This window comes from Caldimonas hydrothermalis, assembly GCF_056746695.1.
In genome coordinates, this window is sequence record NZ_JBWQXA010000011.1 from 55,017 (window position 1) to 110,665 (window position 55,649).

General features: G+C 69.1%; 51 protein-coding genes (2 of these 51 cut by a window edge). 29 read left to right on the plus strand and 22 right to left on the minus strand.

The window, feature by feature from the left end; all coding sequences use genetic code 11:
* Window positions 1-219: the 5' end (the start) of a DNA helicase RecQ gene (recQ, locus tag AC1ECW_RS13510; protein ID WP_481202032.1), read on the minus strand. 1,731 nt of this gene lie to the left of the window's left edge; 219 of the gene's 1,950 nt are visible here — the first part of the coding sequence; the start codon lies at window positions 217-219; its stop codon lies beyond the left edge, outside the window.
* Between recQ and AC1ECW_RS13515 the strand changes: the two genes are divergently transcribed.
* The gene (locus AC1ECW_RS13515) at window positions 218-1,447 is read left to right on the plus strand and encodes an MFS transporter (protein ID WP_481202033.1); all 1,230 of its coding nucleotides are present in this window, start codon (window positions 218-220) and stop codon (window positions 1,445-1,447) included. The two genes, recQ and AC1ECW_RS13515, sit on opposite strands and share 2 nt — an antisense overlap.
* Here AC1ECW_RS13515 and AC1ECW_RS13520 read toward each other — a convergent pair.
* A complete protein-coding gene (locus AC1ECW_RS13520; protein ID WP_409709947.1) occupies window positions 1,396-2,772 on the minus strand; it encodes a chloride channel protein in 1,377 nt (458 codons plus the stop codon). The two genes, AC1ECW_RS13515 and AC1ECW_RS13520, sit on opposite strands and share 52 nt — an antisense overlap.
* Before the next feature lie 108 nt (window positions 2,773-2,880).
* Between AC1ECW_RS13520 and ssb the strand changes: the two genes are divergently transcribed.
* The 4 genes from ssb (at window position 2,881) to soxZ (ending at window position 4,889) form a co-directional block, all read left to right on the plus strand.
* Window positions 2,881-3,372 (plus strand): single-stranded DNA-binding protein, encoded by a 492-nt coding sequence (ssb, locus tag AC1ECW_RS13525; RefSeq protein ID WP_409709944.1) that lies wholly within the window; start codon window positions 2,881-2,883, stop codon window positions 3,370-3,372.
* Window positions 3,344-3,598, plus strand: a complete 255-nt coding sequence (locus AC1ECW_RS13530; protein ID WP_481202034.1) for an AbrB/MazE/SpoVT family DNA-binding domain-containing protein — start codon at window positions 3,344-3,346, stop codon at window positions 3,596-3,598. Before ssb ends, AC1ECW_RS13530 begins: the two co-directional genes overlap by 29 nt.
* A 483-nt stretch (window positions 3,599-4,081) precedes the next feature.
* Window positions 4,082-4,549 carry a thiosulfate oxidation carrier protein SoxY gene (gene soxY / locus AC1ECW_RS13535; RefSeq protein ID WP_409709938.1) on the plus strand — a complete coding sequence of 156 codons (468 nt, stop codon included), beginning with the start codon at window positions 4,082-4,084 and terminating at the stop codon, window positions 4,547-4,549.
* A gap of 28 nt (window positions 4,550-4,577) precedes the next feature.
* Window positions 4,578-4,889, plus strand: coding sequence for a thiosulfate oxidation carrier complex protein SoxZ (gene soxZ / locus AC1ECW_RS13540; RefSeq protein ID WP_409709935.1), 312 nt, complete (start codon window positions 4,578-4,580; stop codon window positions 4,887-4,889).
* A 260-nt stretch (window positions 4,890-5,149) separates the two neighbouring features.
* On the opposite strand, the gene AC1ECW_RS13545 is transcribed toward soxZ, so the two are convergent.
* Genes AC1ECW_RS13545 through AC1ECW_RS13555 form a run of 3 tightly spaced genes read right to left on the minus strand, consistent with a single transcriptional unit; the run spans window position 5,150 to window position 9,150 of the window.
* Complete coding sequence (locus tag AC1ECW_RS13545) at window positions 5,150-7,621, minus strand: putative bifunctional diguanylate cyclase/phosphodiesterase (protein ID WP_481202035.1); 2,472 nt, start codon at window positions 7,619-7,621, stop codon at window positions 5,150-5,152.
* The gene (locus AC1ECW_RS13550; protein ID WP_409710125.1) at window positions 7,621-8,223 is read right to left on the minus strand and encodes a methylamine utilization protein; all 603 of its coding nucleotides are present in this window, start codon (window positions 8,221-8,223) and stop codon (window positions 7,621-7,623) included. The genes AC1ECW_RS13545 and AC1ECW_RS13550 overlap by 1 nt, the downstream gene beginning before the upstream one ends.
* Window positions 8,224-8,235: 12 nt before the next feature.
* A complete protein-coding gene (locus AC1ECW_RS13555; protein WP_481202036.1) occupies window positions 8,236-9,150 on the minus strand; it encodes a DUF4394 domain-containing protein in 915 nt (304 codons plus the stop codon).
* Between the two features lie 254 nt (window positions 9,151-9,404).
* On the opposite strand from AC1ECW_RS13555, the gene AC1ECW_RS13560 reads away from it, so the two are divergent.
* Genes AC1ECW_RS13560 through AC1ECW_RS13570 form a run of 3 tightly spaced genes read left to right on the plus strand, consistent with a single transcriptional unit; the run spans window position 9,405 to window position 14,100 of the window.
* Window positions 9,405-11,177 carry an N-acetylglutaminylglutamine amidotransferase gene (locus AC1ECW_RS13560; RefSeq protein ID WP_481202037.1) on the plus strand — a complete coding sequence of 591 codons (1,773 nt, stop codon included), beginning with the start codon at window positions 9,405-9,407 and terminating at the stop codon, window positions 11,175-11,177.
* Window positions 11,178-11,197: 20 nt separating this feature from the next.
* Entirely contained in the window at window positions 11,198-12,955 is a 1,758-nt protein-coding gene (gene ngg, locus AC1ECW_RS13565) for an N-acetylglutaminylglutamine synthetase (protein WP_481202038.1), read from the plus strand.
* Window positions 12,952-14,100 (plus strand): osmoprotectant NAGGN system M42 family peptidase, encoded by a 1,149-nt coding sequence (locus tag AC1ECW_RS13570; RefSeq protein WP_481202039.1) that lies wholly within the window; start codon window positions 12,952-12,954, stop codon window positions 14,098-14,100. Before ngg ends, AC1ECW_RS13570 begins: the two co-directional genes overlap by 4 nt.
* A gap of 3 nt (window positions 14,101-14,103) precedes the next feature.
* On the opposite strand, the gene AC1ECW_RS13575 is transcribed toward AC1ECW_RS13570, so the two are convergent.
* Together AC1ECW_RS13575 and AC1ECW_RS13580 are read right to left on the minus strand one after the other, a co-directional pair.
* A complete protein-coding gene (locus AC1ECW_RS13575) occupies window positions 14,104-17,250 on the minus strand; it encodes an efflux RND transporter permease subunit (RefSeq protein WP_481202040.1) in 3,147 nt (1,048 codons plus the stop codon).
* The gene (locus AC1ECW_RS13580; RefSeq protein ID WP_409708968.1) at window positions 17,247-18,287 is read right to left on the minus strand and encodes an efflux RND transporter periplasmic adaptor subunit; all 1,041 of its coding nucleotides are present in this window, start codon (window positions 18,285-18,287) and stop codon (window positions 17,247-17,249) included. The genes AC1ECW_RS13575 and AC1ECW_RS13580 overlap by 4 nt, the downstream gene beginning before the upstream one ends.
* Window positions 18,288-18,588: 301 nt before the next feature.
* Here AC1ECW_RS13580 and AC1ECW_RS13585 point away from each other — a divergent pair, with 301 nt between their 5' ends.
* A complete protein-coding gene (locus tag AC1ECW_RS13585; protein WP_409708965.1) occupies window positions 18,589-19,221 on the plus strand; it encodes a CAP domain-containing protein in 633 nt (210 codons plus the stop codon).
* Between the two features lie 12 nt (window positions 19,222-19,233).
* Here AC1ECW_RS13585 and mnmA read toward each other — a convergent pair whose 3' ends face one another.
* The 3 genes from mnmA to AC1ECW_RS13600 form a co-directional block, all read right to left on the minus strand.
* A complete protein-coding gene (gene mnmA / locus AC1ECW_RS13590) occupies window positions 19,234-20,343 on the minus strand; it encodes a tRNA 2-thiouridine(34) synthase MnmA (protein WP_409708962.1) in 1,110 nt (369 codons plus the stop codon).
* Window positions 20,340-20,852, minus strand: a complete 513-nt coding sequence (locus tag AC1ECW_RS13595) for an NUDIX hydrolase (protein ID WP_481202041.1) — start codon at window positions 20,850-20,852, stop codon at window positions 20,340-20,342. The genes mnmA and AC1ECW_RS13595 overlap by 4 nt, the downstream gene beginning before the upstream one ends.
* Before the next feature lie 65 nt (window positions 20,853-20,917).
* On the minus strand, window positions 20,918-21,967 hold the full coding sequence (locus tag AC1ECW_RS13600; RefSeq protein WP_409709235.1) for an XdhC family protein: 1,050 nt from the start codon (window positions 21,965-21,967) through the stop codon (window positions 20,918-20,920).
* Between the two features lie 81 nt (window positions 21,968-22,048).
* Here AC1ECW_RS13600 and AC1ECW_RS13605 point away from each other — a divergent pair, with 81 nt between their 5' ends.
* From AC1ECW_RS13605 to AC1ECW_RS13655, 11 genes are all read left to right on the plus strand, one after another.
* On the plus strand, window positions 22,049-22,633 hold the full coding sequence (locus AC1ECW_RS13605; RefSeq protein WP_409709232.1) for a flavin reductase family protein: 585 nt from the start codon (window positions 22,049-22,051) through the stop codon (window positions 22,631-22,633).
* Between the two features lie 317 nt (window positions 22,634-22,950).
* Window positions 22,951-24,066 (plus strand): Re/Si-specific NAD(P)(+) transhydrogenase subunit alpha, encoded by a 1,116-nt coding sequence (locus AC1ECW_RS13610; RefSeq protein WP_409709229.1) that lies wholly within the window; start codon window positions 22,951-22,953, stop codon window positions 24,064-24,066.
* A gap of 11 nt (window positions 24,067-24,077) precedes the next feature.
* Window positions 24,078-24,440, plus strand: coding sequence for an aspartate 1-decarboxylase (gene panD / locus AC1ECW_RS13615; protein ID WP_409709241.1), 363 nt, complete (start codon window positions 24,078-24,080; stop codon window positions 24,438-24,440).
* 21 nt (window positions 24,441-24,461) lie between these two features.
* Entirely contained in the window at window positions 24,462-24,782 is a 321-nt protein-coding gene (locus AC1ECW_RS13620; RefSeq protein WP_409709226.1) for an NAD(P) transhydrogenase subunit alpha part 2, read from the plus strand.
* Window positions 24,779-26,215 carry an NAD(P)(+) transhydrogenase (Re/Si-specific) subunit beta gene (locus AC1ECW_RS13625; protein ID WP_409709223.1) on the plus strand — a complete coding sequence of 479 codons (1,437 nt, stop codon included), beginning with the start codon at window positions 24,779-24,781 and terminating at the stop codon, window positions 26,213-26,215. The genes AC1ECW_RS13620 and AC1ECW_RS13625 overlap by 4 nt, the downstream gene beginning before the upstream one ends.
* A 429-nt stretch (window positions 26,216-26,644) precedes the next feature.
* The gene (locus AC1ECW_RS13630; RefSeq protein WP_409710725.1) at window positions 26,645-27,670 is read left to right on the plus strand and encodes an amino acid ABC transporter substrate-binding protein; all 1,026 of its coding nucleotides are present in this window, start codon (window positions 26,645-26,647) and stop codon (window positions 27,668-27,670) included.
* Between the two features lie 94 nt (window positions 27,671-27,764).
* Complete coding sequence (locus AC1ECW_RS13635; protein ID WP_481202042.1) at window positions 27,765-28,907, plus strand: amino acid ABC transporter permease; 1,143 nt, start codon at window positions 27,765-27,767, stop codon at window positions 28,905-28,907.
* Between the two features lie 8 nt (window positions 28,908-28,915).
* The gene (locus tag AC1ECW_RS13640; RefSeq protein ID WP_409707968.1) at window positions 28,916-30,022 is read left to right on the plus strand and encodes an amino acid ABC transporter permease; all 1,107 of its coding nucleotides are present in this window, start codon (window positions 28,916-28,918) and stop codon (window positions 30,020-30,022) included.
* A gap of 19 nt (window positions 30,023-30,041) precedes the next feature.
* A complete protein-coding gene (locus AC1ECW_RS13645) occupies window positions 30,042-30,812 on the plus strand; it encodes an amino acid ABC transporter ATP-binding protein (protein WP_409707965.1) in 771 nt (256 codons plus the stop codon).
* Window positions 30,813-30,961: 149 nt separating this feature from the next.
* Window positions 30,962-32,635: a long-chain-fatty-acid--CoA ligase gene (locus tag AC1ECW_RS13650; protein WP_481202043.1), complete on the plus strand. Its 1,674-nt coding sequence runs from the start codon at window positions 30,962-30,964 to the stop codon at window positions 32,633-32,635.
* A 19-nt stretch (window positions 32,636-32,654) separates the two neighbouring features.
* The gene (locus AC1ECW_RS13655; protein ID WP_409707959.1) at window positions 32,655-33,407 is read left to right on the plus strand and encodes a 5'-methylthioadenosine/adenosylhomocysteine nucleosidase; all 753 of its coding nucleotides are present in this window, start codon (window positions 32,655-32,657) and stop codon (window positions 33,405-33,407) included.
* Here AC1ECW_RS13655 and AC1ECW_RS13660 read toward each other — a convergent pair.
* The 7 genes from AC1ECW_RS13660 to argS form a co-directional block, all read right to left on the minus strand.
* Entirely contained in the window at window positions 33,386-34,621 is a 1,236-nt protein-coding gene (locus AC1ECW_RS13660; RefSeq protein ID WP_481202044.1) for a THUMP domain-containing class I SAM-dependent RNA methyltransferase, read from the minus strand. The genes AC1ECW_RS13655 and AC1ECW_RS13660 overlap by 22 nt on opposite strands.
* Before the next feature lie 4 nt (window positions 34,622-34,625).
* Complete coding sequence (locus tag AC1ECW_RS13665; protein WP_481202045.1) at window positions 34,626-36,137, minus strand: RNA polymerase factor sigma-54; 1,512 nt, start codon at window positions 36,135-36,137, stop codon at window positions 34,626-34,628.
* A 15-nt stretch (window positions 36,138-36,152) separates the two neighbouring features.
* Entirely contained in the window at window positions 36,153-36,920 is a 768-nt protein-coding gene (gene lptB / locus AC1ECW_RS13670; RefSeq protein WP_481202046.1) for an LPS export ABC transporter ATP-binding protein, read from the minus strand.
* 5 nt (window positions 36,921-36,925) lie between these two features.
* The gene (gene lptA, locus AC1ECW_RS13675) at window positions 36,926-37,501 is read right to left on the minus strand and encodes a lipopolysaccharide transport periplasmic protein LptA (protein WP_481202047.1); all 576 of its coding nucleotides are present in this window, start codon (window positions 37,499-37,501) and stop codon (window positions 36,926-36,928) included.
* 102 nt (window positions 37,502-37,603) lie between these two features.
* Window positions 37,604-38,248, minus strand: coding sequence for a thiol:disulfide interchange protein DsbA/DsbL (locus AC1ECW_RS13680; RefSeq protein ID WP_409710315.1), 645 nt, complete (start codon window positions 38,246-38,248; stop codon window positions 37,604-37,606).
* A 94-nt stretch (window positions 38,249-38,342) separates the two neighbouring features.
* The gene (locus AC1ECW_RS13685; RefSeq protein WP_409710318.1) at window positions 38,343-38,936 is read right to left on the minus strand and encodes an SPOR domain-containing protein; all 594 of its coding nucleotides are present in this window, start codon (window positions 38,934-38,936) and stop codon (window positions 38,343-38,345) included.
* Window positions 38,937-38,996: 60 nt separating this feature from the next.
* Window positions 38,997-40,682 (minus strand): arginine--tRNA ligase, encoded by a 1,686-nt coding sequence (gene argS / locus AC1ECW_RS13690; protein ID WP_481202048.1) that lies wholly within the window; start codon window positions 40,680-40,682, stop codon window positions 38,997-38,999.
* Between the two features lie 117 nt (window positions 40,683-40,799).
* Between argS and AC1ECW_RS13695 the strand changes: the two genes are divergently transcribed.
* Together AC1ECW_RS13695 and AC1ECW_RS13700 are read left to right on the plus strand one after the other, a co-directional pair.
* Window positions 40,800-42,164: a serine/threonine-protein kinase gene (locus AC1ECW_RS13695; protein WP_409707689.1), complete on the plus strand. Its 1,365-nt coding sequence runs from the start codon at window positions 40,800-40,802 to the stop codon at window positions 42,162-42,164.
* A gap of 32 nt (window positions 42,165-42,196) precedes the next feature.
* The gene (locus AC1ECW_RS13700; RefSeq protein ID WP_409707692.1) at window positions 42,197-42,475 is read left to right on the plus strand and encodes a PsiF family protein; all 279 of its coding nucleotides are present in this window, start codon (window positions 42,197-42,199) and stop codon (window positions 42,473-42,475) included.
* On the opposite strand, the gene AC1ECW_RS13705 is transcribed toward AC1ECW_RS13700, so the two are convergent.
* Window positions 42,476-42,931: a DUF2214 family protein gene (locus tag AC1ECW_RS13705; RefSeq protein WP_409707695.1), complete on the minus strand. Its 456-nt coding sequence runs from the start codon at window positions 42,929-42,931 to the stop codon at window positions 42,476-42,478.
* 2 nt (window positions 42,932-42,933) lie between these two features.
* The gene (locus AC1ECW_RS13710) at window positions 42,934-43,869 is read right to left on the minus strand and encodes a LysR family transcriptional regulator (protein WP_409707698.1); all 936 of its coding nucleotides are present in this window, start codon (window positions 43,867-43,869) and stop codon (window positions 42,934-42,936) included.
* A gap of 106 nt (window positions 43,870-43,975) precedes the next feature.
* Here AC1ECW_RS13710 and AC1ECW_RS13715 point away from each other — a divergent pair, with 106 nt between their 5' ends.
* The 3 genes from AC1ECW_RS13715 (at window position 43,976) to AC1ECW_RS13725 (ending at window position 47,814) form a co-directional block, all read left to right on the plus strand.
* Window positions 43,976-44,713 carry a haloacid dehalogenase type II gene (locus tag AC1ECW_RS13715; RefSeq protein WP_409707701.1) on the plus strand — a complete coding sequence of 246 codons (738 nt, stop codon included), beginning with the start codon at window positions 43,976-43,978 and terminating at the stop codon, window positions 44,711-44,713.
* Between the two features lie 45 nt (window positions 44,714-44,758).
* Window positions 44,759-46,945: a malate synthase G gene (locus AC1ECW_RS13720; RefSeq protein WP_409707704.1), complete on the plus strand. Its 2,187-nt coding sequence runs from the start codon at window positions 44,759-44,761 to the stop codon at window positions 46,943-46,945.
* Window positions 46,946-47,043: 98 nt separating this feature from the next.
* On the plus strand, window positions 47,044-47,814 hold the full coding sequence (locus AC1ECW_RS13725; protein WP_409707707.1) for a class II glutamine amidotransferase: 771 nt from the start codon (window positions 47,044-47,046) through the stop codon (window positions 47,812-47,814).
* Between the two features lie 7 nt (window positions 47,815-47,821).
* Here AC1ECW_RS13725 and AC1ECW_RS13730 read toward each other — a convergent pair whose 3' ends face one another.
* Window positions 47,822-48,829, minus strand: coding sequence for a porin (locus tag AC1ECW_RS13730; RefSeq protein WP_481202049.1), 1,008 nt, complete (start codon window positions 48,827-48,829; stop codon window positions 47,822-47,824).
* Between the two features lie 145 nt (window positions 48,830-48,974).
* Here AC1ECW_RS13730 and AC1ECW_RS13735 point away from each other — a divergent pair, with 145 nt between their 5' ends.
* From AC1ECW_RS13735 to AC1ECW_RS13745, 3 genes are all read left to right on the plus strand, one after another.
* Entirely contained in the window at window positions 48,975-49,478 is a 504-nt protein-coding gene (locus AC1ECW_RS13735; protein WP_481202050.1) for a (2Fe-2S)-binding protein, read from the plus strand.
* The gene (locus AC1ECW_RS13740; RefSeq protein WP_481202051.1) at window positions 49,475-51,784 is read left to right on the plus strand and encodes a xanthine dehydrogenase family protein molybdopterin-binding subunit; all 2,310 of its coding nucleotides are present in this window, start codon (window positions 49,475-49,477) and stop codon (window positions 51,782-51,784) included. Before AC1ECW_RS13735 ends, AC1ECW_RS13740 begins: the two co-directional genes overlap by 4 nt.
* A gap of 275 nt (window positions 51,785-52,059) precedes the next feature.
* Window positions 52,060-52,923, plus strand: a complete 864-nt coding sequence (locus AC1ECW_RS13745; RefSeq protein ID WP_481202052.1) for a putative Ig domain-containing protein — start codon at window positions 52,060-52,062, stop codon at window positions 52,921-52,923.
* 24 nt (window positions 52,924-52,947) lie between these two features.
* Here AC1ECW_RS13745 and pyrF read toward each other — a convergent pair whose 3' ends face one another.
* Both pyrF and AC1ECW_RS13755 read right to left on the minus strand, forming a co-directional pair.
* Window positions 52,948-53,787 carry an orotidine-5'-phosphate decarboxylase gene (gene pyrF / locus AC1ECW_RS13750; RefSeq protein ID WP_409703174.1) on the minus strand — a complete coding sequence of 280 codons (840 nt, stop codon included), beginning with the start codon at window positions 53,785-53,787 and terminating at the stop codon, window positions 52,948-52,950.
* A gap of 32 nt (window positions 53,788-53,819) precedes the next feature.
* Entirely contained in the window at window positions 53,820-54,851 is a 1,032-nt protein-coding gene (locus AC1ECW_RS13755; RefSeq protein WP_409703177.1) for a TRAP transporter substrate-binding protein, read from the minus strand.
* 200 nt (window positions 54,852-55,051) lie between these two features.
* Here AC1ECW_RS13755 and AC1ECW_RS13760 point away from each other — a divergent pair, with 200 nt between their 5' ends.
* Window positions 55,052-55,649, plus strand: partial view of a FadR/GntR family transcriptional regulator gene (locus AC1ECW_RS13760; protein ID WP_409703180.1) — the 5' portion only. The gene runs 110 nt beyond the window's last position; 598 of the gene's 708 nt are visible here — the first part of the coding sequence; it begins with the start codon at window positions 55,052-55,054; its stop codon lies off the right edge, out of view.

Sequence of the window (55,649 nt, forward strand, 5' to 3'; positions counted from 1 at the left end):
CACCAGGGCGTCGCCGCCGGCCGTCACATGCTCGACGATCTCAGCCTGGCGGCCACGGAAGGCGGGGTAGCCAAAGACTTCCTGGAGGATGGACAGCGGGTCGCTGGGAGCAGTCACGGGACGGGCAGGAGCGGGGACGGGCCGGCGGGCAAGCCGCGATGCTACGCCAAGCCGGCGCCGCGAGCCCGGACGATCTGGGACAATGAAGACTTCGCCCATGTCCACGCCTGCCCATCGTTTCACGCCCGACGAGCGCCGCGCCAGTGCCTGGCTGGCGGCCATCTTCGCCCTGCGCATGCTGGGGCTCTTCCTCATCCTGCCGGTGTTCGCCGTGCATGCCCGCAGCCTGCCCGGGGCCGAGCAGGTCACGCTGGTGGGCCTGGCGATCGGCATTTACGGTCTCACGCAGGCGGCGCTGCAACTGCCCTTCGGCTGGGCCTCGGACCGCTTCGGCCGCAAACCGGTCATCGTCGCCGGGCTGCTGGTGTTTGCGCTGGGCTCGTTCGTCGCGGCCGCGGCCGAGGGCCTGACGGGCGTGATCGTCGGGCGGGCCCTGCAGGGCGCGGGCGCCGTGTCGGCCGCCGTTACCGCGCTGATCGCCGACAGCACGCGCGAGACCGTGCGCACCAAAGCCATGGCGATGGTGGGCGGCTCCATCGGCCTGGTGTTTGCGCTGTCGCTGGTGGCCGGGCCCTGGCTCTATGCGGCAATCGGCATGGACGGCCTGTTTGCGCTCACCGGCGCCCTGGCCCTGGCGGGCATCGCCGTGGTGCTGTGGCTGGTGCCGGCCGCGCCCCGGCATGCCGCGGCGCCGTCGTCGCTGCGCTGGACCGAGGTGGTGGCTCATCCCGAACTGCTGCGCCTGAACGGCGGCATCTTCGTGCTGCACCTGGTGCAGATGGCGATGTTCGTGGCCGTGCCCGTGGCCCTGGTCGAACACCTTGGGCTGCCGGTGCAGCGCCATGGCTGGGTCTATCTGCCCGTGGTGCTGGCGTCCTTCGTGCTGATGCTGCCGCCGTTGCTGTGGGGCGAACGCGCCGGCCGCGTGCGCGCCGTCTTCCTGGGCAGCGTGGCCTTGCTGGCGCTCACGCTGGCCGGCCTGGGCTGGTGGTGGCAGGTGCCGGCCGCGCTGGTGGGCCTGCTGCTGGCCTTCTTCGTGGGCTTCAACATCCTCGAAGCCTCGCTGCCCTCGCTGGTCTCGCGCGTGGCGCCGCCCTCGGCCAAGGGCCTGGCGCTGGGGGTGTACAACACCGCGCAGTCGCTGGGCCTGTTTGCCGGCGGCGCCCTGGGCGGCTGGCTGGCCACGCACTGGGGCTATGCCGCCGTCTTCCACGTGTGCGCAGGCGCGCTGCTGGCCTGGCTGGTGCTGGCCTGGCCGATGCGTGCGCCCTCGCGTCAGCGTGCCGCGCCCGCCTCGCCGGACGGGCCCGCTTCCGCTGCGGTCTGAGGCCTGGGCATCAGCCGCAGCAACTGCAGTTCGGCCAGCGCACCGTAGAGCGGGCGGCTGAGCAGGCGCGACACCAGGCTGGCCAGCATGGCCGCGGCCATCAGGCTGAGCACCATCGCGTGGCCGTCCACCATCTCCATCACGATGATGAAAGCCGTCAGCGGCGCCTGCGTGGCCGCCGCCAGGAAGCCGGCCATGCCCATAGCGATCAAGGCCGGCGTGGCCGGGTGGCCCAGCAGCACGGCCACGTCATGCCCCAGGCCCGCGCCGATGGACAACGAGGGCGCAAAGATCCCGCCCGGCACGCCCGACCAGTTCGACAGCCAGGTGGCCACGAACTTCAGCAGCACGAAGAGCCCGGGCTGCTGGTCAGCCTGGCCGGCCAGCAGCTCGCGCGTGTGGGCCTCGCCGCCGCCTGACGTGGCCCCGCCGCTCACCCAGCCGATCAGCGCCACCGCAAAGCCGCAGGCCGCCGCAAAGCGCAGCGGATGGCGCGCGCGCCACCGGCTCACGCGGTCGGGCAGGCCGGTCATCGACACCACCAGCAGCCGCGCCATCAGGCCGCCCAACAGGCCGCTGGCCACGATCACGCCGGCGGCGGGCAGCAGCAGGTCAGCGTCCAGCGCGCCCACGCGGATCACGCCGAAGTAGGTGAAGTTGCCGAACACCGACACCGCCATCAGGCCCGCCAGCACAATGGCCCCGATCACCACCGAGCTGGCCCGGCTGTCGAGTCCGCGCCAGAACTGCTCGATGCAGAACACCACCCCGGCCAGCGGCGCATTGAAGGCCGCGGCGATGCCGGCCGCGCCGCCGGCGGCCAGCAGCGCGCGGTCGTCGATGCCCGAGCGTGGCGACAGCCAGCGCCGCGCGTGCAGCATCACGCCCGCGCCCACCTGCACCGCCGGCCCTTCGCGGCCCACCGACAAGCCAGCCAGCATCGAGCCCGAGGTGAGCACCAGCTTCGCGCAGCTCAGGCGCAGCGAGACGAACAGCTTGCGCGGCCCGGGCTCCACCGACGGGTCCATCGCCGCCGTGACCTGCGGAATGCCCGAGCCGGCCGCGCCCGGAAAGAAGCGCTGCGTGATCCACACGATGGCCACCACCCAGGCGGGCGTCCACACCAGCGCCAGCCACGGGCGCGGCCCGGTGAGCCCTTCGAACTGGTGCAGCGCGGCGTTGCTGAGCAGCGTGAAGCCCACGATGAACAGGCCGGCGGCAGCGGCGTAGGCCAGCACGATGAGGCGATCGACCCAGGCGCGGGTGTCGCTCAACTCCCGGCGCACATTGGCCAGGAAATCCGGTTCATGGTGGGGAGGGGTCATCTGGTTGCCAACTGTAAGCGCAGCCCGCCGATGGGGGAGCCCCTGCAAGACCCGCGCCCGGCATAATGGCCGATTGAATCGACACTTTCAGTTTCCCAGGAGCCGGCCATGGCCTCGATCAACAAAGTCATCCTCATCGGCAACCTCGGCCGCGACCCCGAGGTGCGCTACACCCCCAATGGCGCCGCCATCTGCAATGTGACCATCGCCACCTCGCGCAACTGGAAGGACAAGACCTCCGGCGAGCGCATGGAGGAAACCGAATGGCACCGCGTGGTCTTCTACGACCGCCTGGCCGAGATCGCCGGCGAGTACCTCAAGAAGGGCCGCTCGGTCTACGTGGAAGGCCGGCTGAAGACCCGCAAGTGGCAGGACAAGGACGGCGTCGAGAAGTACACCACCGAGATCATCGCCGACCAGATGCAGATGCTCGGCGGCCGTGACGGCGGCGGCGACGAAGGTGGCGGCGGCTACAGCCGCAGCAGCGAAGGCGGCGGTGGTGGCTCCCGCCCGGCCGCCCGCGCCCCAGCGGCGTCCAAGCCCGCGCCCCAGAAGTCCAGCACGGGCTTCGATGACATGGATGACGATATTCCGTTTTGAGCTTTCGCTCGAACGAGCGAGCCTGATGCGCCTGCAAGTTGCAAAGTGGGGCAACAGCCTGGCCCTGCGGATCCCGGCCGACACCGTGCGCCGGCTCGGGTTGCGTGAAGGGGCCACGGTCGAGGCCCAGTTCAGCGTGGACGGCACGCCTGTCGATCCGGCCAGCGCAGTGGGACCGCAAGGCTTTCGCGGGAACTGGCCGAGGCCCGCAACGCCATGCCCATGAGCGAGCCCGTGATCGAAGCACTGCGCAGCGGGGCACGGCACTGACACGGTCCATGTCGACACCAGCGTGCTCGTGCCCGTGTTCCTGAATGAACCGCTCAGCAACGCCGTGGCCCACTGGTACACCCGCGAGAGCGCGCCGAGCCCTCGCCGCCGCCTGGTGCGTTCCTGAATTCGCCAGACGACGTGGAACTTGTCGAACATGAGGCGCGCGCGGGGCAGGTGCTGGGTGTGCCCTTGTACCTTGCAGCAGGCCGGGTCAGGCCTGCCGGTCAACAAAGATGTCTGCCGCCACGGCGGGTTCAGCAAACCCACCATCTACCAGTGGCGCGCCAAGTACGGCGGCATGGAGGCCGCTGAGCCGCGGGCGCTTCAACCCGGCTCACGGGTCGGCTTCCGGCGGCCGGCATGGCAGCCCCGCGCGGTGCCTGAGACAATTGGCAGCCTTGCCGGCGTTGGCCGGCCCCGAAGATCAGGACTTCTCATGCCCACCCGCAGACAGGCCCTCGCCCATGCCGCCACCGTGGCCTCGCTGATGGCCGCAGCCGGCGTGTGGCCGGGTGTGGCGCTGGCCCAGGCCGGTGGCTATCCCAAGGCCGCCTTCGAGACGCGCTCGATGGACGATGCGCTCAAGGCCCTGGGCCACGCCCGCCCCGTGGCCAGCACCGAGCTTCATCTCAGTGCACCGGACATCGCCGAAAACGGCGCGCTGGTGCCGCTGGGCCTGTCCACCGCGCTGACCGGCGTGAAGCGGCTGCTGCTGCTGATCGAGAAGAATCCCAACATCCTGGCGGCCGTGTTCGACCTCACCGAGGCCATCGAGCCCAGCCTGTCGACGCGGGTGAAGATGAGCGAGTCATCCCCTGTCTACGGTGTGGCGGTGATGGGCGACGGCCGCGTGCTGTTCGCGCGCAAGGAGGTGCGCGTAACGCTGGGCGGCTGCGGATTCTGAGCGGCGGGGACGGCAAGGAGCCAAGGACATGACCGAACGGATGCGACTGCGGGCCCAGGCCTCGGGGGGCAAGGCCACCGTGCGGGTGCTGATGGCCCACGAGATGGAAACCGGCCAGCGCAAGGACGCCGCCGGCGCCGTGATCCCGGCCTGGTACATCCAGCAGGTGAGCGTGCGCCACAATGGCCAGGTGGTGATGACGGCGTACTGGGGAACGGCGATCTCCAAAAACCCCTTTCTGCAGTTCGTGGTGAAAGGGGCCAAGGCCGGCGACCGCATCGCCGTCACCTGGGTGGACAACCGCGGCGCCACCCAAACCGACGAGACCACCGTCGGCTGATCAGCGCACCACCACGCACCGCACTGACGCGTGGGCCCCGTCGTTCGCGCGTCATCTTCATCGCCAAGGCCCGGGCCTTGTCGGCGCGGGCGGAGCCGTCAGGGGCCACCAGGCAGTGGGACAAGCAGGGGGCCAGGTGTGTGCCTTCGAGGGCCACAGGCGCCGTGGGGCCGGCGCATGCATTCTGAAAGGAATACGCCTGGATTGCGCCGCGCGCAGCGGCTGGACGCGCGTCCAGCGGTCCCCGGGACGGAACCGGGTCAGAGGAGGGTCGTGGGCGCTTCCTGCAGCACCCGTGCGTCGTGTTCGGTCCACCGCCGCACCCAGGCCGCAAACTCGCCGGCCGGCAGGGGGCGGGCGATCAGGTAGCCCTGGGCGAGGTCGCAGTCCAGGCTCCTGAGCGCGCGCCAGTGGGAGGCCGTCTCCACCCCTTCGGCCACCACCGACAGGCCAAGGTTGTGCGCCAGGTCCACGGTGGAGCGCACGATCTTGGCGTCGTCGCTGTCGCGCTCCATCTGCATCACGAAGGACTTGTCGATCTTGAGCTCGTGCACCGGCAGGCGCTTGAGATAGGCCAGGGACGAGTAGCCCGTGCCGAAGTCGTCGATCGCCAGCCGCAGGCCCATCTCGTTCAGGCGTTCCAGCGTGTGCTGCGCACGGGCCGGGTCGTCCATGATGGCGCTTTCGGTGATCTCCAGGCACAGGGCCTCGGCTGGCGCGCCATGGCGCTGCAGCAATGCGGCGAACTTCTGCGGCAGCTCCAGGTCCATCAGGTCGCGCGTGGACAGGTTCACCGACAGCGGCACGGCCAGCCCCTGCGCGCGAAGGTCACGCCAGGTGCGCAGGCATTCGTCGAGGATCCAGGCGGTGAGGGTGCGGATGAAGCCGGTCTGCTCGGCAAAGGGGATGAATTCCATCGGAGGCACCAGGCCGCGCTGCGGGTGCTGCCAGCGCACCAGGGCCTCGGCCCCTTCGACACACGCGCTGTGCAAGGCCACCTTGGGCTGCAGCACCAGGCGCAACTCGCCCTGGTCGATGGCGCGGCGCAATCCGCTGAGCAGCGAGATCGTGCGGGCGCTGCCCGAGTCGAAGGCCGGGTCGTAGGCCAGTGCACCGGCGCCACGGCGCTTGGCGGCATACATCGCCACCTCGGCGCGGCTGAGCAGGGTGTCGGCATCCTGGGCATGGTCCGGGCTGGTGGCCACGCCGATGCTCGCACGCAGGTCGATGGTCTGGTCCTCCAGCACCAGCGGGGCTTCGAAGGCGGCCGCCACGCGCTCGGCCACGTGCAGGGCATCGCGGGTGTCGGCAGCCGGTAGGAGCACGGCGAACTCGTCGCCGCTCAGGCGCGCCACGAGATCGCCCCGGCGCACGCAGACCTGCCCGAGCCGCTGCGCCACCTGCTGCAGCACGCGGTCGCCGATCTCGTAGCCCATCACGTCGTTCACATGCTTGAAGCGGTCCATGTCGAGCATGAGGACCGAGACATGCCCACTGGAGCCCTCTCGACGCTCCCCGGGCACCAGCACCGCAGGGCGGCCCGCCTCGGCCAGGGCCGCCGAGGCGGACACCCGGAACTGGGCACGGTTGGGCAGGCCGGTCAGGCTGTCCCAGTAGGCCAAGCGGGTGATTTCGCGCTGCTGGGCGTCCACGCTCACGCGCATGTGCTCGAAGGCCTGGGCCAGTTCGCCGATCTCGTCGGCGCTGCTCACCTCGACGGGAGCGTGGTAATCGCCCTGGCCCAGGCGTTCGGCCGCCCGCACCAGGGCGCGCACCGGGGTGGTGATGCGCCGCGCAGTGAGCACGCTGCCGGCCGCAAAGACGACCACCCCCAGCAGGGTGATCATCGCCATCACGAGCTGGAGCTGCCGATACGGCGCCACGGCCTCGTCCACCGAGCGCATCAGCACCGCGCGCACGCTGCCGCCGTCGTCCGGGTTGAGCACGAAGCTGCGGGCGCTGAAGTCCTCGCCTTCGATCATCAAGGAGGCGCGCTGCACGGCTGCGGAGGGGGCACTGCCCTCCCAGTCCACCGTGGTCAGCGCAGCCGCCAGGTCCTGCGTCAGCGTGGAGGCCCCGACGCGCCACGACCCGCGGTCATCGGGACGCACGAGCAGGCTGGTCTGCAAGGCGGTGATCTCGCGCATGTCGCGCACCAGCGCGGGGCCGATGTCGAAGCCCATCACGACCCAGCCGATCACCAGCGGAGCCCGCAGGGGCACCATCACCAGTTGATAGGCCTGGCCGCCCAACGCGACGACTTCGCTGGCCGGCCGCTGGCTCGTGCCAAAGGCCGTGCGCTCGGCCAGGCGGTGCACGGCCGGCATCAGGGCCGTCGCCTCCTGCTGGGCGGCGGCGCGCAGCGCAAAGCGCGTGTCGAGCAGCAGCGCGATCGAGGCCCCGATGCGCTCGCCGTGATTGAGCAGCACCGAGCCGATGGTGTCGGTGTCGTTGGTGGCCACCGCCGAACGGAAGCCGTAGTCGGACGCCAGCAACGTGGCGCCGTCACTGAGCTTCTGTGCGTTTTGCGCCAGCAGGCGTCGGAACACGCGCTCGCCGAGCTGCAGCTCCTGGGCGATCTGACCGCGGGCATTGCGAGCGACGCTCTCGCGGATGGCCAGGAAGCTCAGCGCCTGCACCGCCAGCAGCAGCCCGAGAAACAGCGTGACGATGCGCCGGCTCAGCCGGCGCGAGAGCCAAGCCCGCAGCGTGCGATCGGTCCGCGCCGGCATCAGGGACTCACCTCGAGACGCACCGCCACCTCGGCCCCGCGGGCCTCGAGCGTGAGCGGCTGGCGATGGGGCGCCTGCCCCTGCGGCCAGCGCGGATGCCACACCTGGAGCTGGTAGGCGCCCGCAGGCACTTGCGTGATGCGGGCCCTGCCGTCGCGGGTCACCGCGAACCAGGGCGTGTCGACCACGTGCACCCAGGCCACCATCTGGTCATGGATGTTGCAGCCCAGTACCGCCGTGCCCGGCTTGTCGAAGACCACCGGCTGCGCGGGCGTGCCGACGTAGAGCTTGATCTCGAAGGTTTTGATGGGCGAGAAAGAATAGACGTGGTGGCGCACCGTGTCGTGATTGGGAAAATGCACCGGCGTGCCCGTCTGCACCACGGTCACCCGCGGCAGGAACTGGCGTGCGCGCTGCTCGATGACCGCCTGGGCCCCGGGCGGCAGCGGCGGGACGCTCCCACGGGGCAGCAAGGCCACCACCGCCTCGTCGAGCGAGCGGCCCTGGGCATCGACCACACTGACCGTGACGTCGGCCGCCCAGGCGGCGGTCGCTTGCAGCGCCGCCACGACCCCCCACCCCAGGAACAGCCCGCCTCGCATGGTCGAGCGCCCTCACGGTTCGATGGCCAGCGCACGCACCGGCTCGCCCGCACCGATCACGCCCACCATCCGGGCACGGCCCGTGTCGAGGTCGATGCGCACCAGCCGCGACACGCGCTCGCGCGGCAGCGTCACCGCCGCCAGCGCCGTGTTGTCGAGGTCGGCGATGTCGAAGGACACCTGGCGCAGCGGCGTGGGCAGGCCCAGCGAGCCCACGGTGAAGAGTTGACCGGTGTTCGGCGACACCATCGGCTGCGCGCCTTCCGGCGAACCCTGGCGCACCAGCAGCCCCAGGCCGGCGTCGATGGCGTAGTTCGTGGTGAGCTTTTCGTCCTGCTTGTTGTAGGTGTAGGCCGCGGCCTCGATGCGCGGGCTGCGCCCGGCGTTCGGGTCGCCATCGGCATAGCGCAAGTCGCCGTCGGGTTGGAAGCCGTCAGCGTTCGGGTCGGCGTCCACCAGCGCCCCGGTGTCGGGGTGGGCGCGCAGGTTCTGGCCGCGCCCGGTGACGATGCGAATGCGGTCGGCGGCCGGGTTGAAATCGAAACCGATCGCGCCGCCGTGCAGGCGCAGCGGCCAATCGGCCGTGCCCAGGCGTAGCAGCCGCCCTTGGGCGGGGTCGAGCGTGTACAGGCGGCCCTGGCTGCTCAGCGCATAGAGCTGGCCGCGAGCGACGCGGTAGTCGATGCCGACGATCGCCTCGCCATGGGCCAGGCCCTGCAGCGGCACCCGTTGCAGCACCTGCTGTGGACGGTCCGGATCGATCTGCAGAAGCTGATGTGAAAAGGTGAGCACCCACACCCGCAGGGGCGCCGCGACCGGACGATCCGGCTGAGCCAGCGGCGCAGGCTCGACGGGCACCGGCGGTGCGGCGCAGCCCCCCAGGGCCATGATCAGGCTGGACGCCAGGGCCCAACGACGACGATTCATCGACAGCACTCCACGGTTCGGATCACAAACATGCTCGTCACCATATCGGCAACGGTCAACCCAACTTGACCCTTGGGGCAGGGGTCATGGCCCGCATCGCCCCTGTTCATGCGGGAGAGCAGCAAATCGAGATCGCGCAAGTTGACAGCGGGATGCCGCACCCAGCCATGCAGTTAAAGGCAGAAGATTTGATCTGACCCCTGTCTTGGGGCACAGTCGGTTGGCTCTTCCCCTTCCACGGAGGCAGCACACCGATGTGTGGTTTTGCAGGCGAGGTGCACTTCGGCACCTCCACCGCCGACCCCGGCACGGTCGCCCGCATGGGCGAGATCCTTCAACCCCGAGGCCCCGACAGCGCCGGCCTCTTCCAGCAGGGCCCCGTCGCCCTGGCCCACCGCAGGTTGCGCATCATCGACCTGTCGGAGCACGCCCAGCAGCCCATGACCGACGCGGCGCTGGGGCTCACCCTGGTCTTCAACGGCTGCATCTACAACTACCGCGAGTTGCGCCGCGAGCTGGAGGCCCTCGACTACCGCTTCTTCTCCGACGGAGACACCGAAGTGGTGCTCAAGAGCTTCCATGCCTGGGGCCGCGACTGCGTGACGCGCTTGCACGGCATGTTTGCGTTTGCGGTATGGGAACGCGACAGCGGCCGCCTCACGCTGGCACGCGACCGCTTCGGCATCAAGCCGCTGTACCTGGCCGCCACGCCCAAGCGCCTGCGTTTTGCCTCCACGCTGCCCGCGCTGCTGGCCGGCGGCGACATCGACACCACCCTCGACCCCATCGCGCTGCACCACTACATGAGCTGGCACGCGGTGGTGCCCGCCCCGCACACCATCGTGCAGGGCGTGACCAAGCTGCCGCCGGCCACCATCGCCACCTTCGAGCGCGACGGCACGCGCCGCGACCACCGCTACTGGACGCTGTCAGTGCGCGAAGACCCGGCCCTGGCCGCACTGAAAGACGTGGAACGCGAAGCCCTGGTCGAGGAGGCCCTGCGCACCGCCGTGCGCCGGCGCATGGTGGCCGACGTGCCGGTGGGCGTGCTGCTCTCGGGGGGCGTCGATTCCAGCCTCATCGTGGCGCTGCTGGCCCAGATGGGCCAACGCGACTTGCAGACCTTCTCGATCGGCTTCGAGGCCGGCGGCGGCGAAGCGGGTGACGAGTTCCGCTACTCCGACCTCGTGGCCCAGCGCTTCGAGACAGGGCACCACCAGATCCGCATCCCCACGCCCGATCTGCTGCAGGTGCTGCCCGAGACCATCGCGGCCATGAGCGAGCCCATGGTGAGCTACGACAACGTGGCCTTCTACCTGCTCTCGCGCGAGGTGTCGCGTCACCTGAAGGTGGTGCTAAGCGGTCAGGGTGCCGACGAGGTCTTTGCCGGCTACCACTGGTATCCCAAGCTCGCCAGCAGTTCTCAGCCCGCAGCCGACTACGCGCGCGTCTTCTTCGACCGGGACCACGAGGCCCTCCAGGCCACCCTGCAGCCGCGCTGGCACACCGGTGACGTGAGTCGCGCCTTCGTCGAGCAGCATTTCGCCACCGTCGATGCGGCCACAGCGCTGGACAAGGCGCTGCACCTGGACAGCACCGTGATGCTGGTGGACGACCCGGTCAAGCGCGTGGACAACATGACCATGGCCTGGGGCCTGGAGGCCCGCGTGCCCTTCCTCGACCACGAGCTGGTGGAACTGGCCGGGCGTCTGCCCGCCCAGGACAAGCTGAAGGAGGGAGGCAAGGGCGTGCTCAAGACCATCGCACGCCGCCTGCTGCCGCGCGAGGTGGTGGACCGGCCCAAGGGCTACTTCCCGGTGCCCGCGCTGAAATACCTCGACGGTCCGGTGCTCGACATGGTGCGCGATGCCTTGAACAGCCGCGCCGCGCGCGAACGCGGCCTGTTCCGCCCCGAGACCTTGGCCCCCTGGCTGGCCCATCCGGGCGAACACCTCACGCCGCTGCGCGGCTCGAAGCTGTGGCAGGTGGCCCTGCTGGAGCTGTGGCTGCAATCGCGCGGCCTGTGAGGCCGGCAGGAGACCAGACCATGATCGCTTCACACAACCCGCTCGACCCGACCCAGATGGCCAGCCTCAAGCACTGGGGCGACCCGCCGCCGCACGTGGATCTCGATGCGATGAAACCCGAGGCCCATGTCGATTGCGGCTGGGGCCGGCTGCTGCTGGGTCAGACCTTCGCCAGCCCCCAGGCCCTGGCCGACGAACTGCGCCGCGAGGAAGAAGGCCGGCGCGACGTGGCGCTGTACATCCGTGACCCGCACGTGGCCATCGCGGTGGCGCCGCAGCACCTCTTCCTCGACCCCTCCCACACCTACCGGCTCGACCTGCGCCGCCACCGCATCGAACCGCCCCCCGAAGAAGGCTACACGCTGCGCGAGGCCTTGGCCGACGACGAGGCCACGCTCAACCGCATCTACCGCGCCTGCCGCATGGTGCCGCTGCGCCCGGGCTATCTCACCGACGGCCAGCGCGATCCGGCGGTCATCCTGCTCGTGGTGCACGACGAGGCGAGCGATCAGGTGGTGGGCACCGTCACCGGCGTGGACCACGTGCGCGCCTGCCGCTGCCCCGAGCAGGGCGCCAGCCTGTGGTCGCTCGCGGTCGACCCGCAGGCCACCCGCCCCGGTGTGGGCGAGGCGCTGGTGCGCGCCCTGGCCCACTACTACCGCTCACAGGGCCGTCGCTACCTCGACCTGTCGGTGATGCACGACAACCAGCACGCGATCGCGCTGTACGAGAAGCTGGGCTTCGAGCGCGTGCCGGTGTATTGCGTCAAGCACAAGAACCCGATCAACGAGAAGCTCTTCACCGGGCCCGACGACTGCGCCGAGGTCAACATCTACGCGCGCATCCTCATCGACGAGGCGCGCCGCCGCGGCATCGGCGTGGAGCTGCAGGACGCCGAGCACGGCTTTTTCCGCCTCACGCATGGCGGTCGCACCGTGAGCTGCCGTGAGTCGCTCACCGACCTCACCTCGGCGGTGGCGATGAGCCGCTGCGACGACAAGCGCGTGACCCGCAAGGTGCTGGCCACTGCCGGGCTGCGCCTGCCCGAGCAGGCCCTGGTGCGCAACGAGGCCCAGGTGGCCGCCTTCTTGCACCGCCACGGCCGCATCGTCGTGAAGCCGGCCCGCGGCGAACAGGGGCGCGGAGTGAAAGTCGACCTGCGCACGCTCGACGAGGTGCACCGCGCCATCGAGGAAGCGCGCGCCCATTGCGACGACGTCATCATGGAAGAGCTGATGCTCGGGCAGGACCTGCGCATCGTCGTGATCGACTACCAGGTCGTGGCGGCCGCCACGCGCCGGCCGGCCGAGATCACCGGCGACGGGCACACGAGTGTGCGCGAGCTGATTGCCAAGCAGAGCCGCCGCCGCGAGGCCGCCACGGCCGGGGAAAGCCGCATCCCGATGGATGCCGAGACCGAACGCTGCGTGCACGCTGCCGGGTACACGATGGACACGGTGCTGAGCGCCGGCACGGTGCTGCCGGTGCGCAAGACGGCCAACCTGCACACCGGCGGCACCATCCACGACGTCACCGACCAGCTCCACCCTGAGCTGCGGCAGGTGGCCGAGCAGGCCGCGCGCGCGCTCGAGATCCCGGTGGTGGGCTTCGATTTCATGGTGCCCGACCTGGGCGGCACCGAGTACGCCATCATCGAGGCCAACGAGCGCCCCGGCCTGGCCAACCACGAACCCCAGCCCACGGCCGAGCGCTTCATCGACCTGCTCTTCCCGCAGACCCGCGCCGCACCGCTGCCGGAGATGAAGGAGAGCGCGTGACCCGAACAACCGCCCCCCGCATCGACCGTGACTACCTGCTCGACGTGCTGCAGCGCCTGCTGCTCACGCCCAGCCCCTCGGGCATGACCGACGAGATCGTCGTGAAGGTGTCCAACGAACTGGAACAGCTCGGCATCCCCTACAGCCTCACGCGGCGCGGCGCCATCCGCGCCGACATCGAGGGCGAGCGCCACAGCCCCGACCGCGCCATCGTCGCCCACCTCGACACCCTGGGGGCGATGGTCAAGCAGCTCAAGCCCAACGGCCGGCTCGAACTCGTGCCCATCGGCTTTTGGTCCTCGCGCTTTGCCGAGGGTGCACGTGTCACGCTCTACGGCGACGACGGCCTGACCTGCCGCGGCACCATCCTGCCCTGCAAGGCCTCGGGCCACACCTTCAACCAGGAGATCGACACCCAGCCGGTGGCCTGGACCCACGTGGAGCTGCGCCTGGACGAACGCTGCCATTCGCACGAGGACCTCGTCCGCCTGGGCGTGAACGTGGGCGACACCATCGCGGTGGATTCGGCCCCCGAGTTCCTGCCCAACGGTTTCATCAACGCCCGCCACCTGGACGACAAGGCCGGCGTGGCCGCCCTGCTGGCGGTGGCCCGGGCGCTGCGCGAGTCCGGCACCCGCATCCCGGTGGACTGCCACCTGCTGTTCACCATCTCGGAAGAGGTGGGCGTGGGCGCCTCGCACGTGCTGCACGGCGATGTGGCCGAGCTGATCTCCATCGACAACGGCACGGTGGCCGAAGGCCAGAACACCTGCGAGTACGGTGTGACCATCTCCATGCAGGATTCGGCCGGCCCCTTCGACTGGCACCTCACGCGCCACCTGCTGGCGCTGTGCCGCGAACGCGGCATCGAGCACAGCCGCGACGTGTTCCGCTACTACCGCAGCGATGCCGCCGCTGCGCTGGAGGCCGGCAACGACATCCGCACCGCCCTCGTGTGCTTCGGGCTCGATGCCTCGCACGGCCACGAGCGCGTGCATGTCGATTCGCTGATGGCGCTGGCCGAGCTGCTGCTGGCCCATGTGCAGAGCCCGCCGCTCTTCAAGCGCGATGCGGCCCTGCTGGGCCCGCTGGCCGACTTCCCGGCCCACAACGACCCGACGCTGGCCGAGGGCGGCGCCTCCTGACGCTCAGGCCGCGGCCGGCGCCTCGTGGTGCGCCGGCCGCTTGCGATCGAGCCGGCGCATGAACACCAGGTAGAGCAGCGGCACCACGTAGAGCGTGAGCAGCGTCGAGAAGGCCAGGCCCCAGACGATGCTGGCGGCCACCGGTCCCCACAGCAGGCTCTTGCCGCCCAGGCCCGTGGCCAGCGAGAACAGCCCGCCGATGGTGGTGGTGGACGTGATCAGGATGGGCACCACCCGCCGGCGTGCGGCCCAGACGATGGCATGCATCGTGCCCATGCCGCGCGCGCGGCGCTCGTTGGCCGCATCAATCAGCACGATGGCCGCGTTCACGGCAATCCCGGTCAGTGCGATCACGCCGTACATCGTGTACAGCGACAGCGGGTTCTGCGTGAGCGCCAGGCCCAGCGTCACGCCGGTGAAGGCCAAGGGCACCGTCACCAGGATCATGAAGGGCTGCCAGTAGCTGACGAACTGCGCGGCCAGGATCAGGAAGATCAGGCCCACGCCGAGCGCAAACAGCAGGCCCATCGCGTCCAGGCTTTCCTGGATGTCCTCCAGCTCGCCCGAGAACTCCAGGTCGATGCCCGGGTACTGGCGAGCCACCTCGCGCCAGGCGGCCTGCACCCGGGCATTGGCCTGGGCGGTGTTCAAGGCCTCGGGGTTGTCCTTGGGGTCGTCGAGGTTGGCCTCCACCGTGATGGTGCGCCTCAGGTTGTAGTGGCGGATGAAGCCCTTGCCCGGCTCCACGCTGGTCGTCATCAGGGTGTCGAGCCGCGTGACCTGGCCGTTGGGCAAGGTGAGCGGCTCGGCCAGCAGGGCCGCCGGGTCGGTGCGCGCGTCGTCGCGGCCACGCACGCGCACCTCGATTTTGTCGCCGCCTTCGCGGGTGAAGGCCACGATCTCGCCATCGACCTGGATGCGCAGCATGCGCGCGAGCCAGGCCGCATCGAGCCCGGCGCGCCGCAGGGCCTCGTGGTCGAACTGCAGCGTGAGCTTGGGCCGGCCCGGTACGTCGTCGTCGGTGACGTCTTTCACGCCGGGCACACCGGCCACGATGGCCTTCACCGCATCGGCGGCGCGGCGCAGCTCGTCCGGGTCGTCGCCGCGCACCTTCACGTTCAGGGGCTTGCCCTTGGGCGGCCCGCCCGACAGCAGCGTGAAGCTCTTGCGCCCAGGGCCGGGCAGCGCCTCCACCTCGGCGCGCATGGCTTCGATGACCTCGCTCACTTCGCGTCCGCCGTCGCCGCGGGGGTTCAGCGACACCGACACCTGGCCGTAGGCATCCCCATAGACCGGTTCGGTGTCGGTGAACTTGATGCCCGCCACCGAGACGACGGCGCGCGCCTCGCCCTGCGGCCCCACGCCTTGCAGGTGCCTGCGCACCACTTGCTCGACCGCCTCGGTTTCAGCCAGCGTCTCCTCCAGCGTGGCTTGCGAAGGCATGTCCACATTCACGTAGAACAGCCGCAGCGGATCGAAGGCGAAGAACTGCACCTTCACGGCGCCCGAGAAGAACAGCCCCACGGCCCCCAGCACCAGCACGGCGGCCACCACCAGCGACCAGCCCGCGCGGCGCAGCACCATTGCCAGGCTGCGCCCGTACCACAGGCGCAGCCTGCGATTGAACTCGTTGCGCCAGGCCTGGGCCCGCGAGGGCTGGTCCAGGCGCAGTTTCAGCGCGTGCACATGGGTGGGCAGCATCCAGAAGGCCTCGACCAGGCTGATCAGCAAGGCCAGGGTCACCACGAAGGGAATGACAAACATGAATTTGCCCACGATGCCCGGCAGCAACATCAGCGGCAGGAAGGCCGCCATCGTCGTCATCACCGACGACAGCACCGGCGCCAAGACCTCGCGCACACCGTCGATCGCGGCCTCGAAGGCTTCCGCCCCGCGCTGCAGGCGGTAGTAGATCGCCTCGACGACCACCACCGCATCGTCCACCAGCATGCCCAGCGCGATCACCAGGCCCAGCAGCACCGAGATGTTGAGCGTGTGCCCCAGGCTGCCAAGCACGACCATCGTGCCGGCCAGCGAAAAGGGGATGCCCAGGGCCACGAGCACGCCGATGCGCCAGCCCAGGAACAGCCAGCAGATGCCCATCACACTGACCAGGCCGAACAGCGCGTTGGTCTCCATCACGCCGATGGCCTCGCGCGTGGGCACGGTCTGGTCGTCGCTGAGCAGCAACGTCAGGCCGCTGGCCGCCAGCGCCGCCTGGCGCTGGGCGATGTAGTCGTGGAGCCGCTGCACCAGCTCCAGGGTGTGGGTGCCGGGCTTCTTGGTCACAGCCAGGCTGATGGCGCTGCGCCCATCCATGCTGGCGAGCTGGGCGGCCGGCGCGCGGGCGCGCTCGATGCGCGCCACCTCGTCCAGACGCGCCGTGGCCTGCGGCCTGGCCGGGTTGCGCACCACGATGCCGGCCAGACGCTGCGGATCGGTAGCGATGCCTTGCACGGTGACCGACCAGGCCCCGCCTTCGGTCTTGAGCGTGCCGGCCGAGGTGTCGCGAAAGACGCTGCGCACCGCGTCGGCCACATCGGTGGCGCTCAAGCCGCGCGCCACCAGCGCGGCATTGTCGGGGGTGATCAGGATCTCGGGGTCGCGCAGGCCCGAGGCATACACCTGGTCCACACCGGCCATGCGCTCCAGGTCGAGCTTGATCTGGCGGCCGGCCTGGCGCAGCACCTCGTCGTCGGCCTGCCCCAGCAGCATCAGCGAGGCGGTGGGAAATCCATTGGAGGTGGTGATCTCCAGCACCACCGGGTCCTCGGCCTCGGTGGGCAGTTCGGTGTTGGCCTTGTTCTGGATCTCGCGGCGCAGGTCGGCAATGCGCTTGTCGAAGGTGCGCTCGGAGATCTCGCGGAAGCGCACGAGGATGCTCGAGACGTTCTCGCGGCTGCTGCTGACGACGAAGCGCACGTCGGCCACGCCCTTGATGCCGTCTTCCAGCGGGTTGGTGACCAGGCGTTCGACGTCCTCGGCCGACGCGCCGGGCAGGGTCGTGATGATGCTCACCCAGTTGAAGTTGATCTCCGGGTCCTGCGCGCGCGGCATCGAGAGGTAGCTCAGCGCCCCCAGCACCAGCACCACCACGAAGGTGACGTTGGCCAGCGGGTGGTTGCGGATCAGGGCGGCCAGCAGCTTCATCGCTCGATGCTCACCGGGGTGCCGTCCTGCAGGGTGGCCTGGCCGCTGATGACCACCGGCGTGTCGGCCGGCAGCGTCGCCGCGACTGCCCGGCCTTCCTGGGCGCCAGGCAACGGCACGAAGCGGGCCCGGCCCTCGGCCACCGTGAACACGCCCAGGCGGCGCTCGCGCCGCACGATCAGCGCCGGGGGCAGGTGCGCACGATCCTCGGTCCACAGCAGGCGCCCCTCGGTGCCCGGCAGCACGGCCTCCTGCGGGGCCAGGCGCACCTCCACCGTGCGCGCGGGCGCCGTCACCGCACCGGCCACGCGCAGCAGCTTGAGCGCCACGGTGCGTCCGCCTCCAGCGTCGAAGCGCGGGTCGCCCGCCGAGCGCAGCCCCGCCACGTCGTCGGGCGCCACCTGGGCGCTCACCTCGACCGCGCCGGTCTCGGTCAGCACATACAGCACCGTGCCGGGCGCCACGTACTCGCCCGCCTGGGCCAGGCGCTGGCTCACCGTGGCCGCAAACGGCGCCGTGATGCGCGTGCGCGCCAGGGCCCGCTCGGCCGTGGCCAACTGCGCCCGATTGGCGGCGAGTTCGGCCTGCATGAGCTTGAGCTCGGTCTCGCGCTGGTTCAGCGCCTCCTGCGACAGGAAGTTCTGGGCCACCAGCTCGCGTGTGCGCTGCAATTGCGTCTGCGCCAGGCTCACCCGCGCCAGCGTGGCCTGCAGCGCCGCCTGGGCACGGTCGCGCTCCAAACGGAAGTCGGTGGGGTCGATCTCGGCCAGCAGGTCACCGCGGCGCACGCTGGCGCCCGCGTCCACCCGCCAGCGCAGCACCGTGCCCGCCACCTCGGCCGCCACCCGGGCCTGGTTACGCGCCACCACGGCCGCCGGCGCCTCGCGCTGCGGACGCACGGCGACGTCGCCGAAGGGCCGGACCTGGACCATCGCTGCCCCACCATGGACCGACGCGCTCTGGGCCTGGGCTGTGCCGAACCACAGAAGCGGCCCCAGGCAAGAGGAGAACACGGCAAGGCAGCGACGAAGCTTCATGGAGGACTCGAGGAGGACGGCCCGGGCAGCAGGCGCACCACGTTGGGGGGGGAACCCGGTGGGCCAGGGGCCGGCATTGTGCAGATCTTCACGATTATGCGCGTGTGCGGTCAACGCCTCCTCCCTCTTTCGGGGGCGTTGTGGGGTCATCTGCCGTCATGCTGCTGACATATGACGCGACCTTCCTGTTGTGACATCCACACGCGCGGTTGCAATTGGTTATCCCTGGACGAAGAGTTTCGCGCCAAGATGCGCGCTTTGCGTCTTGCCAGACAACCCGATGCCCGTCGCGCCAAGTTCGATGCTCTCCCTCGTGTCGATCCGGGTGGCCTGCCTGGCCGCAGCCGCAGTGGCCCTGTCGGCCTGTGGCGGCGGTGGCAGCGACGATGCACCCGGGGCGCCCAGCGAGTCCTCTTCCACGCAGACCAGCGCCCCTGCACCGGCAGACCCGCCCGCAGCCCCCGCGCCCACGCCCGCTCCGGCTCCTTCGGTGGACATCACCTGCGGCCTGCCAAACTTTCAGGCCGAGCTGCTGCGTCTGGTGAATGAGCGCCGCGCCACCGGCGCCACCTGCGGCAGCCGCGGCCGCTTTGCGGCCACCACACCGCTGAACTGGAGCGCCGCGCTGACCACAGCCGCCTACGGCCACAGCCGGGACATGGCCGACAACAACTACTTCAGCCACACCAGCCTCGACGGACGCACCTTCAGCCAGCGCATCACGGCCGCCGGCTACACCTGGAGCCGCGCGGGCGAGAACATTGCAGCGGGCTACACCTCGGCGCAAAGCGTGATCAATGGCTGGATGTCCAGCGAGGGCCACTGCGCCAATCTCATGAACCCGAACTTCCGCGACATGGGCCTGGCCTGCGCACGCAACCCCAGCAGCCGCTACGGCTGGTACTGGACGCAGAACCTTGGCACGCCACGCTGAGGCCAGGGCGCGTCAGTCCGGCACGGCGTCGATCACCCCGCCGCCCAGGCACACCTCGCCGTCATACAACACGGCCGACTGCCCCGGCGTGACGGCCCACTGGGCCTGCGCAAAGTCGAGCGTGAAGCGGGGGCCTTCGAGGCCCGCCAGCGTGCACGGCGCATCGCTCTGGCGGTAGCGTGTCTTGGCCGCATATGCCCCGGGCTCGGGCGGCTCGCCCGCCGTCCAGCTTGCATCAGCGGCCACGAGGCGGTGCGAAAGCAGCCAGGGATGGTCATGGCCCTGCACCACATACAGCGTGTTGGTCGCCAGGTCCTTGCGCGCGACGAACCAGGGGGCGTGATCGCCGCCGCCGCGTGGAGCGCCTTTGTCCTTGACGCCTCCGATGCCCAGCCCCTTGCGCTGGCCCAGGGTGTAGAAGCTCAGGCCCACGTGTTCGCCCAGCACGCGGCCGCGGTCATCCTTGATCAGACCCGGCGTGTTGGACAGGTAGCGGTTGAGGAACTCGCGGAAAGGCCGCTCACCGATGAAGCAGATGCCAGTGGAGTCCTTCTTCTTCGCATTGGGCAGGCCGATCTCCGCAGCGAGGCGGCGCACCTCGGTCTTGTGCAGTTCGCCCACGGGGAAGAGCGTCTTGCCCAGCTGCGCCTGGTTCAGCCGGTGCAGGAAGTAGCTCTGGTCCTTGGCCGGGTCGAGGCCCTTGAGCAGCTCGAAGCGGCCGTCGCGCTCGCGCACGCGGGCGTAGTGGCCGGTGGCGATCTTCTCGGCGCCCAGCCGCAGGGCATGGTCTAGGAAGGCCTTGAACTTGATCTCGGCATTGCACAGGATGTCGGGGTTGGGCGTGCGCCCGGCCTGGTATTCGCGCAGGAACTCGGCGAACACGCGGTCCTTGTACTCGGCCGCGAAGTTCACGTGCTCGATCTCGATGCCGATCACGTCGGCCACCGAGGCGGCATCGACGAAGTCGATGTTCGAAGAGCAGTACTCGTTGTCGTCGTCGTCTTCCCAGTTCTTCATGAAGATGCCGACGACCTCATGGCCCTGCTGCTTGAGCAGCCAGGCGCTCACGGCCGAATCGACGCCGCCGGACAGGCCCACCACCACCCGCGACTTGCGCGTCATGGTGTCCTCACCTTGATCTCGGGGGCATAGACGGTCGGGTCCACCGTGAGCAGCTCCAGGGGGTAGCGCCTGCCCGCCAGGTAGTCTTCCATGCACCGCAGCACCAGCGGGCTGCGGTGCCGCTCGCGGCTGGCGCGGATCTCGTCAGGGGTCATCCACAGCGTGCGAACGATGCCCTCGTCCAGCACCCAGCCCGGCGCCGGCTCGCTGGCCGCGCCGCAGAAGGCAAAGCGCACGTAGGTCACGTCCTCGCCGGTGGCCGGACGATGGAACCGCGAGAGGTAGACCCCCACCAGCGCCTCGGGCGTGAACACGCAGCCGGTTTCCTCCAGCATCTCGCGCACCACCCCTTGCACGGGCGACTCACCCGGGTCGAGGTGGCCGGCCGGGTTGTTCAGCCTCAGGCCCTCGGCCGTGTGCTCCTCCACCAGCAGGAACTGGCTCTGTCCCTCGACCTGGCGCTCCACGATGGCCGCCACCGTGACACTGGGTTTCCAACGATCGCTCATGGGTGAATTATCGCGGCGCCGCCGCCCACCCGCTGGCGCAGGGGGCACTCACGATGCTCCGGGATTCATGCACGATCCTGCCAACCCGCCCCAAGTCTGCCGCCCGCGGCGATGTCCTGAAGCGCCTTGCCTGCGGCCACCGGCCGTGAAACGTCGGCGATCACACCATTCTTGGCGGCCACCAGCTCGGCCATGATCGACAGCGCGATCTCGGCCGGGGTCTTGCTGCCGATGTAGATGCCTGCCGGGCCGTGCAGGCGCTGCAGCTCGGCGGGGGTCAGGCCGAAATGCTCGTGCAGCCGTTCGCGCCGGTGCGCGGCATGGCGCCGCGAGCCGATGGCGCCCACGTAGAAGGCCTGCGAGCGCAGCGCGTCGATCAGCGCCAGGTCGTCGAGCTTGGGGTCGTGGGTGAGCGTCACCACCGCCGTGCGCGCATCGGGCTGCAAGCGCACGATCAGGTCGTCAGGCATCTCGCGGGTCAGGGTCACACCGGGCAGGCTCCAGCTTTGCTGCTGTTCTTCACGCGGGTCGCACACGACCACCTCAAAGCCCAGGCTCAGCGCCATCTCGCTCAGGAAGCGGGAGAGATCCCCCGCGCCGATCACGATCAGCCGCAAGCGCGGGCCGAAGTGCGTGCTCAAATGGGTATCGCTCAGCACGGGCAACCCGTCGCGTGCACCCGGCTGCAGCACCACCTCACCGGTGCGCAGGTCCAGCACCCGCTCGGTGCTGCGCCGGGCCTGGCAGGCAGCCAGCAGCTCGGGCAACCGGCTGCGTTGCGACACCGGCTCCAGCACCAGTTCCACCGTACCGCCGCAGGGCAGGCCGAAGCGGTGCGCCTGGTCGGCCGAGATGCCGTAGCGCAGCGTGGTCGGCCGCCCGCCGGCACACACGGCCTCGACCCCTTCCCCGCGCACGCGGTGGATGAGGTCGTCCTCGATGCAGCCGCCCGAGACCGAGCCCACCGTGTGGCCCAGGGCGTTGATGGCCATCAGCGAGCCCGCTGGACGCGGCGACGAACCCCAGGTGCGCGCCACGGTGACGAGCACCACGGGCCACCCCTGGCCCAGCCATTCGTACGCGGTGCGCAGCACCCGGATGTCGAGGTCTTCCATGGCGCCACCTTAGCCCAGATCGAAGGGCATGTGGCGCAGGGGTTTGCCCGTGAGGCGCGCCCTCTGTCATGATCCCCAAGCATGAACCCCGCACCTCCGTTCCGGCCCGTGGCCCTGGCCCACGCCAGCCGCCTCGTCAACCATGGCCCCACCGTGCTCGTGACCAGCGCCCACGGTGGCCGTCGCAACCTCATGGCCGCAGCGTGGTCGATGCCGGTGGAGTTCACGCCGCCGCGCATCGCCATCGTGATCGACAAGCGCACCTTCACGCGCGAGCTGATCCAGGCGAGCGGTCATTTCGGTGTCTGCATCCCCGGCGCCGCGCTGGCCGATCTCACCTACGCCGTGGGCAGCGTGAGCGGCCGCGAGATCGACAAGTTCGAACGCTTCGGCATCGCAGCGCGGGCCGGGGCCGTGACCGGTGTGCCCTTGCTGGAACAAGGCTGCGCCGCCTGGATGGAATGCCGGCTGATTCCCGAGCCCCACACCGAGCAGGCCTACGACACCTGCTTCGCCGAAGTGCTGTCGGCCGCGGCCGATGCGCGCATCTTCGAGAACGGGCGATGGTCGGTGCGCGAGGACAACGCCGAGTTGCACACCTTGCATCACTTGGGGGCAGGACTCTTCGGCCGCTTCGGTGCGCTCGTTCAGGCCCGGCCGCTCTGAGTAACCGTCTTCCGAGTCAAGCGGTGTGAAGCGAGTGATCCCAAGGTTTGCTGGTTCTGACCTTGGCGTTGAGCGGCCGCTTCGGGAGACGGGAAGCGGGTCGCCAGGCCCGACATCTCGTCCCTTCGGTCGCGGTGGGACGCGTGAACACGCCCGACGCGATGGCCGTCACCCCCGCGACACCTTGCAATTCCCTGAAACTTGTAACCCCGTTACAACCACAGAACCCTGTCAGCTTGTGTAAGCTGCGCAGGATTTGGCAGCGCACCTTCTCGGGGGGCGTGCCGCAGTTTCAGAGAACCACACGAGGAGGTTTCATGCTCATAGGCGTACCGCTCGAGACGGTGGCGGGAGAGACCCGCGTGGCCGTCACGCCCGAGACGGCCAAGAAACTCAAGGCGCAGGGTCATGTCGTGCGCGTTCAGTCCGGCGCCGGCGTGAAGGCGGCCGCGCCGGACGAGGCCTATGTGGCCGCCGGGGCCGAGATCGTGGATGCCGCCGGCGCCTTCGGCTGTGAGCTGGTGCTCAAGGTGCGCGCCCCGAAGGCCGAGGAACTGGCACTGATGAAACCAGGCACCACGCTGGTGGGCATGCTCAACCCCTTCGATGCCGAGGGCCTGCAGCGACTGGCTGCCGCCGGCCTGACCAGCTTTGCGCTGGAGGCTGCGCCGCGTACGACGCGGGCACAGAGCATGGACGTGCTGTCCTCGCAGGCCAACGTGGCGGGCTACAAGGCGGTGATGATCGCTGCCGATCGCTACCAGCGCTTCTTCCCGATGCTGATGACGGCCGCTGGCACGGTGAAAGCCGCACGCGTGGTGGTGCTCGGCGTGGGGGTGGCCGGCCTGCAGGCCATCGCCACGGCCAAGCGCCTGGGCGCGGTGATCGAGGCGTCCGACGTGCGGCCTTCGGTGAAGGAGCAGGTGGAATCGCTGGGCGCCAAGTTCATCGACGTGCCCTACGAGACCGCCGAGGAGAAGGAAGCCGCCGAAGGCGTGGGCGGCTACGCCCGGCCCATGCCGCAGAGCTGGCTCGACCGCCAGAAGGTCGAGGTGGCCAAGCGCGTGGCCCAGGCCGACGTGGTGATCACCACCGCGCTGATCCCCGGCCGCCCGGCGCCGGTGCTGGTGACCGAGGACATGGTGAAGTCGATGAAGCCCGGCTCGGTGATCGTGGACCTGGCCGCGCCCCAGGGCGGCAACTGCCCGCTGACCGAGCCCGGCCAGACCGTCATCCGGCATGGCGTGACCATCGTGGGCGAAACCAATCTGCCTGCGCTGGTGGCCGCCGATGCCTCGGCCCTGTACGCGCGCAATGTGCTCGATTTCCTCAAGCTCATCGTCACGAAGGAAGGCACGCTGAGCATCGACCTCGAGGACGACATCGTCGCGGCCTGCCGCATGACACAGGACGGACAGGTGACGCGCACATGATGCCTTTCCCGATGCAGCGCGTGATGCTGCGCGCCAAGCTGCACCGCGCCACCGTGACCGAGGCCGATCTGCACTATGAGGGCAGTTGCGGTATCGACGAGGACCTGATGGACGCGGCCGACATGCGCGAGTTCGAGCACATCGACCTCTACAACGTCAACAACGGCGAGCGCTTTTCAACCTACATCATCAAGGCCCCGCGCGGCAGCGGCACGATCTCGCTCAACGGTGCGGCGGCCCGCAAGGCCCAAGTGGGCGATCTGCTCATCATCTGCACCTACGCGCCGATGAGCGAGGACCAGGCCCGCGACCACAAGCCCCGGGTGGTGCTGCTGGGCGAGGGCAACCGCATCCAAGAGATCCGCAAGTTCTGACACTTTGAAGGAGACGCCGGCATGGACACGCTCAGCCCGGTCATCATCAATCTGATCATCTTCGTGCTCGCCATCTACGTGGGCTACCACGTGGTGTGGAACGTCACGCCCGCCCTGCACACGCCGCTGATGGCGGTGACCAACGCCATCTCGGCCATCGTGATCGTGGGCGCCATGCTGGCCGCCGCGCTCACCGAGACCGGCCTGGGCAAGACCATGGGCGTGCTGGCGGTGGCGCTGGCCGCCGTCAATGTGTTCGGCGGCTTCCTGGTGACGCGCCGCATGCTCGAGATGTTCAAAAAGAAAGAGAAGAAGGCCCCGGCCTCGGGAGGCCAAGCATGAGCCTGAACCTCGTCGTCTTGCTGTACCTGGTGGCCAGCGTCTGTTTCATCCAGGCGCTCAAGGGCCTGAGCCACCCCACCACGTCCATCCGCGGCAACATCTTTGGCATGACGGGGATGGCGATCGCCATCCTCACCACCGCAGCACTCATCGTCGAGACGGCCGGCCGCATGGGCCAGCCAGGCGCCTCGGGCATGGTGTGGGTGCTCGTGGGTCTGCTGGCCGGCGGCGCCATCGGCACGGTGATGGCCCAGCGCGTGGAGATGACCAAGATGCCCGAGCTGGTGGCCTTCATGCACAGCATGGTGGGCCTGGCGGCCGTCTTCATCGCGGTGGCCACGGCGGTGGAGCCCTGGGCCTTCGGCATCACGGCCAAGGACGCGGCCATCCCCACCGGCAACCGGCTGGAGTTGGCCCTGGGGGCGGTGATCGGTGCCATCACCTTCAGCGGCTCGGTCATCGCCTTTGGCAAGCTCAGCGGCAATTACAAGTTCCGCCTCTTCCAGGGCGCGCCGGTGGTGTTTTCGGGGCAGCACCTCGTCAACCTGGTGCTGGGGTTGGCCATGGTGGCCCTGGTGGCGTTCTACACCGTCACACAGAGCGAGGCCGCGCTGTGGGCCTCGATCGCGCTGGCCTTCGTGCTGGGTGTGCTCATCATCATCCCGATCGGCGGGGCCGACATGCCGGTGGTGGTGTCCATGCTCAACAGCTATTCGGGCTGGGCGGCCGCGGGCATCGGCTTTTCGCTGAACAACCCCATGCTCATCATCGCCGGTTCGTTGGTAGGCTCCTCGGGCGCCATCCTGAGCTACATCATGTGCAAGGCGATGAACCGCTCGTTCATCAACGTCATCCTGGGCGGCTTCGGCGGGGATGCTTCGTCCGCTGCGGCCTCGGGTCAAGCTCAGCGCACGGTCAAGAGCGGCAGCCCCGATGATGCGGCTTTCATCCTGAGCAATGCCGAATCGGTGATCATCGTGCCCGGCTACGGCCTGGCCGTGGCGCGCGCCCAGCACGCCGTCAAAGAACTGGCCGAGAAGCTCACCCACAAGGGCATTTCGGTGAAGTACGCCATTCATCCGGTGGCCGGACGCATGCCGGGCCACATGAACGTGCTGCTGGCCGAGGCCGAGGTGCCCTATGACCAGGTCTTCGAGATGGAAGACATCAACGGCGAATTCGGCCAGGCCGACGTGGCCATCGTCCTGGGCGCCAACGACGTCGTGAACCCCGCGGCCTTGCAGAAGGGCTCGCCCATCTACGGCATGCCCATCCTGGAGGCCTACAAGGCCAAGACCGTGATCGTGAACAAGCGCAGCATGGCCGCGGGTTACGCCGGCCTGGACAACGAGCTCTTCTACATGGACAAGACCATGATGGTCTTCGGCGATGCGAAGAAGGTCGTCGAAGACATGGTGAAGGCGGTGGAGTGACTCAGGCTGGATTCGCCCCACGCAAACTCTGAGCGCCCCCAGGGCCGGGCTGCACCCAGCCCGGCCCCCGCGGGGGTCAAGGAAACTTGGGGCGGCTCGGCGCAGCACAAGGCATCAAGGGGGGCGGTTCGCCCAGACGCTCGTTCCAAGACAGCAGCGTGGGGACCACGCCAGGCCCCGATCTTGCTTCCTATCGGTCGTCCCGCATCGAGGGTTGGTCCTGAGGGGGCCAACCCTGAGTGAAGCGGGGGCAAAGCGGTGCGGGGTTGTGGGACTAGGCGTTTCCCATGAAGCCTTTTGCCTCGATTCTTTGCATGCTTTGGGCCTGGGCGCGCCACAAGCCGTGCCCTGCTGTCGTGACCGTCCGCTGCCGCACCGAACCGGTGGGGCGGCACCACCTGCCAGATGCAAAAGGAAAGGGTTCTCGAGATGAAGACACGTTGGATCAAGGGCCTGGCCGCCGCCGCAGCCGTTGCGTTTCCCGCGATGCTGCCGCTTTCCGCCTCGGCCGGGCCGACGCTGGATGCGGTCAAGTCCCGCGGGACGCTGCGCTGCGCCGTCAACAGCGGCCTGCAAGGCTTCTCGGCCCCCGATGCCCAGGGCCGCTGGACGGGCCTGGACGTGGACTTCTGCCGTGCCGTGGCCGCCGCCGTCCTGAACGACCCCAACAAGGTGCAGTTCGTCCCCACCACCACGCAGAACCGCTTCACGGTGCTGCAGTCGGGCGAGGTGGACATCCTCTCGCGCAACACCACCTGGACGTCCTCGCGCGACTCGACGCTGGGTTCGGTCTTCGCCGGCACCTGGTTTTATGACGGCCAGGGCTTCATGGTGAAGAAGTCGGCCAATGTGAAGAACGCCTCGCAGCTCAACGGCGCCACCATCTGCGTGCAGCCCGGCACCACGACCGAGCTGAACCTGAGCGACTACTTCCGCAGCAAACGCATGACGTTCAAGCCGGTGGTGATCAGCGATCTGGCGCAGATCCAGCAGGCCTTCTTCGCCGGGCGCTGCGACGTCTTCACCACCGACATCTCGGGCCTGGCCGCCACGCGCCTGGCTGCGCCCAACAAGGACGACCTGGTGATCCTGCCCGACGCGATCTCCAAGGAGCCCCTGGGCCCGATGGTGCGGCGCGGCGACTGGGAGTTCTTCACCATCGTGAAGTGGACGCTCTTCGGTCTGATCGAAGCCGAGGAATACGGCGTCACCTCGGCGAACGTGGACAAGCTCAAGGCCGAATCCAAGGACCCGCAGGTGCAGCGTATCGTCGGCGTCTCGGGCGACGTGGGCAAGGGCCTGGGGCTGGACAACGACTGGCTGGTGCGCGCGATCAAGGCCGTGGGCAACTATGGCGAGATTTACCAGCGCAACATCGGCCCGCTGGGCCTGGAGCGGGGCCAGAACGCGCTGTGGAAGGACGGCGGCCTGATGTACGCGCCGCCGTTGCGCTGACCCGGCCCGTTCCCCTGCCCTGAGGTCGGCGGCCCGCGCAAGCGGGCCGCCTTGCATCCACGCATCCCGTCCCGCTCAAGAGGTCGACGCACCGATGTTCAGCAACGAACGTGTCCGCGGCATCGTCTACCAGGTGCTGCTGCTGGCCGCCGTGATCGGCGTGGGCTGGTACCTGGTGTCCAACACCCTGCACAACCTGTCCACGCGGCAGATCCAGGTGGGCTTCGGCTTCCTCGGCCGTGAGGCCGGCTTCGAGATCGCCGAAACCCTGATCGCCTACGACGCCACCCACACCTATGCACGCGCGTTTGCGGTGGGCCTGCTCAACACGCTGAAGGTGGCCGCACTGGGCATCGTGCTGGCCACGGTGCTGGGCACGCTGATCGGCATCGCCCGGCTGTCGAGCAACTGGCTGCTGGCCCGGCTGGCCTCGGGCTATGTCGAGGTGATGCGCAACGTGCCGCTGCTGCTGCAGCTCTTCGTGTGGTATGGCCTGTTCACCGAGCTGCTGCCGCCGGTGCGCGAGGCCCTCACGCTGGGCGACTGGTTCTTCGCCACGCAGCGCGGCTTCTGGTTCGCCTGGCCGGCCGAGCATGCCGCCTGGTCGGGCGCCGGCTGGGCCCTGCTCGCCGGCCTGGGCTTGTCCTGGGCCTGGCGCAGCGCCGCGGCCCGGCATCAGCAGGCCACGGGCCAGCGCTGGCCCGTGGGCTGGGTCAGTGCCGGCTTGATCCTGGGCCTGCCCGTGCTGACCTGGGCCGCGATGGGCGCGCCCACCGCGATGGACGTGCCCTCCTTGGGCGGCTTCAGCCTGCAAGGCGGCCGCTCGATCTCGCCAGAGTTCACCGCCTTGCTGCTGGGCCTGTCCACCTACACCGCGGCCTTCGTGGCCGAAGTGGTGCGCGCGGGCATCCTGGCCGTCGACCGCGGCCAGACCGAGGCGGCGCAGGCCCTCGGTCTGAATGCCGGCCAGCGCCTGCGCCTGGTGACGCTGCCTCAGGCGCTGCGCGTGATCATCCCGCCGATGACCAGCCAATACCTGAACCTGACCAAGAACTCCTCGCTGGCGGTGGCCATCGGCTACCCCGACCTGGTGGCCGTGGCCAACACCACGATGAACCAGACCGGGCAGGCCATCGAGGCCATCGCCATCCTGATGGCGGTGTATCTGTCGATCAGCCTGGCGATCTCGCTGTTCATGAACTGGTACAACGAACGCGTGAAGCTGGTGGAACGGTGAGAACGACCATGGACAAGACCCTTGCGCCCGCCAGCGCCGGCCTGCCCCCGCCACAGCGCCACGCCAGCGCCTGGGCCTGGGCACGCGAGAACCTCTTTTCCACGCCGCTGAACACCGGCATCACGCTCGTCACGCTGGCCCTGCTGGCCTGGGTGCTGCCCAAGGTGCTCGGCTGGGCGGTGTTCGATGCGGTCTGGGGCCATGCACCGCTCGAACAATGCCAGGCCGCGCGCGGCCAGGGCGCCTGCTGGGCCGTGGTGTGGGAGAAGTTCCACTTCATGATGTTCGGCGTGTACCCCTACGAGGAAAGCTGGCGCGCGGCGCTGTCCATCGGGGTGATGTGCAGCTTGCTGGTCGTCTCGGCCCTCAAGCGCTTCTGGAACGCCCGGCTCATCCTGATCTGGGTCGTGGGCCTGGCGCTGACCTTCTGGTTGATGGGCGGCGGCCTGGGGCTCACGCCCGTGCGCGCCGAGCAGTGGGGCGGTCTGCCGGTCACGCTGATCCTGTCGATCTTCGGCATCGGTTTGGCTTTTCCGCTGGGCGTGCTGCTGGCGCTGGGCCGGCGCTCGAAGCTGCCGCTGATCCGCGCCTTCTCCATCATCTATATCGAGGTGATCCGTGGCGTGCCGCTCATCACGGTGCTTTTCATGGCCTCGGTGATGTTCGCGCTCTTCCTGCCCGAGGGGCTGCGCATCGAGCAGCTCATCCGCGCCCAGGTGGCCATCATCCTCTTCGTGGCGGCCTACCTGGCCGAGGCGGTGCGCGGCGGCCTGCAGGCCGTGCCCAAGGGGCAGTACGAGGCGGCCGAAGCCTTGGGGCTGCCCTACTGGAAGATGATGGGGCTGATCATCCTGCCCCAGGCGCTGCGCCTGTCGATCCCACCGATCGTCAACAGCTTCATCTCGCTGTTCAAGGACACCTCGCTGGTGGTCATCATCGCGATCTACGATTTCGCCTATGCGGTGAAGAAGTCCGTCGAGACCGATTTCAGTTGGAAGCCCTTCTTCATCGAAGCCTTCCTGTTCTCGATCCTCATCTACTGGATCTTCTGCTACGCGATGTCGAAATACAGCCAATGGCTCGAGCGCGACCTCGCCCGCGGCCACCAGCGTTGACCCTCATCCGGAGACTTCCATGGCAGATGCTGCCCTCAAGACTTCCGCCGCCGGCGAGGTGGCCATCCGCATCGAAGGCCTGAACAAGTGGTACGGCGACTTCCATGTGCTGAAGAACATCGACCTGGAGGTGGCCAAGGGCGAGCGCATCGTGATCTGCGGACCGTCGGGCTCGGGCAAGTCCACGCTGATCCGTTGCATCAACCGGCTCGAACAGCACCAGCAGGGCCGCATCGTCGTCAACGGCGTGGAGCTGACCGACAACCTGAAGAACATCGATGCCATCCGCTCCGACGTGGGCATGGTGTTCCAGCACTTCAACCTGTTCCCGCACCTGAGCGTGCTGGACAACTGCACGCTCGCGCCGATCTGGGTGAAGAAGCAGCCGCGCGCCCAGGCCGAGGCCACCGCGCGGCGCTTCCTGGAGCGCGTGCGCATCGCCGAGCAGGCCCACAAATACCCGGGGCAACTCTCGGGCGGCCAGCAGCAGCGCGTGGCGATTGCGCGCGCGCTGTGCATGAACCCCTCGATCATGCTGTTCGACGAACCCACCTCGGCACTCGACCCGGAGATGGTCAAGGAAGTGCTCGACACGATGATCGATCTGGCCCGCGAAGGCATGACGATGCTGTGCGTCACCCATGAGATGGGCTTTGCACGGGCCGTGGCCGACCGGGTCATCTTCATGGATGCAGGCGAGATCGTCGAGCAAAACACCCCCGAGGCATTCTTCAGCAATCCGCGCAGCGAACGCAGCCGCCAGTTCCTCAGCCAGATCCTGGACCGCTGAGACGGTGCCCCGAGACAGGGTATCGAACGGGGTCGCCGTCTCCTGCGGGACATCAAAGTAGAGGCTTCACTCCAAATCCGTCTAGCGAAACACCTGATGGGGCTTGCGTCAGCCATGCGTCAGAATTCCCGGTTCATTCGGAGGAACCCATGGAAAAAGTCTGGCTGAAGCACTATCCGCAAGGCGTGCCGCACGAGATCAACCCCGACCAGTACCCGTCGCTGGTCGCGCTGCTCGAGGAAAGCTTCACCAAATACGCCGAGCGTCCCGCCTTCAAGTTCATGGGCAAGACGCTCACCTATGCCCAGCTCGACGAGTACTCGCGCGTCTTTGCGGCCTACCTGCAGTCGCTCGGCCTGAGCCAGGGCGACCGGGTGGCCATCATGATGCCCAACGTGCCGCAGTACCCCATCGTCGTGGCGGGCATCCTGCGTGCGGGCTACGTCATCGTCAATGTCAACCCGCTGTACACCGCCCGCGAGCTCGAGCACCAGCTCAAGGACTCCGGCGCCAAGGCGATCGTCATCATCGAGAACTTCGCACGCACCCTGCAGGAGTGCCTGGCCAAGACACCGGTCCAGCATGTGGTGCTGGCCGCGATGGGCGATCTGCTGGGTTTTCCGAAGGGCGCCATCGTCAATTACGTGGTGCGAAAGGTCAAGAAGCTGGTGCCGGCTTTCGATCTGCCCGGGGCCGTGCGCTTCAACGATGCCATCGCCAAGGGCCGCAGCCTCACGCTGCGCAAACCCGAGATCAAGGCCACCGACATCGCCGTGCTGCAGTACACCGGCGGCACCACCGGCGTGAGCAAGGGCGCCGTGCTGCTGCACCGGAACATCATCGCCAACGTGCTGCAGTCCGAGGCCTGGAACGGCCCGGCACTGAAGAAGATCCCGCCGGGCGAGCAGACCGTCACCGTCTGCGCGCTGCCGCTCTACCACATCTTCGCCTTCACGGTGAACATGATGCTGTCCATGCGCATGGGCGGCTGCAACATCCTGATCCCCAACCCGCGCGACATCCCCGCCGTGCTGAAGGAGCTGTCGCAGCACAAGTTCCACAGCTTCCCGGCCGTCAACACGCTGTTCAACGCCCTGGCCAACCACCCCGACTTCCACAAGGTCGACTGGAGCACGCTCAAGCTCAGCGTGGGCGGCGGCATGGCGGTGCAGTCGGCCACGGCCAAGCTGTGGCTGCAGAAAACCGGTTGCCCCATCTGCGAAGGCTACGGCCTGTCGGAAACCTCGCCCTCGGCCAGTTGCAACCCCACCGACAGCACCGAGTTCACCGGCACCATCGGCTTGCCGCTGCCCTCCACCGAGTTCAAGCTGCTCGACGATGAAGGCCACGAGGTGCCGATCGGCACCCCGGGCGAGATCGCCATCCGCGGCCCTCAGGTGATGGCCGGGTACTGGCAGCGCCCGGACGAGACCGCCAAGGTCATGACGCCCGACGGCTTCTTCCGCACCGGCGACATCGGCACGGTGGACGAGCGCGGCTACTTCCGAATCGTGGACCGCAAGAAGGACATGATCCTGGTGTCGGGCTTCAACGTCTACCCCAACGAAGTGGAAGATGTCGTGGCCCAGATGGACGGCGTGCTGGAAGTGGCTGCGGTGGGCGTGCCCGACGAGAAGTCGGGCGAGGCGGTCAAGCTCGTGATCGTCAAGAAGAACCCGGCGCTCACCGAGGCTGATGTGCGGGCCTACTGCGAGCAGAACCTGACCGGCTACAAGCGGCCCAAGGTCATCGAGTTCCGCACCGAGCTGCCCAAGACCCCGGTGGGCAAGATCCTGCGGCGCGAGCTGCGGGACAAGAAATGAGGCCTGACGACGCACAGCCATGACGCTGGCCCTCATCGCCGCGATGCACGAGGAGCTGGCGGCCGTCCTCGAACGGATGCCCGACGAGCGGCGTGAACGTGTGGCCGGTCGGGACTTCTGGGTGGGGCATCTGGGCGGCCGCGAGGTCGTGGCGGTGCTGTCGGGCATCGGCAAGGTGGCCGCGGCCACCACGGCCACGCTGGCCATCCAGCGCTTCGGGGCGCAGGCTCTGCTCTTCACCGGCGTGGCCGGCGGCCTGGGCGAGGGCGTGCGCGTGGGTGACCTGGTAGTGGCCACCGAGCTGTTGCAGCACGACATGGACGCCTCGCCGATCTTTCCGCGGCATGAGCTGCCCTTGTACGGCCTGTCGCGCCTGCGCACCGATGCGGCGATGAGCCAGCGCCTGCTTCAGGCGGCGCGTTCGGTGGCCGCCGAGGCCGCCAGGGTGCTCGGCGCCGACACCCTGGCGGCCTTCGGCATCGGCACGCCCGCCGTGCACAGCGGGCTGATCCTCAGCGGCGACCGTTTCGTGTCCACCAGCGCCGAAAGCGCGGCCCTGCGCCGCGAGCTGCCCGATGCCCTGGCGGTGGAAATGGAAGGCGCGGCCGTCGCCCAGGTCTGTCACGACCACGGCCTGCCCCTGGCCGTGCTGCGCACCATCTCGGACCGGGCCGACGATCAGGCCCATGTGGACTTCACCGCCTTCGTCCAGGATGTGGCGCGCCGCTACTCGGTGGCGCTCGTCGAGCGTTATCTGGCCGCGGGGGGCTGAGCCTCACCGCGCATCGATCCGCTGACCAGGTCGAAGCGGAACAGGCGGCATTCGATGGGGCCGTTCCACATCGGGATGCGGCGGGCCTCCTTCAGGCGCATGCGGCTGGGCAGTTTCATCTCGGGGCTGAGCACCCAGGCCGTCCAGCCGCCGAAATGGCGCTTCCAGTGGGCCGCCAGACGCGGATAGAAATCGTCGGCCAGGCCGGTCTGCTCGGCGCTGCGCGCCACGCTGCCGCGCGCCTCGATGCGCTCGCCATAGGGCGGGTTGAGCATCAGTGTGCGCGCCAGGCCCTCACTCAGGCGCGGGGCCGGCCGCTCCAGCGCGTCGCCACCATGGAATTCGATCGCATCGGCCACGCCGGCACGCTGTGCATTGCGGCGCGCGAAATCGACCATGCGAAACGACACGTCGCTGGCGAACACCGGCACGGCCGGTGGGTGGATGCGTGAGCGCGCGGCCTGCCTCAAGGCCTGCCATTGGGCCCGCGCCGGCGGCCCGGCAAAGGGCGCCAGGTGTTCGAAGGCAAAGCGTCGCTTCAGGCCCGGCGCGATGCCGCAGGCGATCTGGGCGGCCTCGATCGCGATGGTGCCCGAGCCGCAACACGGATCGAGCAGAGCCCCGCCGGCCTGAGGCGTGCCGCGCCAGCCCGCGGCGGCCAGCATCGCGGCGGCCAGGGTCTCCTTCAGCGGGGCATCGCCCTTGTCCTCGCGCCAGCCGCGCTTGAACAGCGGCTCGCCCGAGGTGTCGATGTAGACAGTGGCGTCCTGTTCGGTGAGGTGCAGCATCACCCGCACGTCGGGGTGGCGCGTGTCCACGCTGGGCCGCTGGCCGGCGGCCTCGCGCATCGCATCGCACAGCGCGTCCTTGATGCGCAGCCCGGCAAAGTTGAGGCTGCGCAGCGGCGAACGCTGGGCGGTCACGTCCACCTTGAAGGTCTGTGCCGGGCTCATCCAGTCGGGCCAGCGCACCTGGCGGGCCAGGGCATAGAGGTCGTCTTCCTGGCGATAGGGGCCGCGCGCGAGCTGCACCAGCACGCGCTGGGCCAGGCGGCTTTCCAGGTTGAGCACCATCACCGCGCGCGCGTCGCCGCTCAGGGCGATGCCGCCGCGCTCGATCGTGCCGTGGGTGTCGGGCCCGAGCAGGCTCATCGCCTCCTCGGCCAGCCAGGCCTCCACGCCACCGGCACACGGAAGGAAAAGCTGCAGTCTCATGAGGTCACAGGGCCTTGCGCAGGTTGGCCGGCGCGATCTTCAGGGCCTCGCGGTACTTGGCCACGGTGCGGCGCGCCACCTGGATGCCCTGTTCCTCGAGCATCTGGCTGAGCTGGCTATCCGACAGGGGCCGGGCCGGGTCCTCCGAGGCGATGAGCTGCTTGATCAGCGCGCGCACCGCGGTGCTGGAGGCATTGCCCCCGGCCTCGGTGTTCAGCGAGGAGCCGAAGAAGTACTTCAGCTCGAAGGTGCCGAAGGGCGTGGCCATGTACTTGGCCGTGGTCACGCGCGAGATGGTCGATTCGTGCAGACCCAGCTCGTCGGCGATCTCGCGCAGCACCAAGGGCTTCATCGCGATCTCGCCATGGGTGAAAAAGTTCTTCTGCCGCTCGACGATGGCCTGCGAGACGCGCAAGATGGTGTCGAAGCGCTGCTGGATGTTCTTCATGAACCAGCGTGCCTCCTGCAGCCTGGCGCCCAGGGCCTGGCTGGACTCGCTGCCGCGCTGCTGCCGGATGGCCTGGGCATAGAGATCGTTGATGCGCAGGCGCGGCATCACGTCGGGGTTGAGCACCACCTTCCAGCCGCGGCCGGCCTTCTGCACGATCACGTCGGGCACGATGATGTGGGCCTCGGCCCGCGCAAAGGGCCGACCCGGCTTGGGCTCGCAGGCCACGATCAGGGCTTGGGCCTGCTTGATCAGCTCCTCGTCGGCGCCGGTGGCGGCCATCAGCTTCTTCACGTCGCGCCGTGCCAGCGCCTCGAGGTGGCCCTGGCAGATCATCAGCGCGATGATCTGGGCCTCGCTGCGCGGCAGGGCGCGCAACTGCAGACACAGGCACTCGGACAGGTCGCGCGCGCCCACGCCAGTGGGCTGCAGACTGTGCAGCCACTTCAGCGCGCAGCGCAGCCGCTCGAGCAGTTCTTCGCGCGAGGCCTCGTCCTCGCCGGCCAGGTGGGCGGCGATGTCCTCCAGCGCATCGGCCAGGTAGCCGTCTTCGTCGAGCGACTCGATCAGCACCTGCACCGCGGCGGCATCTTCGGGCGACAGGCGCATGCCCAGCAACTGCTGGCGCAAATGATCTTGCAGGCTGATGCCGGGGCTGGCCCGCTCGATGGGGTCGAGCTCGTCGTCGCTGCCGCTGCGGCTGGCCGGCGTCTCGCCGATGCCGTCGAAGTCGTCGCGCTCGGTGCCGTTCTCCCAGTCATCGCGCTCGGTGGCGCCGACCTCCAGCGTATCGACCCCGCCGGCCTCGGCCGCCTCGAAGCCGTCGCCAGCCTCGGCGTCGGCCTGGGCTTCGCGCTCGCGGGTCGCCGGCGCCTCGGGCAGCAAGGACGGGCCCGGCACCGGCTCGCCGCTGTCGTCCTCGGGTTCGAGGAAGGGGTTTTGTTCCAGCATCTGCTCGACTTCCTGATGAAGCTCGAGCGTGGACAGTTGCAGCAACCGGATGGATTGCTGCAACTGCGGCGTCAGCGCCAGGTGCTGGGACAGCCGGACCTGCAGGGAGGGCTTCATCGCATCGTCCCTGACCTACATGCGGAAGTGCTCGCCGAGATAGACCTTTCGCACGTCGGCGTTCTCGACGATCTCGGAGGGCGTGCCCTGGGCCAGCACCCGCCCCTCGCTGATGATGTAGGCGTGGTCGCAGATGCCCAGGGTCTCGCGCACGTTGTGGTCGGTGATGAGCACCCCGATGCCGCGCGCCTTGAGGAAGCCGATGATGCGCTGGATCTCGATCACCGCGATCGGATCGACCCCGGCGAAGGGCTCGTCCAGCAGGATGAAGCGCGGCTGCGTGGCCAGCGCCCGCGCGATCTCCACGCGGCGGCGCTCGCCGCCCGACAGCGACGGGGCCGGCGCATGGCGCAGCTTCTCGATCGACAGCTCGGCCAGCAGCTCGTCGAGCTGGTGCGCGATCACCGTCTCGTCCAGTGGCCGGCCCTGCGCGTCACGCTGCAACTCCAGCACCGCGCGGATGTTCTCCTCGACCGAAAGCTTGCGGAAGATCGAGGCCTCCTGCGGCAGGTAGCTCAGGCCCAGGCGTGAACGCTCATGGATGGGCCGGCGCTCGACGCGCCGGCCATCGATGCGGATCTCGCCGGCGTCCACCGGCACCAGGCCCACGATCATGTAGAAGCTGGTGGTCTTGCCTGCCCCGTTGGGGCCCAGCAGGCCCACGACCTCGCCGCTTCTGACCGACAGGTGCACGTCCTTGACCACCTGACGCGCGCCGTAGCGCTTTTGCAGGCCCGAGACCTCCAGACGGCTGCCCTCCCCGGGCGGCACAGGCGTGCGCAAGGGTGTCAACGCGCGTCTCCACGCCCTGCGCCGGACGACGACGGGGTCAGCACCCCGCGCACCCGGCCGTCTGCACTGCCCTCGGCGCCGCCTTGCACGCTGAAGGTCTCGGCCCTGTTGTCATAGGTGATGGTCTGGCCGCTGATCTCGTCGGCCAGCTCCGGGCCGCGCAGGCGCCGGATCACGGCCTGGCCGCTCAGTCGCAGCGTGTCGGTGCGGCTGTCGTAGTCGATGCGGCTGGCGCGGCCTTCGATGTGCTCGTCCACGCCGTCGCGCTTGCGGCGGAAGGTGGCCGGTTCGGCCGCCCCGGTGGCCGTGGCGCTGTGGTGGCCTTCGGCAGACTGGCGCACCTCCACCCGGTCAGCGCGCAGCACCAAGGGGCCCTTGATGAGCTCGACCCGGCCAGTCAGCACGTTCACCCGGCGCGCATCGTCATAGCGCAGGCTGTCGGCCGTGAAATGCAAGGGCTGGTCCCGCTCGCTCTCGGCCCAGGCCGCCGGGCCCAGCAACAGCGCCAAGGCCAGGGCCAGCCCCGGCGTGCTGCGCCAGGGTCGTCCGAGGGGGGGGAGGGAAGGGCTCATGACGGCATGAAACTTGCAGTTCCATGCCATTCTAGCCCAGGGAACGGCCCTCGCGCGAGGGCCGGCAGCAGGTTTCGTGCCGGGGCGGGCCGAACAGGCCGCTCAGCGGCCGGCGCGCGCCTGGCCGATCAGGTAGTCGGCCACCTGCAGCGAACGCTCCAGCGATCCGGCCAGGGCCCCGGAGGTCCAGTAGCGGCCGTTGATGCCGATGGCCGGCACGCCGTCGATCTTGTAGCCCTCGGCGATCTGCTTGGCCTGGCGGGTCTTGGTCTGCACGCCGAAAGAATTGAAGGCCTCGAGGAACTTGGCGCGATCGACCCCCTGGCGAGCCATGAAGTCGGCGATGGCCTCGGGCTTGTTCAGCGGGTTGCGTTCGACATGAACCGCATGGAAGACCTTCTTGTGCAGGGCCTGGACCTGTCCCAGGGCCTCCAGCGCGTAGTAGATGCGCTGGTGCACGACGAACTCGTCGCGGAAGGCCACCGGCACGCGGCGGTAGACCACATCGGCCGGCAGCTTGGCAGCCCAGGGTTCGATCATGGGCTGAAAGCGGTTGCAATGCGGGCAGCCGTACCAGAAGAACTCGACGACCTCGATCTTGCCCTCGGCACCGCCGGCCAGGGGCGGGCGCAGCACCACGTAATCGCTGCCCGCCTTGGGGGCCTGGGCCCGCGCCGCCCCAGACCCCAGGCCGGCCAGCGCCAGGGCAGCCGCCCATCCAACGGTGGTGAATTCGCGTCGCTTCATCGAGTCATCCTTTCATTCTTCACGACATAACGCAGCCCGGGTGGATCCGGCCGACCAGCGCAAGTTCAGCCGCCCGTCGCCTGGGCCCTCCCGTTCAGCGCTGCATGCGCACCAGGGCCGCATCGATGCCGTTGCTCTTGAGCCGGTCCTGGGCGCGGTCGGCCTCGGCCTGGGTGTCGAAGGGACCCAGGCGCACCCGGTAGACGGTGCGGCCACCCTGCTCGCGTTCGGTCACGCGGGCGCTTAAGCCCATCATCGCCAGCCGGGCGCGCTGCTGCTCGGCCTCCTCGGCGCGCGTGAAGGCCCCAGCCTGCACGAAATAGACCAGCGCCGCCTCGGTGGCCGCGGCCGGTGCCGGGTCGGCGCCGGAGAGGATGGCCGCCGGGTCGCGTGCGGCCGGCCGCGCCGTGCCCTGGCGCAGCCCCGGCGGCACGTCAGGCAGCGGCTGGGAGGCCGCCGGCGCCTGGGCGGGCGGCGCGGCGCTGCGCCCCTGCAGCGGGGCATTGGGGTTCCAGTGGCGGTTGCGCTCGGCCTCGGCCGCCTCCTGCTCGGCCGTGCGCGCCGGCACCTTGTTGATGAAGGGAATGGGCACCTTGGTGACATACAGCGCCACCGCCAGGGCCAGGGCCAGGCCGACCAGCACCCCCACCACCAGGCCCAGGGCGAATCCGCCGCGTTGCTTTTTCATCGGGAAGGTTGTCCTTGCAGGAACGGGCACATGCACCCCATTGTGGCGCAGCGCCCGGTGTCACATCTTGGCCGGCGCGTTCACGCCCAGCACGGACAGGCCGTTGTGCAGCACCTGGCGCGTGGCCACCAGCAGGGCCACCCGTGCGCGCGCCAGCTCGGCGTCGTCCACCAAGAAGCGCTCGGCCGCGTAGTAGGTGTGGAAGGCGCTGGCCACGTCGCGCAGATAAAAGGCCACGTCGTGCGGCGCCAGGTCGCGCGCGGCCGCCGACAGCATGCCGGGGTACTCGGCCAGCTTGAGCATGAGCGCCGCCTCGGCCGGCATCACCAGGCGGCCGAGGTCGGCGCGCGGCAAGCCGGCCAGATCGCCGCCATGCTGCTGGCGCCATTGCTCGACCACCGAGCAGATGCGCGCGTGGGCGTACTGCACGTAGTACACCGGGTTTTCGTCGTTCTGCTTGAGCGCCAGGTCCACGTCGAAGGTGAACTCGGTGTCGGCCTTGCGACTGATCAGGAAGAAGCGCACCGCGTCGCGGCTGGTCCAGTCGATGAGGTCACGCAGGGTCACGTAGGAGCCGGCCCGCTTGGAGATCTTCACCTCCTGCCCACCGCGCATCACAGTGACCATCTTGTGCAGCACGTAGTCCGGATAGCCCTCGGGGATGCCCACCCCGGCGGCCTGCAGGCCGGCGCGCACGCGAGCGATCGTGCCGTGGTGGTCGGAGCCCTGGATGTTGATGACCTTGGTGTAGCCCCGCTCCCACTTGGCGATGTGGTAGGCCACATCGGGCACGAAGTAGGTGTAGGTGCCGTCGGACTTGCGCATCACGCGGTCCTTGTCGTCACCGTAGTCGGTGGTGCGCAGCCACAGGGCGCCGTCGCGTTCGTAGGTCTTGCCTGCCTCGATGAGGCGCTGCACGGTGCGCTCGACGCGCCCACTGGTGTACAGGCTCGACTCCAGGTAATAGTTGTCGAACTTCACGCCGAAGGCCTGCAGATCCAGGTCCTGCTCGTGGCGCAGGTAGGCCACCGCGAACTGACGGATGCCGTCGAGGTCGTCCGGGTCGCCCGAGGCGGTGAACTCGCGGTCGTCGGCCTTGACGGTCTTCTTGGCCAGGAAGTCGGCGGCGATGTCGGCGATGTACTCGCCGTTGTAGGCCGACTCGGGCCAGCCGGGGTCGCCGGGCTTGAGCCCCTTGATGCGGCATTGGGTGGAGATCGCCAACGTCTGGATCTGCACGCCCGCGTCGTTGTAGTAGAACTCGCGCGTGACCTGGTCGCCCTGGGTCTCGAACAGGCGGCAGATCGCATCGCCGAGCGCGGCCTGACGGCCATGGCCGACGTGCAGCGGCCCGGTGGGGTTGGCCGAGACGAACTCCACCATCACATGCCGGCCGGTGGCGGCCTGGCGCCCGTAGGCCTCGCCACTGGCCAGGATGTCGGCCACCACGGCCTGCTTGGCCGCGGGCTTGAGGCGCAGATTGATGAAGCCCGGACCGGCAACCTCCAGGCTGTCGACCCAGCGCTCGAAGGCCTCGCGCCGGCGCAGGCCGTCCACCAGGGCCTGCGCCAGCTCGCGCGGGTTCTTCTTCAGCGCTCGGGCGAGCTGCATCGCGCAGGTGATCGCCAGATCACCATGTGCGGCCTGCTTGGGGCTTTCGAAGGCGGCCACCGCAGCGGCGTCGGGGGCCAGGGCCGCCAGTTCGGCGGCCAGGTCGTCCAGGAGTTCTTGCTTGGCGCGGATCATCCGGGGATTTTACGGTTGCGCCCCGCCCGGGCCGCCCCCGCAGGTAGACACAGTTCGATACATCTGCGGCGGCCCCGGCTTGCGCGGCGCCGGTCGCGATGAAATGATGCGCAGGTCATGACGCCCCCGCCTGCCCCCACCGACAAGACGCCCGCCGGGCCGCCGGCCGGCCTGCCCGCCCACATCGGCGAGTACCGGGTGGTGCGCAAGCTCGGCGAGGGCGCCACCAGCGAGGTCTTCCTGTGTCGCGACGCCTTCCACGACCGCGACGTGGCCGTCAAGCGGGTGCGCCCTGCCGCGCTGCGCGACCCGGTGGACGGGCGCTACTACTCGCGCTTTTTCGCCGCCGAAGCCTCGCTGGTCGGTCGGCTGCACCACCCCCACATCGTGCAGCTGTTCGATGCGGTGGACGGGCCCGAGGAGCCCTACCTGGTGATGGAGTATGTCGAGGGCACCACGCTCAAGCCGTATTGCCGGGCCGACCAGTTGCTGCCGCTGGAGCTCATCGTCGAGATCGGCTTCAAGTGCGCGATGGCGCTGGGCTACGTCTTCCGCCAGGGGCTGATCCACCGCGACATCAAGCCGGCCAACATCCTGGCGGTGACCAGCGCCGGTCAGATCACCGACGTGAAGCTCACCGATTTCGGCAGCGTGCTGCACCTGCAGGCCGACACCACCCAGGTGCACCGCGTGGGCTCGCTGGCCTACATGTCGCCCGAGCAGATCGACGGGGCGCCGCTGAGCGCCCAATCGGACATGTATTCCCTGGCTGCGGTGCTCTACCACCTGATCACCGGCCACCCGCCGGTGGAGGCCCGCTCGCAGGGCGAGATGATCCAGCAGGTGCTGTACGGGCCGGTGGTGGCGCCCAGCGAGCGCCGCCAGGGCGTGTCCACCGCGGTGGACGAGGTGATCCTGCGCGCGCTGAACAAGGCTGCGGCCGACCGCTACGACCACTGGGACGACTTCGCCCACGCGCTGGCCGGCTTGATCGCCAGCCGCCAGGTGCCGCGCGGCAACCTCCAGGCCGTGCTCGATTCCGAACGCTTCAGCCTGCTGCGCTCGCTGGACTTCTTCCGCCACTTCGATGACGTCGAGCTGTGGGAGGTGGTGCACCAGGCCCGCTGGCAGCGCTTCGGCTTCGGCCACAAGCTGATGTCGCGCGGCGAGCGCGGGCGCGACTTCCACGTCATCGCGCAGGGGGCCGTGGATGTGCTGCGCGACGGGCTGCGCGTCGAATCCCTCGGGGCGGGCTCCACCGTGGGCGAGATGGCGTATCTCGCGCCCAGCAAGGAGCCGCGGCTGCGCACCGCCGACGTGGTCGTGACCGAGCCGGCCACCACGATCGCCTTCACGCCCGAGAGCCTGCGCCGCATGAGCCTGGCCTGCCGCGACCGCTTCAACGAGGCCTTCATCGCGGTGCTGGTGCGCCGTCTGCATGCGGCGCACGAAGCCTTGTCACACCCTCAGCGCATCCTGTGATGCCGTTTCTTCCACACCTGGAGACCCCTGTCATGAAGAACCTCCTGATCGCCGCCACCCTGGCCCTGGCGGCCAGTGCCTGCCTGGCCCAGCAAGCCAAGGAGCCCACCCGCCAGCAGACCCGCATGGCCGAGTGCAACCAGAAGGCCGCCGACCTCAAGGGCGAGGAACGCAAGGCCTTCATGAAGGACTGCCTGACCGACAAGCGCAAGGCCCAACAGGACAAGATGAAGGCCTGCAACACGCAGGCCGGGGATCTGAAGGGCGACGAGCGCAAGGCCTTCATGAGCAACTGCCTCAGGAAGGACTGATCAGCGCGTCCAGACCCCGCGCGCCAGCAAGGCGCCTGCCAGCGGCAGCAGCAACAGCGCATGGGCCTGGATCATGACCCAGCGGCGCGCCTGGCGCACTTCCCCTTCCGGGGGGAGCCCCTGGCCGGCCGCCAGCGCCGCGCGCCAGCGGCGGTAGGCCCGCGCCGGCGGGATGGCCATCAGGCCGATGGCGACAAAGACGGTGAGCTTCAGGTGCAGCAGCGGCTGCGCCCAGGCCCAGTCCCAGCCCTTCGCGCCCCACCAGGCCCGCGCCAGCCCGGTGGCCAGCACGCTCAGGGCCGCCGCGTCGGTCAGGCGGTCCAGCCGGCCCAGGCGGTGCACCACCGCGGCGTTCATCCACTCCACACGGCACAGCGCGGCCTGGCTGGTCATGAACACGACCAGGCCGAGGATGGCGGCGATGTGGGCATAGGCCAGCAGGGCTTCGAGCAGCATCGTCAGGGCTCCTGAGGGGTCTGGGCGGGCGCGGGCGGACGCCAGTAGGCCGCATCGCCATAGGTGTGCTTGAGGAAGTCGATCCACAGCCGCACGCGCAGCGGCAGGTGCTTGCGCTGCGCGAAGACGGCATAGATGCCATTGGGCGGGGCAGCGAAGTCGTCGAGCACGCTCACCAGGCGGCCGGCGGCGATGTCGCCCTCCACCTCCCAGGTCGAGCGCCAGGCCAGGCCCAGGCCGGCCAGGCACCACTCGTGCAGCACCTGGCCGTCGGAGCAGTCCACGCGCGAGGGAGGCCGCACGTGGACGAGCGCCCCGTCCACCGTGAAGGCCCAGCCGCGCGTCTGGCTGGCATCCGAACTGAGGGTGAGGCAGTCGTGCTGGCTCAGCTCGGACGGATGCTGCGGCGCGGGCCGGCGCTGGAGGTAGGCCGGCGAGGCCACGCACAGGCGGCGGTTGTCGGCCAGGCGCAGGCTCACCAGGCTGGAGTCGGGCAGGTCGCCCACGCGCACCGCGCAGTCGAACCCCTCGTTGACGATGTCCACCACCCGGTCGGACAGGTTCAGCGACAGCGAGACCTCGGGGTGCAGTTGCAGGAAGCGCGGCACCAGCGGGGCCACATGGCGGCGCCCGAAGCCGGCCGGCGCGGTCACGCGCAGGTGCCCACTGGCCTTGACGCCGCCGGCCGAGACGCTCGCCTCGGCGTTGGCCAGGTCGGTGAGCAGGCGCTGGCAGTCCTCCAGGAAGGCACTGCCCTCGTGCGTGAGGCTGATGCGCCGTGTCGTGCGCACCAGCAGCTTCACGCCCAGCCGAGCCTCCAACGCATCGATGCGCCGACCGATCACGGCCGGCGCCACCCCTTCGAGGTTGGCCGCCGCCGTCAGGCTGCCTTTGGTGGCCACCTGGACAAAAGATTCGATCTGTTTGAGTCTATCCATGACGGATTCGTCACAAATCATCCGCCAGACTACGCCTCGAAAAGTCAAAGATCAAGCGATTTTTCGGGGATTAATTGTTGAGTCTGGTTTGAATACAGTGCCACTCATGGCCACCTCCCCCTTGCCTTTCCAGGCCGTGCTTTTCGACGCCTACGGCACGCTGTTCGACGTGTACAGCGTGGCGCTGGTGGCCGAGCAGCTCTTCCCCGGCCGTGGCGAGGCCCTGGCCGCGCTGTGGCGCGACAAGCAGATCGAATACACCCGGCTGGTGAGCATGGCCGATGCACAGGGCGCGCGCTACCGGCCCTTCTGGGAGCTCACGCGCGACGGGCTGCGCCACGCCTGTGCGCGCCTGGGGCTGCCGCTGTCGCGCGAACGCGAGGAGCGGCTGATGAACCAGTACCGCCACCTCAGCGCCTTCCCCGAAAACCGCGAGACGCTGCGGGCCCTGCGCGCCCGGGGGCTGCCCACCGGCATCCTGAGCAACGGCGACCCGGCGATGCTGGAGGTGGCCGTCAAGAGCGCCGGTCTGGCTGACGTGCTCGACCATGTCATCAGCGTCGAGCCGGTGCGCTGCTTCAAGCCCGACCCGCGCGTCTATGCCTTGGGCCTGGAGGTGCTGCGTCGCCGCCAGCCCACGCTGACGCCCCGCCAGGTGTTGTTCGTCTCCAGCAACGGCTGGGATGCAGTGGGCGCCACCTGGTTCGGCTACACCACCTTCTGGCTCAACCGCAGCGGCGCAGCGCCGGAGGAACTGGGCACCGCCCCCAGCTACGAGGGCCGCCACTTGCGCGAGCTGCTGGCCCTGGTCGACGGTGTGGCGCCCCGCCCCGCCCGCCCCTGAGCCCCCGGCCCGATCCCCTTCTTCTTTCATCCGAGGACACGACCCATGAGCAACCGCACCACCGTCCATCGACTGCAAGTCGCCACCGAGTTGTACCGATTCATCGAAGACCAGGTGCTGCCGGCCACCGGGGTGGACAGCCGCGCCTTCTGGGCCGGCTTCGATGCGATCGTGCACGATCTGGCCCCGAAGAATGCGGCGCTGCTGGCCGAGCGCGACCGCCTGCAGGCCGAGCTCGACGCCTGGCATGCCGCCCACCCCGGCCCGATCACCGATCTGCCGGCTTACCGCGCCTTCCTGGAGCGCATCGGCTACCTGCTGCCCCAGCCTGCGCACGTGCAGGCCACCACGGCCAACGTGGACGACGAGCTGGCCGTGCAGGCCGGGCCGCAGCTGGTGGTGCCCATCCTGAACGCCCGCTATGCGCTCAACGCCGCCAACGCGCGCTGGGGCTCGCTGTATGACGCGCTGTACGGCACCGACGCCATCCCCGAGACCGACGGTGCCGAAAAGGGCACGGGTTACAACCCGGTGCGCGGCGCCAAGGTGATCGCATTCGCGCGCAACTTCCTCGACCAGGCCGCGCCGCTGGCCCAGGGCTCGCACAAGGACGCCACCGGCTACCGCGTCGAAGGCGGCCAGTTGCGTGTGACGCTGCGCAGCGGCAGCACCGGCCTGCAAGACCCGGCCCAGTTCGTCGGCTACCAGGGCGAGCCGCTCGCCCCCTCGGCCGTGCTGCTGCGCCACCACGGCCTGCACGTGGAGATCCGCATCGACCGCCACAGCGCCATCGGCGCCACCGATCCGGCCGGCGTGGCCGATGTGGTGCTGGAGTCCGCGCTGTCGACCATCCTGGACCTGGAGGACTCGGTGGCCGCGGTGGATGCGGCCGACAAGGTGGCCGGCTACCGCAACTGGCTGGGCATCCTGCAAGGCACGCTGACCGAGGAGGTCTCCAAGGGCGGCAAGACCTTCACGCGCCGCATGAACCCCGACCGCGAGTACACCGGGCCCGACGGCCGACCGGTGGTGCTGCATGGCCGCTCACTGCTGTTCGTGCGCAACGTGGGTCACCTGATGACCAACCCGGCCATCCTGTACGACGGCGGTAAGGAAATCCCGGAAGGGATCATGGACGCGGTGATCACGACCACCATCGCGCTCGTCGACCTGCAGCGCCAGGGCGGGTTGCGCAATTCGCGCACCGGCAGCGTCTACATCGTCAAGCCCAAGATGCACGGCCCGGCCGAGGTGGCCTTCGCCAGCGAGCTGTTCGGCCGCGTCGAGCAACTGCTGGGCCTGCCCGACAGCACCGTCAAGCTGGGCATCATGGACGAGGAGCGCCGCACCAGCGTGAACCTGAAGGCCTGCATCGCCGCGGCGGCCAGCCGCGTGGCTTTCATCAACACCGGCTTCCTCGACCGCACCGGCGACGAGATCCACACCGCCATGCGCGCCGGCCCCATGCTGCGCAAGGGCGACATGAAGACCACGAAGTGGATCGCCGCCTACGAGCGCAACAACGTGCTGGTGGGCCTGAAGTGCGGCCTGCGCGGGCGCGCCCAGATCGGCAAGGGCATGTGGGCCATGCCCGACCTGATGGCCGCGATGCTCGAACAGAAGATCGCCCACCCCAAGGCTGGCGCCAACACCGCCTGGGTGCCCTCGCCCACCGCCGCCACGCTGCATGCGCTGCACTACCACCAGGTGGACGTGGCGGCGGTCCAGCGCGAGCTGGAAAACATCGACGCCGATGCGCAACGCGATGCGATCCTGAACGACTTGCTGCAAGTGCCGGTGGCCCCGAGCCCGAACTGGTCCGCCGCCGAGAAGCAGCAGGAGCTCGACAACAACGTGCAGGGCATCCTGGGCTACGTGGTGCGCTGGATCGACCAGGGCGTGGGCTGCTCCAAGGTGCCCGACATCCACAATGTGGGCCTGATGGAAGACCGTGCGACGCTGCGCATCTCCAGCCAGCACATCGCCAACTGGCTGCTGCACGGCGTCGTGAGCGAGGCCCAGGTGCGTGAGACCTTCGCCCGCATGGCCGCGGTGGTGGACCGTCAAAACGCCGGCGACCCCGCCTACAAGAGCCTGGTGGCCCACCCCGAGGGCGCCGCCTTCCAGGCTGCCCTGGATCTGGTCTTCAAGGGCGTGGAGCAGCCCAGCGGCTACACCGAGCCGCTGCTGCATGCTTGGCGCTTGCGCGTCAAGGCCGGCGCTGCCAGCTGAGACGGGTTGGCGTTGAGGCGTGGCCACAGCCGGGTCTGTGGTCCCGCCTCCGGGGGGGCACAATGCGGGGGTCGAGGTCTTCTTCGCCGCATCGTCCCATGTGCCAGTTGCTCGGCATGAACTGCAACACCCCCACCGACATCGTGTTCAGCTTCACGGGCTTCGCCACGCGCTCGCGCGAGCATGCCGACGGCTTCGGCATCGCCTTTTTCGAAGGCAAGGGCGTGCGGCTCTTCGTGGACCCGCAAGCCGCCCTGCACTCGCCTGTGGCCGAGCTGGTGCGTCGCTACCCGATTCGCAGCACGAACGTGATCGCCCACATCCGCAAAGCCACCCAAGGCGACGTGCGGCTGGAGAACTGCCACCCCTTCGTGCGAGAACTCTGGGGACGCTACTGGGTGTTCGCCCACAACGGCGACCTGCAGGGCTTTGTCCCCCGCCTGCATGCGGCCTTCCGGCCGGTGGGCGACACCGACAGCGAGGCTGCCTTTTGCTGGCTGATGCAGGAGCTGGCCAAGAACCATGCGATGGTGCCCACGCCGGCCCAGCTCACCGAGACCCTGGCCGAACTGGTGCCTCAGGTCGCGCGGCACGGCACGTTCAACTTCATGCTGAGCAATGGACATGCGCTGTGGGCCCACTGCTCGACGCGCCTGCACTACCTCGTGCGCGAGCACCCCTTCCGAGCGGCCCGGCTGCAGGACGAGGACCTGAGCGTGAACTTCGCCGAGCTGGCATCGCCCCAGGACCGGGTGGCCGTGATCGTGACGGAGCCGCTCACCTGCGACGAGGCCTGGACCGCTTTTGCGCCGGGAGAGCTGATCGCCTTTGTGGACGGGCAGCCCCTGCCGAGGCTGACCCGGTCCTGACAAAAGCTCAGAAGCGGTGGCGGATGCCGAAGGCCACCGTGTTGCCGCTGTCGGTGTCGCGGATCTTGTCGTACATGTAGACCGCGTAGACGTCGGTGCGCTTGGACAGGAAGTGGTCGTAGCCCAGGCTGGCGATGTCACGCTTCGACTCGGTGGTGCCGGTGGTCTTGCGCGAGCCGTAGGAGGCCAGCACCGCGCCTTCGCGGATCTTGTAGGACGCGCCGAGCTGGAAGATCTTGTCCTTGCTGTCCACCGCACCCTGGTCTTCGCGGATCTGACCGTACTGCCCGAACAGCTTGGCCGCACCGATCGTGTAGCTGGCACCCAGCTGCACGGCCGTCTCGTCGCCGCTGTCGAACACGGCCTGGACACGCTGCGCCGAGATGCTCAGCCCGAGCGGGCCGGCGAAATACAGCACGTTGCCGCCGATGTTGGCATCGCGCGCGCCGGGCGTCTCGTCCAGGGCGTAGGTGACGGTGGCGCTCAGGCCGCCCAAGCGCGGCGAGGCATAGGTGATGCCGTTGCTCCAGCCCGAGTCGCCCGCCAGCGTGCCCGTGCCGCCGTAGTAGCTGCGGATGGCCGGCGAGAAGCCGAAGGAGTCACCGAAGGGGTTGAACAGCAGCGTCGAGACGAACATCGGCGTGGACCGCCGTCCCAGCGTGACGGTCCCGAAACTGCCGCTCAGGCCCACGTTCGCATTGCGGGCCCAGAAGGTGTCGCCGTTGAAGCGCGCTGCCTCTCCGGTGTCAGCCCGCAGAAAGTGGTCCAGCGCAAAGTGGACCGCCAGACCGCCGCCCAGGTCCTCCTTGCCGCTGAAGCCGATGTAGCTCGTGGTCATGCCGCCGGACTCGACCCGGCCCAGGCGCGGGCTTCCGCTGGTTTCGTAGGACCCGACGGCCATGTCGATCAAGCCGTACAGTTGGACGGACGACTGGGCCTGTGCGCCCGCACAGGCGCCCATGCCGAAGGCCACGGCCGCGCCGAGCCGGGCGGCATGACGGGAAGACAACTTCATGATGTGTTCACTCCTCAAAGGTTGCACAAGACGTTGCACCGTTGTGTACGCAAGAGCTGTGCCCATGCCATGGAGCGCCCAGAAAACGGAAGCGCCCGATTCCGGGTCACAATCCCTGAACCTCTGAGCTTTCGCTGAATTCCTCATGCAGCTGCAGATCAATGGCCGCCCCCACACCGTGCCCGACGAGGCCACGGATCCGTCGATGCCCCTGCTGTGGGTGCTGCGCGATGTGCTGCAGCTCACCGGCACGAAGTTCGGCTGCGGCATCGCCGCCTGCGGGGCCTGCACCGTGCGGGTGGACGGCCGGGCCGTGCGCTCGTGCGTCACGCCACTGGCCTCGGTGGCCGGGCGGTCCATCCAGACCATCGAGGGCCTGGGCACGCCGCAGGCCCCGCATCCGCTGCAAGCCGCCTGGATCGCCCACCAGGTGCCCCAGTGCGGCTACTGCCAAAGCGGCATGCTGATGGCCGCGGCGGCCCTGCTGGAGAGCACGCCCGAGCCCACCGATGCGCAGATCGATGCGGCGATCACCAACCTGTGCCGCTGCGGCACCTATCCGCGCGTGCGCGAGGCCATCCGCACGGCCGCGGTGCAGATGCGGCCGGCGCGGCCTGTGCGCCCGCCGTTGAAGCTCAAGTCCGCATGAAGCGCCGGCACTTCCTGCTCAGTGCCGCGGCGGCCGGTGGCGCGCTGGTGGTGGGCTGGGGGGCCTGGCCGGTGCGCGACCGCATCGGGCGCCGCGGCTCCCTGACGTCGAACGACCGCGAGGTCCGGCTCAACGGCTGGCTCAAGATCGCGGCCGACGGTCAGGTCGTGCTGGCGATGAACCGCAGCGAGATGGGCCAGGGCGTGCACACCGCCTTGCCGATGCTGGTGGCCGAGCAGCTCGATATCGGCCTGGAGCGCATCCGGCTCGAACAGGCCGGGCCCGAATCGCTGTATGGCAACGTCGCGATGTTCCTGGGTGCCCTGCCTTTCCACCCCGACGACCGCGAACCCGGCCATGAGACACACACGGTGCGCGCCGGCCGCTGGTTCGTGGCCAAGCTGGCGCGCGAGCTGGGCATCAACGTGACCGGCGGGTCGTCCAGCATCGCCGACGCCTGGGAAGTGCTGCCACTGGCCGCGGCCACGGCGCGTGCCGAGCTGCTGGGGGCCGCCGCGCTGCAATGGCGGCTGCCGGTGGACGAGCTGCGCATCGTGGGCGGGGTCATCGAACACGAGTCGGGGATGCGCGGGCACTTCGGCGAGTTCGCGCGGCAGGCTGCGGCGCTGACCGTCAGCGCGCGCAACATCCGCGTCAAACCGCGAGAAGCCTGGCAACTGATCGGCCGGCAACCCCTGCGCACCGACGTGCCCGCCAAGGTGAACGGCTCGGCGGTCTTTGGCATGGACGTCAAGCCCGAGGGCCTGCTCTACGCCGTGGTGCGCCACTGTCCGATGATCGGCGGCAGCCCGGCCCGGGTGGATGTCGATGCCACGTTGCGCCGTCCCGGCGTGGAGCGCGTGGTGCGCCTGGGCCGCACGGCCGGGGCCACCTCGGGCGTGGCCGTGGTGGCGCGCAGCACCTGGCATGCGATGCAGGCCGCGCGCACGATGGACGTGGTGTGGCGCCCCCCGCCCCACGACCCGGCCCTGGGCCTGCTCGACACCGAGCGCATCGACCAGGCCCTGGAACAGGCCGCCCGCCAGGCGCAGCAGGCCGCGGCCGGCCTGCCCTTCCATCGCCGCGGCGATGTGGACGCGGCCGAAGCAGCGGCGGCGCGCCATCACGAGGCGGTCTACCACGCCCCCTACCTGGCCCACGCGACGATGGAGCCGATGAACTGCACCGCCCAGGTGCGCGACGGCCGCGTCACCGTGTGGGCCCCCACCCAGGCGCCCACCTTCGCCCGCGAGGTGGCCGCGCGCGTGGCCGGCGTGGACGTGCAGGCTGTCGAGCTGCACGTCACGCTGCTGGGCGGCGGCTTCGGCCGTCGCCTGGACGTGGACTACGTGGCCCAGGCCGTGCGCGTCGCCATGGAAACCGGCGGTCGCCCGGTGCAACTGGTGTGGCCGCGCGAGGAAGACTTCACCCACGACTTCTACCGCCCCGCCGGCGTGGCCGTGATGCGTGCCGCGCTGGACGCGCGCGGCCGCCCCCAGGCCCTGCGCATGACCGTGGCCGGCGACGCCATCACGCCGCGTTGGATCGCACGCAACCGCCCGGCCTGGGCCACGCGCTTCGACGCACCCGACAAGACGGCCGCCGAGGGCTTCTTCGACCTGCCCTACGACGTGCCTCACCAGCGCATCGCGCAACAGGCCACACGCAGCGGCGTGCCCATCGGCTACTGGCGCTCGGTGGGCCATTCCCACCATGCCTTCTTCACCGAGTGCTTCATCGACGAACTGGCCCACGAAGCCGGCCAGGACCCGGTGGCCTTCCGCCTGAGCCTGCTGGACAGGCACCCGCGTTTTGCCGCCGTGCTCCAGCTTGCTGCCGACCAGGCCCAATGGGGCCGGCCGCTGCCCCCCGGCCGCGCCCGCGGCGTGGCCCTGCACGAAAGCTTCGGCTCCATCGTCGCCGAGGTGATGGAGGTGTCGCTGCACAACGGCCGCCCGCGCGTGCACCGCGTCGTGTGCGCGATCGACTGCGGCACGGTGGTGCACCCCGGCATCGTGGCCCAGCAGATGGAAGGGGGCGTGATCTTCGGGCTGAGCGCTGCGCTCTACGGGCGGGTGGACATCCGCCACGGCGAGGTGGTGCAGAAGAACTTCGACACCGCCCGCCTGCTCACGCTGGCCGAGACCCCCGTGATCGAAACCCACATCGTGCCCAGCACCCTGCCGCCCGGCGGCGTGGGCGAGCCCGCCACGCCACCGGCTGCGCCGGCCTTGGTCAATGCCTTGTTTGTGCTGACGGGCGAGCGGGTGCGGCGGCTGCCGTTGCTGGGACTCCCCGCGGTCTGAGCCCGTCCTTTGCATCCGGCTGCAGCCCGTCGGTTGAGAAAAGAAGAGAACAGAAGAGAACATCTCCGACACCCCCTTTGTGGGGATCGACATCCAACCCCTTGCGTCTATGCTCCTCACGCCAAAAACACAGCGGACCTTGAGGGAAACACATGGAGAGCGTGGGATCATGGCGACGAGTCGCCGGTAGAGGCGTCGGGCTTCTTGCAGCAGGCCTGATAGCCGCTTGCGGCGGCGGTGGCGGTGGCGGTGGCGGTGACAATGAGGATCTGTCGGTGGATTTCAGCTACGACTCAGGCACCCCCATCGTCGTCTGGCATGAGGTAGCCATGACACCCCTCATCACTGGCCTGGAGGGCAACACGCCCCGGTGCCGCTTGGTCGGCGGCGCGCTGCCCCCTGGCCTGGTGGTCAACCGGAATTGCACGATCTCAGGTACCACCTCTGACACCGGTGTGTTCGAGGCCACGGTCCGACTCACGGTCGAGGGCTATTCAGGACATGTCGATACAGACCTCCGGCTGAGCTCGTTGGAGCCTCAGCTTCGCTATCCACAGATCGATGAACTACAGACCCCCATGGCGTGGGGAGAGCCGGTGAGCTATTTGCCCCAGTTCGGCAACGGCACCTCCATCCCGAGAGAGGGCGATACCTACGCATTTAGCCTGGAGGGAACCCTGCCTGAAGGTTTGGTGTTCGACACTCAAACAGGCACCATCAGCGGCCGTCCGGTCGTCGCCGACAGCGCAGGGTACTTCCGGGTCGCAGCCACAATCACGCGCGAAGGACGAACGCGCTTCTTCCTGTCGGACGTCTACACCCCTTTGGTTGCTGCCCCGCCCTACCACGTGAGCTATCCCTATCCCGCACCGCTGCAAGTCGGCGGGAGTATCACCGTCACTCCAGACCTGTTTGGCATTCCGGAAGAGGCAACCTTGGCTTTTTCTGTGGCCGACAACGGAGAGGGCAGTGCGGTGGTGCCGCAAGGCTTGGCGCTGGATCCTCACACTGGCGTCGTATCGGGCATTGCCGCGGTTCCTTGGGAAGGGCGCATCGGCATCAATGTCTCTGTCACCCGGGCGGGGCTTACGTACACGCTTGCGCGTTCCGTCTACATCCAAGTCCAGGCCTCCAACTGAACTCCGCTTTCGCCGCAGCCCGGCTCAGCGCCGCGCCGCGTTGAGTTCGTCGCGCGTGGCCATTGCTGCGCGCCGCGCGGCCGCGGCGAAGTCGGGGCCGCTGCTCGCATAGAGCACGCTGCGGCCCACGTTGACCACCACCAGGCCGGTGATACGGCCGGCTTGCTCGCGGTAGCCGGCCTTCACGGTAGCGGTGGCGTCCCCGCCCTGGGCGCCCACGCCGGGGATCAGCAGCGGCACGGTGGGGGCCAGCTCACGCACGCGGGCGATTTCGGCGGGGAAGGTGGCGCCCACCACCAGGCCGAGCTGGCCGGTGGTGTTCCAGGGGCCCTGGGCCAGGCGAGCCAGGTGCTCGTACAGGCGAGGTTGCCCGTCCACCTCGGCCAGGCGCTGGTTCTGCAGGTCCGAGCCGCCGGGGTTGGAGGTGCGGCACAGCAGGATCGCGCCCTTGTGCGGGTAGCGCAGGTAGGGTTCGATGGAATCGAAGCCCATGAAGGGCGAGAGCGTGACGGCATCGGCCCCGTAGCGCTCGAAGGCCTCACGGGCGTACTGCTCGGCGGTGGCGCCGATGTCGCCGCGCTTGGCGTCGAGGATCACCGGCACCTGAGGCGCTGTCGTGCGGATATGGGCCATCAGCCGCTCGAGCTGGTCTTCGGCGCGGTGGGCGGCGAAGTAGGCGATCTGCGGCTTGTAGGCGATGACCAGGTCGCGTGTGGCCTCGACGATGGCCGCGCAGAAGTCGAAGATGCGCGAGGCATCGCCGCGCCAGGGCGGCGGGAACTTGGCCGGATCGGGGTCCAGCCCCACGCACATCAGCGAGTCATTGAGGCGTTCGGCGGCGTGGAGCTGGTCGATGAAAGGCATGCCCCGATTGTAGAAGGGCCCTCCTGTAGGCCCTACTTGCCGCCGTACTTGGCCAGCAGGTCGCGCGCGTCTTGCAGCAGTGCCTTGCCGCTGCCCCCACGCTTGTCCATGTCGGCCACCCATTCGTCATAGAGCGAGGCCGAGGCCGCGATCCAGTTCTCCAGCTCGCTGGCCGGCACCATGTAGAAGGTGTTGCCCCGGTCCACCGCGGCCTTGCGGCCCGCCGCCTTGCTGTCGTCCCAGATCTGGCCGATCTGCCTGGACAGCGCCATGCCGCTGTTGCGGTCGATCACCGCCTTCAGGTCGGCGCTCAGGCTGTCGTACTTCGCCTGGTTCATGCCGAAGATGAACACGGCCGAGTACAGCGCAGGCTTGGCCGGATCGGTCTCGGCATGGAACTTCACCATCTCCTGCAGGCGCAGCGAGGGCATTACCTCCCAGGGCAGCAGGAAGCCGTCGATCACGCCCTTGTTCACCGCCTCGGGAATGGCCGGCAGCGGCATGCCCACCGGCGAGGCGCCGAGCTTGGTCAAGAGCTTGTTGGTCTGGCGCGTGGGCGCGCGCATCTTCAGGCCCTTGAAGTCGGCCAGCGTGCGCACGGGCCGATCGCGCGTGTGCACATAGCCCTGGTCATGCACCCACACGGCGAGGATTTTGGTGCCGGGGAATTCCTTCAGCGCATGCTTTTGCAGATAGTCCCAGGCAGCCTGCGCGCCGGATTCGGCCGAGCGCGTCATGAAGGGCAGCTCGAACACCTCCATCATCGGGAAGCGCCCGGCGGTATAGCCCGGCAAGGTGATGGTGAGATCGGTGACGCCGTCGCGCACCTGGTCCACGAGCTGGGGCGGGGTGCCGCCCAGCGACATGGCGGGGAAGATCTGGCACTTCAGGCGGTTGTTCGACTCGGCCGCGACCTTGTCGCACCAGGGCGTGATGACACGCTGCGAGGCCATGGCCTGCGTGTTCCAGATGTGGTGGAACTTGAGCGTGACCTCCTGCGCCCCGGCCGACAGCGCCAGGGTGGCGGCAGCGGCCACGAGGCCGCGTTGGATCCAGGTTTTCATGAGAATGTCTCCTATCGGACGCGTCAAGCGCATCGTAGGCGCGCCGCGCTGCCGCCACACTGGGACAAACCGGGAGACCCGCGCAGATCGGTGCGAATGGCGTCATTGCACGCCGCCCGGGTGGGACTGCTTTGCGCTGCCAGGCCGGCGCCCGGGCGCATCGCGTCCTACAATCATCCGATGAATGACTGAAGCCGCCCATGGACACGCCCACCCCTCCTCGACGCTCCCTCGTGGACGTCGCCGTTGACGCGATGCGCCAGCGGCTGGAACGCGGCGTGTGGCGTGTGGGCGAGCGCATCCCCATCGAACCCGAACTGGCCGCCGAGCTGGGCATGAGCCGCAACACGGTGCGCGAGGCCGTGCGCGTGCTGGCCTTCAGCGGGGTGCTGGAAGTGCGCCAGGGCGACGGCACCTATGTGCGCTCGGCGCTCGACACCACCGACATGGCCCAGGGCCTGAGCGGCGCCTCGCTGCGCGAGCACCTGGAGGTGCGCGCGATGCTGGAGGTGGAGGCCGCCCGGCTGGCCGCCCAGCGCCGCACGCCGGAGGACCAGGAGCGCATCTTCGCCGCCCTGGCGCTGCGCGGCGAGCGGCCGGACAAGCGGCGCAAGGACGTCTTCATCGAGCACGACCTGGCCTTCCACCGCGCCGTCGTCGATGCCGCGCACAACCCGGCGCTGGGCAAGCTCTATGGTTTCTTCGCGCGCGCCGTGCGGGCCACGCTCAAGGGCATGATGGCCCGCCCCGACCTGCCCGAGCCGGACTACGCGGCGCACGCGGCCGTGGCCGAGGCCA

Bases quoted from the DNA above. Each gene is read 5' to 3' on its own strand.
- AC1ECW_RS13610 (WP_409709229.1), top strand. From the start codon at position 22,951: ATGCTCATAGGCGTACCGCTCGAGACGGTGGCGGGAGAGACCCGCGTG.
- ngg (WP_481202038.1), top strand. From the start codon at position 11,198: ATGATCGCTTCACACAACCCGCTCGACCCGACCCAGATGGCCAGCCTC.
- AC1ECW_RS13585 (WP_409708965.1), top strand. From the start codon at position 18,589: ATGCTCTCCCTCGTGTCGATCCGGGTGGCCTGCCTGGCCGCAGCCGCA.
- AC1ECW_RS13550 (WP_409710125.1), bottom strand. From the start codon at position 8,223: ATGCGAGGCGGGCTGTTCCTGGGGTGGGGGGTCGTGGCGGCGCTGCAA.
- AC1ECW_RS13740 (WP_481202051.1), top strand. From the start codon at position 49,475: ATGAAGCGCCGGCACTTCCTGCTCAGTGCCGCGGCGGCCGGTGGCGCG.
- AC1ECW_RS13735 (WP_481202050.1), top strand. From the start codon at position 48,975: ATGCAGCTGCAGATCAATGGCCGCCCCCACACCGTGCCCGACGAGGCC.
- soxY (WP_409709938.1), top strand. From the start codon at position 4,082: ATGCCCACCCGCAGACAGGCCCTCGCCCATGCCGCCACCGTGGCCTCG.
- AC1ECW_RS13685 (WP_409710318.1), bottom strand. From the start codon at position 38,936: ATGAAAAAGCAACGCGGCGGATTCGCCCTGGGCCTGGTGGTGGGGGTG.
- AC1ECW_RS13725 (WP_409707707.1), top strand. From the start codon at position 47,044: ATGTGCCAGTTGCTCGGCATGAACTGCAACACCCCCACCGACATCGTG.
- AC1ECW_RS13635 (WP_481202042.1), top strand. From the start codon at position 27,765: ATGTTCAGCAACGAACGTGTCCGCGGCATCGTCTACCAGGTGCTGCTG.
- AC1ECW_RS13650 (WP_481202043.1), top strand. From the start codon at position 30,962: ATGGAAAAAGTCTGGCTGAAGCACTATCCGCAAGGCGTGCCGCACGAG.
- AC1ECW_RS13660 (WP_481202044.1), bottom strand. From the start codon at position 34,621: ATGAGACTGCAGCTTTTCCTTCCGTGTGCCGGTGGCGTGGAGGCCTGG.
- AC1ECW_RS13600 (WP_409709235.1), bottom strand. From the start codon at position 21,967: ATGGAAGACCTCGACATCCGGGTGCTGCGCACCGCGTACGAATGGCTG.
- AC1ECW_RS13695 (WP_409707689.1), top strand. From the start codon at position 40,800: ATGACGCCCCCGCCTGCCCCCACCGACAAGACGCCCGCCGGGCCGCCG.
- AC1ECW_RS13645 (WP_409707965.1), top strand. From the start codon at position 30,042: ATGGCAGATGCTGCCCTCAAGACTTCCGCCGCCGGCGAGGTGGCCATC.
- AC1ECW_RS13530 (WP_481202034.1), top strand. From the start codon at position 3,344: ATGACATGGATGACGATATTCCGTTTTGAGCTTTCGCTCGAACGAGCG.
- AC1ECW_RS13665 (WP_481202045.1), bottom strand. From the start codon at position 36,137: ATGAAGCCCTCCCTGCAGGTCCGGCTGTCCCAGCACCTGGCGCTGACG.
- ssb (WP_409709944.1), top strand. From the start codon at position 2,881: ATGGCCTCGATCAACAAAGTCATCCTCATCGGCAACCTCGGCCGCGAC.
- mnmA (WP_409708962.1), bottom strand. From the start codon at position 20,343: ATGACGCGCAAGTCGCGGGTGGTGGTGGGCCTGTCCGGCGGCGTCGAT.
- AC1ECW_RS13560 (WP_481202037.1), top strand. From the start codon at position 9,405: ATGTGTGGTTTTGCAGGCGAGGTGCACTTCGGCACCTCCACCGCCGAC.
- AC1ECW_RS13620 (WP_409709226.1), top strand. From the start codon at position 24,462: ATGGACACGCTCAGCCCGGTCATCATCAATCTGATCATCTTCGTGCTC.
- soxZ (WP_409709935.1), top strand. From the start codon at position 4,578: ATGACCGAACGGATGCGACTGCGGGCCCAGGCCTCGGGGGGCAAGGCC.
- AC1ECW_RS13605 (WP_409709232.1), top strand. From the start codon at position 22,049: ATGAACCCCGCACCTCCGTTCCGGCCCGTGGCCCTGGCCCACGCCAGC.
- AC1ECW_RS13575 (WP_481202040.1), bottom strand. From the start codon at position 17,250: ATGAAGCTGCTGGCCGCCCTGATCCGCAACCACCCGCTGGCCAACGTC.
- AC1ECW_RS13710 (WP_409707698.1), bottom strand. From the start codon at position 43,869: ATGGATAGACTCAAACAGATCGAATCTTTTGTCCAGGTGGCCACCAAA.
- AC1ECW_RS13730 (WP_481202049.1), bottom strand. From the start codon at position 48,829: ATGAAGTTGTCTTCCCGTCATGCCGCCCGGCTCGGCGCGGCCGTGGCC.
- lptA (WP_481202047.1), bottom strand. From the start codon at position 37,501: ATGAGCCCTTCCCTCCCCCCCCTCGGACGACCCTGGCGCAGCACGCCG.
- AC1ECW_RS13595 (WP_481202041.1), bottom strand. From the start codon at position 20,852: ATGAGCGATCGTTGGAAACCCAGTGTCACGGTGGCGGCCATCGTGGAG.
- AC1ECW_RS13755 (WP_409703177.1), bottom strand. From the start codon at position 54,851: ATGAAAACCTGGATCCAACGCGGCCTCGTGGCCGCTGCCGCCACCCTG.
- pyrF (WP_409703174.1), bottom strand. From the start codon at position 53,787: ATGCCTTTCATCGACCAGCTCCACGCCGCCGAACGCCTCAATGACTCG.
- AC1ECW_RS13580 (WP_409708968.1), bottom strand. From the start codon at position 18,287: ATGAAGCTTCGTCGCTGCCTTGCCGTGTTCTCCTCTTGCCTGGGGCCG.
- AC1ECW_RS13555 (WP_481202036.1), bottom strand. From the start codon at position 9,150: ATGAATCGTCGTCGTTGGGCCCTGGCGTCCAGCCTGATCATGGCCCTG.
- AC1ECW_RS13700 (WP_409707692.1), top strand. From the start codon at position 42,197: ATGAAGAACCTCCTGATCGCCGCCACCCTGGCCCTGGCGGCCAGTGCC.
- AC1ECW_RS13655 (WP_409707959.1), top strand. From the start codon at position 32,655: ATGACGCTGGCCCTCATCGCCGCGATGCACGAGGAGCTGGCGGCCGTC.
- AC1ECW_RS13715 (WP_409707701.1), top strand. From the start codon at position 43,976: ATGGCCACCTCCCCCTTGCCTTTCCAGGCCGTGCTTTTCGACGCCTAC.
- AC1ECW_RS13680 (WP_409710315.1), bottom strand. From the start codon at position 38,248: ATGAAGCGACGCGAATTCACCACCGTTGGATGGGCGGCTGCCCTGGCG.
- AC1ECW_RS13705 (WP_409707695.1), bottom strand. From the start codon at position 42,931: ATGCTGCTCGAAGCCCTGCTGGCCTATGCCCACATCGCCGCCATCCTC.
- AC1ECW_RS13520 (WP_409709947.1), bottom strand. From the start codon at position 2,772: ATGACCCCTCCCCACCATGAACCGGATTTCCTGGCCAATGTGCGCCGG.
- panD (WP_409709241.1), top strand. From the start codon at position 24,078: ATGCAGCGCGTGATGCTGCGCGCCAAGCTGCACCGCGCCACCGTGACC.
- AC1ECW_RS13630 (WP_409710725.1), top strand. From the start codon at position 26,645: ATGAAGACACGTTGGATCAAGGGCCTGGCCGCCGCCGCAGCCGTTGCG.
- AC1ECW_RS13640 (WP_409707968.1), top strand. From the start codon at position 28,916: ATGGACAAGACCCTTGCGCCCGCCAGCGCCGGCCTGCCCCCGCCACAG.
- argS (WP_481202048.1), bottom strand. From the start codon at position 40,682: ATGATCCGCGCCAAGCAAGAACTCCTGGACGACCTGGCCGCCGAACTG.
- AC1ECW_RS13545 (WP_481202035.1), bottom strand. From the start codon at position 7,621: ATGCCGGCGCGGACCGATCGCACGCTGCGGGCTTGGCTCTCGCGCCGG.
- AC1ECW_RS13515 (WP_481202033.1), top strand. From the start codon at position 218: ATGTCCACGCCTGCCCATCGTTTCACGCCCGACGAGCGCCGCGCCAGT.
- AC1ECW_RS13720 (WP_409707704.1), top strand. From the start codon at position 44,759: ATGAGCAACCGCACCACCGTCCATCGACTGCAAGTCGCCACCGAGTTG.
- AC1ECW_RS13625 (WP_409709223.1), top strand. From the start codon at position 24,779: ATGAGCCTGAACCTCGTCGTCTTGCTGTACCTGGTGGCCAGCGTCTGT.